General features: G+C 72.5%; 53 protein-coding genes, 1 pseudogene and 1 riboswitch (1 of these 55 cut by a window edge). Of the genes and pseudogenes, 38 read left to right on the top strand and 16 right to left on the bottom strand.

Annotation, left to right across the window (positions count from 1 at the left end; translation table 11 throughout):
* Positions 1–126: 126 nt before the first annotated feature.
* The 3 genes and pseudogenes from AB0877_RS28295 to AB0877_RS28285 all read right to left on the bottom strand — a co-directional run bounded on the left by AB0877_RS28295 (position 127) and on the right by AB0877_RS28285 (position 2,845).
* Positions 127–1,476, bottom strand: a complete 1,350-nt coding sequence (locus tag AB0877_RS28295; protein ID WP_366612607.1) for an NAD(P)/FAD-dependent oxidoreductase — start codon at positions 1,474–1,476, stop codon at positions 127–129.
* A gap of 121 nt (positions 1,477–1,597) precedes the next feature.
* A pseudogene (locus AB0877_RS28290) lies at positions 1,598–1,918 on the bottom strand (TcmI family type II polyketide cyclase); the annotation flags it as partial.
* A 129-nt stretch (positions 1,919–2,047) separates the two neighbouring features.
* Complete coding sequence (locus tag AB0877_RS28285; RefSeq protein ID WP_366612606.1) at positions 2,048–2,845, bottom strand: BTAD domain-containing putative transcriptional regulator; 798 nt, start codon at positions 2,843–2,845, stop codon at positions 2,048–2,050.
* Between the two features lie 425 nt (positions 2,846–3,270).
* Here AB0877_RS28285 and AB0877_RS28280 point away from each other — a divergent pair, with 425 nt between their 5' ends.
* The 11 genes from AB0877_RS28280 (at position 3,271) to AB0877_RS28230 (ending at position 14,298) form a co-directional block, all read left to right on the top strand.
* Positions 3,271–3,609 (top strand): TcmI family type II polyketide cyclase, encoded by a 339-nt coding sequence (locus AB0877_RS28280; protein ID WP_366612605.1) that lies wholly within the window; start codon positions 3,271–3,273, stop codon positions 3,607–3,609.
* Complete coding sequence (locus AB0877_RS28275; protein WP_366612604.1) at positions 3,606–5,354, top strand: acetyl-CoA carboxylase carboxyltransferase subunit alpha; 1,749 nt, start codon at positions 3,606–3,608, stop codon at positions 5,352–5,354. Before AB0877_RS28280 ends, AB0877_RS28275 begins: the two co-directional genes overlap by 4 nt.
* Positions 5,351–5,881, top strand: a complete 531-nt coding sequence (locus AB0877_RS28270; protein WP_366612603.1) for a biotin/lipoyl-containing protein — start codon at positions 5,351–5,353, stop codon at positions 5,879–5,881. The genes AB0877_RS28275 and AB0877_RS28270 overlap by 4 nt, the downstream gene beginning before the upstream one ends.
* A 19-nt stretch (positions 5,882–5,900) precedes the next feature.
* A complete protein-coding gene (locus tag AB0877_RS28265; RefSeq protein ID WP_366612602.1) occupies positions 5,901–7,331 on the top strand; it encodes an acetyl-CoA carboxylase biotin carboxylase subunit in 1,431 nt (476 codons plus the stop codon).
* Positions 7,328–8,083 carry an SRPBCC family protein gene (locus tag AB0877_RS28260; protein WP_366612601.1) on the top strand — a complete coding sequence of 252 codons (756 nt, stop codon included), beginning with the start codon at positions 7,328–7,330 and terminating at the stop codon, positions 8,081–8,083. Before AB0877_RS28265 ends, AB0877_RS28260 begins: the two co-directional genes overlap by 4 nt.
* A complete protein-coding gene (locus AB0877_RS28255; protein WP_355007988.1) occupies positions 8,076–8,471 on the top strand; it encodes a cupin domain-containing protein in 396 nt (131 codons plus the stop codon). Before AB0877_RS28260 ends, AB0877_RS28255 begins: the two co-directional genes overlap by 8 nt.
* On the top strand, positions 8,468–9,742 hold the full coding sequence (locus tag AB0877_RS28250) for a beta-ketoacyl-[acyl-carrier-protein] synthase family protein (protein WP_366612600.1): 1,275 nt from the start codon (positions 8,468–8,470) through the stop codon (positions 9,740–9,742). Before AB0877_RS28255 ends, AB0877_RS28250 begins: the two co-directional genes overlap by 4 nt.
* Positions 9,743–9,818: 76 nt before the next feature.
* Complete coding sequence (locus AB0877_RS28245; RefSeq protein WP_366612599.1) at positions 9,819–11,090, top strand: beta-ketoacyl synthase N-terminal-like domain-containing protein; 1,272 nt, start codon at positions 9,819–9,821, stop codon at positions 11,088–11,090.
* The gene (locus AB0877_RS28240) at positions 11,087–11,404 is read left to right on the top strand and encodes an antibiotic biosynthesis monooxygenase family protein (protein ID WP_366612598.1); all 318 of its coding nucleotides are present in this window, start codon (positions 11,087–11,089) and stop codon (positions 11,402–11,404) included. Before AB0877_RS28245 ends, AB0877_RS28240 begins: the two co-directional genes overlap by 4 nt.
* Positions 11,405–11,720: 316 nt before the next feature.
* Positions 11,721–12,548, top strand: a complete 828-nt coding sequence (locus tag AB0877_RS28235) for a M55 family metallopeptidase (protein ID WP_366612597.1) — start codon at positions 11,721–11,723, stop codon at positions 12,546–12,548.
* Positions 12,549–12,948: 400 nt separating this feature from the next.
* Positions 12,949–14,298: a class I adenylate-forming enzyme family protein gene (locus tag AB0877_RS28230; protein WP_366612596.1), complete on the top strand. Its 1,350-nt coding sequence runs from the start codon at positions 12,949–12,951 to the stop codon at positions 14,296–14,298.
* Here AB0877_RS28230 and AB0877_RS28225 read toward each other — a convergent pair.
* On the bottom strand, positions 14,226–14,912 hold the full coding sequence (locus AB0877_RS28225; protein ID WP_366612595.1) for a 4'-phosphopantetheinyl transferase superfamily protein: 687 nt from the start codon (positions 14,910–14,912) through the stop codon (positions 14,226–14,228). The two genes, AB0877_RS28230 and AB0877_RS28225, sit on opposite strands and share 73 nt — an antisense overlap.
* 15 nt (positions 14,913–14,927) lie before the next feature.
* Between AB0877_RS28225 and AB0877_RS28220 the strand changes: the two genes are divergently transcribed.
* The 12 genes from AB0877_RS28220 to AB0877_RS28165 all read left to right on the top strand — a co-directional run bounded on the left by AB0877_RS28220 (position 14,928) and on the right by AB0877_RS28165 (position 26,137).
* Positions 14,928–15,194 carry an acyl carrier protein gene (locus AB0877_RS28220; RefSeq protein ID WP_355007995.1) on the top strand — a complete coding sequence of 89 codons (267 nt, stop codon included), beginning with the start codon at positions 14,928–14,930 and terminating at the stop codon, positions 15,192–15,194.
* Positions 15,194–15,439: an acyl carrier protein gene (locus AB0877_RS28215; protein WP_366612594.1), complete on the top strand. Its 246-nt coding sequence runs from the start codon at positions 15,194–15,196 to the stop codon at positions 15,437–15,439. The genes AB0877_RS28220 and AB0877_RS28215 overlap by 1 nt, the downstream gene beginning before the upstream one ends.
* Complete coding sequence (locus AB0877_RS28210; RefSeq protein WP_366612593.1) at positions 15,432–16,523, top strand: beta-ketoacyl synthase N-terminal-like domain-containing protein; 1,092 nt, start codon at positions 15,432–15,434, stop codon at positions 16,521–16,523. Before AB0877_RS28215 ends, AB0877_RS28210 begins: the two co-directional genes overlap by 8 nt.
* Before the next feature lie 149 nt (positions 16,524–16,672).
* The gene (locus AB0877_RS28205) at positions 16,673–17,110 is read left to right on the top strand and encodes a beta-ketoacyl synthase chain length factor (RefSeq protein WP_366612592.1); all 438 of its coding nucleotides are present in this window, start codon (positions 16,673–16,675) and stop codon (positions 17,108–17,110) included.
* Positions 17,107–18,723 carry a class I adenylate-forming enzyme family protein gene (locus AB0877_RS28200; protein WP_366612591.1) on the top strand — a complete coding sequence of 539 codons (1,617 nt, stop codon included), beginning with the start codon at positions 17,107–17,109 and terminating at the stop codon, positions 18,721–18,723. The genes AB0877_RS28205 and AB0877_RS28200 overlap by 4 nt, the downstream gene beginning before the upstream one ends.
* Complete coding sequence (locus tag AB0877_RS28195) at positions 18,720–19,958, top strand: beta-ketoacyl-[acyl-carrier-protein] synthase family protein (protein WP_366612590.1); 1,239 nt, start codon at positions 18,720–18,722, stop codon at positions 19,956–19,958. Before AB0877_RS28200 ends, AB0877_RS28195 begins: the two co-directional genes overlap by 4 nt.
* A 75-nt stretch (positions 19,959–20,033) precedes the next feature.
* On the top strand, positions 20,034–21,125 hold the full coding sequence (gene hppD, locus AB0877_RS28190) for a 4-hydroxyphenylpyruvate dioxygenase (RefSeq protein ID WP_366612589.1): 1,092 nt from the start codon (positions 20,034–20,036) through the stop codon (positions 21,123–21,125).
* The gene (locus AB0877_RS28185) at positions 21,122–22,051 is read left to right on the top strand and encodes a phytanoyl-CoA dioxygenase family protein (protein ID WP_366612588.1); all 930 of its coding nucleotides are present in this window, start codon (positions 21,122–21,124) and stop codon (positions 22,049–22,051) included. The genes hppD and AB0877_RS28185 overlap by 4 nt, the downstream gene beginning before the upstream one ends.
* 1 nt (position 22,052) lies before the next feature.
* Entirely contained in the window at positions 22,053–22,844 is a 792-nt protein-coding gene (locus tag AB0877_RS28180; protein WP_366612587.1) for a DUF3050 domain-containing protein, read from the top strand.
* Positions 22,841–23,812: a thiamine pyrophosphate-dependent dehydrogenase E1 component subunit alpha gene (locus AB0877_RS28175; protein ID WP_366612586.1), complete on the top strand. Its 972-nt coding sequence runs from the start codon at positions 22,841–22,843 to the stop codon at positions 23,810–23,812. Before AB0877_RS28180 ends, AB0877_RS28175 begins: the two co-directional genes overlap by 4 nt.
* A gap of 1 nt (position 23,813) precedes the next feature.
* Positions 23,814–24,782: a transketolase C-terminal domain-containing protein gene (locus AB0877_RS28170; RefSeq protein ID WP_366612585.1), complete on the top strand. Its 969-nt coding sequence runs from the start codon at positions 23,814–23,816 to the stop codon at positions 24,780–24,782.
* Entirely contained in the window at positions 24,779–26,137 is a 1,359-nt protein-coding gene (locus tag AB0877_RS28165) for a hypothetical protein (protein WP_366612584.1), read from the top strand. The genes AB0877_RS28170 and AB0877_RS28165 overlap by 4 nt, the downstream gene beginning before the upstream one ends.
* Positions 26,138–26,238: 101 nt before the next feature.
* Here AB0877_RS28165 and AB0877_RS28160 read toward each other — a convergent pair whose 3' ends face one another.
* Both AB0877_RS28160 and AB0877_RS28155 read right to left on the bottom strand, forming a co-directional pair.
* Positions 26,239–26,925: an SGNH/GDSL hydrolase family protein gene (locus tag AB0877_RS28160; RefSeq protein ID WP_366612583.1), complete on the bottom strand. Its 687-nt coding sequence runs from the start codon at positions 26,923–26,925 to the stop codon at positions 26,239–26,241.
* A 39-nt stretch (positions 26,926–26,964) separates the two neighbouring features.
* The gene (locus AB0877_RS28155) at positions 26,965–27,903 is read right to left on the bottom strand and encodes an exo-alpha-sialidase (RefSeq protein ID WP_366612582.1); all 939 of its coding nucleotides are present in this window, start codon (positions 27,901–27,903) and stop codon (positions 26,965–26,967) included.
* Between the two features lie 224 nt (positions 27,904–28,127).
* On the opposite strand from AB0877_RS28155, the gene AB0877_RS28150 reads away from it, so the two are divergent.
* A complete protein-coding gene (locus AB0877_RS28150; protein WP_366612581.1) occupies positions 28,128–28,709 on the top strand; it encodes a hypothetical protein in 582 nt (193 codons plus the stop codon).
* A 4-nt stretch (positions 28,710–28,713) separates the two neighbouring features.
* Here the strand turns inward: AB0877_RS28150 and AB0877_RS28145 are convergent, their stop codons facing one another.
* The 3 genes from AB0877_RS28145 to AB0877_RS28135 are packed head-to-tail and all read right to left on the bottom strand — an operon-like array spanning position 28,714 to position 32,461.
* Entirely contained in the window at positions 28,714–29,634 is a 921-nt protein-coding gene (locus AB0877_RS28145; RefSeq protein WP_366612580.1) for an aminoglycoside phosphotransferase family protein, read from the bottom strand.
* A 41-nt stretch (positions 29,635–29,675) separates the two neighbouring features.
* A complete protein-coding gene (locus AB0877_RS28140) occupies positions 29,676–30,899 on the bottom strand; it encodes an MFS transporter (RefSeq protein ID WP_366612579.1) in 1,224 nt (407 codons plus the stop codon).
* Positions 30,896–32,461, bottom strand: a complete 1,566-nt coding sequence (locus AB0877_RS28135) for an AMP-binding protein (RefSeq protein ID WP_366612578.1) — start codon at positions 32,459–32,461, stop codon at positions 30,896–30,898. The genes AB0877_RS28140 and AB0877_RS28135 overlap by 4 nt, the downstream gene beginning before the upstream one ends.
* 312 nt (positions 32,462–32,773) lie before the next feature.
* On the opposite strand from AB0877_RS28135, the gene AB0877_RS28130 reads away from it, so the two are divergent.
* The 6 genes from AB0877_RS28130 (at position 32,774) to AB0877_RS28105 (ending at position 39,096) form a co-directional block, all read left to right on the top strand.
* A complete protein-coding gene (locus AB0877_RS28130) occupies positions 32,774–34,054 on the top strand; it encodes an SGNH/GDSL hydrolase family protein (protein ID WP_366612623.1) in 1,281 nt (426 codons plus the stop codon).
* A 68-nt stretch (positions 34,055–34,122) separates the two neighbouring features.
* Positions 34,123–35,334 carry a cytochrome P450 gene (locus AB0877_RS28125; protein ID WP_366612577.1) on the top strand — a complete coding sequence of 404 codons (1,212 nt, stop codon included), beginning with the start codon at positions 34,123–34,125 and terminating at the stop codon, positions 35,332–35,334.
* 7 nt (positions 35,335–35,341) lie between these two features.
* On the top strand, positions 35,342–36,325 hold the full coding sequence (locus AB0877_RS28120; protein ID WP_366612576.1) for an alpha/beta hydrolase: 984 nt from the start codon (positions 35,342–35,344) through the stop codon (positions 36,323–36,325).
* Positions 36,318–37,421, top strand: a complete 1,104-nt coding sequence (locus tag AB0877_RS28115) for an alpha-hydroxy acid oxidase (protein ID WP_366612575.1) — start codon at positions 36,318–36,320, stop codon at positions 37,419–37,421. Before AB0877_RS28120 ends, AB0877_RS28115 begins: the two co-directional genes overlap by 8 nt.
* 3 nt (positions 37,422–37,424) lie before the next feature.
* Positions 37,425–38,768 carry a PLP-dependent aminotransferase family protein gene (locus tag AB0877_RS28110; protein ID WP_366612574.1) on the top strand — a complete coding sequence of 448 codons (1,344 nt, stop codon included), beginning with the start codon at positions 37,425–37,427 and terminating at the stop codon, positions 38,766–38,768.
* A gap of 67 nt (positions 38,769–38,835) precedes the next feature.
* Positions 38,836–39,096 (top strand): hypothetical protein, encoded by a 261-nt coding sequence (locus AB0877_RS28105; protein WP_366612622.1) that lies wholly within the window; start codon positions 38,836–38,838, stop codon positions 39,094–39,096.
* Positions 39,097–39,247: 151 nt separating this feature from the next.
* Here the strand turns inward: AB0877_RS28105 and AB0877_RS28100 are convergent, their stop codons facing one another.
* A complete protein-coding gene (locus tag AB0877_RS28100; protein ID WP_366612573.1) occupies positions 39,248–40,684 on the bottom strand; it encodes a glycine hydroxymethyltransferase in 1,437 nt (478 codons plus the stop codon).
* A 19-nt stretch (positions 40,685–40,703) separates the two neighbouring features.
* Positions 40,704–40,793, bottom strand: a riboswitch (ZMP/ZTP riboswitch).
* A 149-nt stretch (positions 40,794–40,942) separates the two neighbouring features.
* On the opposite strand from AB0877_RS28100, the gene AB0877_RS28095 reads away from it, so the two are divergent.
* A complete protein-coding gene (locus AB0877_RS28095; protein WP_366612572.1) occupies positions 40,943–41,749 on the top strand; it encodes an SDR family NAD(P)-dependent oxidoreductase in 807 nt (268 codons plus the stop codon).
* A 224-nt stretch (positions 41,750–41,973) separates the two neighbouring features.
* Here AB0877_RS28095 and AB0877_RS28090 read toward each other — a convergent pair whose 3' ends face one another.
* From AB0877_RS28090 to AB0877_RS28080, 3 genes are all read right to left on the bottom strand, one after another.
* Positions 41,974–42,474 carry a hemerythrin domain-containing protein gene (locus tag AB0877_RS28090; protein WP_366612571.1) on the bottom strand — a complete coding sequence of 167 codons (501 nt, stop codon included), beginning with the start codon at positions 42,472–42,474 and terminating at the stop codon, positions 41,974–41,976.
* Between the two features lie 79 nt (positions 42,475–42,553).
* Positions 42,554–43,423: an NAD(P)H-hydrate dehydratase gene (locus tag AB0877_RS28085; RefSeq protein ID WP_366612570.1), complete on the bottom strand. Its 870-nt coding sequence runs from the start codon at positions 43,421–43,423 to the stop codon at positions 42,554–42,556.
* Positions 43,407–44,138 carry a histidine phosphatase family protein gene (locus tag AB0877_RS28080; RefSeq protein WP_366612569.1) on the bottom strand — a complete coding sequence of 244 codons (732 nt, stop codon included), beginning with the start codon at positions 44,136–44,138 and terminating at the stop codon, positions 43,407–43,409. Before AB0877_RS28080 ends, AB0877_RS28085 begins: the two co-directional genes overlap by 17 nt.
* A gap of 123 nt (positions 44,139–44,261) precedes the next feature.
* Here AB0877_RS28080 and AB0877_RS28075 point away from each other — a divergent pair, with 123 nt between their 5' ends.
* A complete protein-coding gene (locus AB0877_RS28075) occupies positions 44,262–44,588 on the top strand; it encodes a hypothetical protein (protein ID WP_366612568.1) in 327 nt (108 codons plus the stop codon).
* A gap of 89 nt (positions 44,589–44,677) precedes the next feature.
* Positions 44,678–45,649, top strand: a complete 972-nt coding sequence (locus AB0877_RS28070; RefSeq protein ID WP_366612567.1) for a DNA primase small subunit domain-containing protein — start codon at positions 44,678–44,680, stop codon at positions 45,647–45,649.
* 9 nt (positions 45,650–45,658) lie between these two features.
* Here the strand turns inward: AB0877_RS28070 and AB0877_RS28065 are convergent, their stop codons facing one another.
* Positions 45,659–46,102 carry an Lrp/AsnC family transcriptional regulator gene (locus AB0877_RS28065; RefSeq protein ID WP_355008035.1) on the bottom strand — a complete coding sequence of 148 codons (444 nt, stop codon included), beginning with the start codon at positions 46,100–46,102 and terminating at the stop codon, positions 45,659–45,661.
* Between the two features lie 135 nt (positions 46,103–46,237).
* Here AB0877_RS28065 and pdhA point away from each other — a divergent pair, with 135 nt between their 5' ends.
* The 4 genes from pdhA (at position 46,238) to AB0877_RS28045 (ending at position 51,614) form a co-directional block, all read left to right on the top strand.
* Positions 46,238–47,437 (top strand): pyruvate dehydrogenase (acetyl-transferring) E1 component subunit alpha, encoded by a 1,200-nt coding sequence (gene pdhA / locus AB0877_RS28060; protein WP_366612621.1) that lies wholly within the window; start codon positions 46,238–46,240, stop codon positions 47,435–47,437.
* Positions 47,434–48,438 (top strand): alpha-ketoacid dehydrogenase subunit beta, encoded by a 1,005-nt coding sequence (locus AB0877_RS28055; protein WP_366612620.1) that lies wholly within the window; start codon positions 47,434–47,436, stop codon positions 48,436–48,438. Before pdhA ends, AB0877_RS28055 begins: the two co-directional genes overlap by 4 nt.
* Positions 48,423–49,772 carry a dihydrolipoamide acetyltransferase family protein gene (locus AB0877_RS28050; RefSeq protein ID WP_366612619.1) on the top strand — a complete coding sequence of 450 codons (1,350 nt, stop codon included), beginning with the start codon at positions 48,423–48,425 and terminating at the stop codon, positions 49,770–49,772. Before AB0877_RS28055 ends, AB0877_RS28050 begins: the two co-directional genes overlap by 16 nt.
* Positions 49,773–49,934: 162 nt before the next feature.
* Positions 49,935–51,614, top strand: coding sequence for a right-handed parallel beta-helix repeat-containing protein (locus AB0877_RS28045; RefSeq protein WP_366612618.1), 1,680 nt, complete (start codon positions 49,935–49,937; stop codon positions 51,612–51,614).
* Positions 51,615–51,717: 103 nt separating this feature from the next.
* On the opposite strand, the gene AB0877_RS28040 is transcribed toward AB0877_RS28045, so the two are convergent.
* Both AB0877_RS28040 and AB0877_RS28035 read right to left on the bottom strand, forming a co-directional pair.
* Complete coding sequence (locus tag AB0877_RS28040; protein WP_366612566.1) at positions 51,718–53,817, bottom strand: PQQ-dependent sugar dehydrogenase; 2,100 nt, start codon at positions 53,815–53,817, stop codon at positions 51,718–51,720.
* Between the two features lie 23 nt (positions 53,818–53,840).
* The gene (locus AB0877_RS28035; protein WP_366612565.1) at positions 53,841–54,806 is read right to left on the bottom strand and encodes a sugar phosphate isomerase/epimerase; all 966 of its coding nucleotides are present in this window, start codon (positions 54,804–54,806) and stop codon (positions 53,841–53,843) included.
* Between the two features lie 726 nt (positions 54,807–55,532).
* Between AB0877_RS28035 and AB0877_RS28030 the strand changes: the two genes are divergently transcribed.
* Positions 55,533–56,355, top strand: partial view of an Ig-like domain-containing protein gene (locus tag AB0877_RS28030; protein ID WP_366612564.1) — the 5' portion only. It continues 446 nt past the right edge of the window; the window shows 823 of its 1,269 coding nt (coding positions 1–823); it begins with the start codon at positions 55,533–55,535; its stop codon lies off the right edge, out of view.

Here is a 56,355-nt window from a genome sequence, read left to right as displayed (position 1 = left end):
TCGGGCGTCCCGCGTCGGAAACGACGAACCCGGGCCCGGCGTAAAACGACGAACCCGGGCCCGGCGTAAAACGACGAACCCGGGCCCGGCGTGGAACGCCGAGCCCGGGTCGGGCGCTTGCGGGGTTCAGTCCCGGTCGCCCTCGTAGGTGTGGAAGTCGTCGACGAAGCGGCGACGGAGCCGTGGTACCCGGCTGGTCACTCCGAAGTAGCCGCGCGCGCCGAGCAACGCGAGTCGACCCACCACCGGCCGGTACATGCGGTCGTCACCGCTGGTGCCGCTGCGGTTCAGCGATTCGGCGACCCGGGCGAAGCCGTACGGGGCCATCACGGCCTCGTAGTCGGCGACCGCCTGGAGCAGCGTCTTGTCGCCGGCGGCGGCGCGGCTGAGTTGCGCGCAGAGCAGGCGGGCGTCGCGTAGCGCGGTGTTCGCACCCACGCCCCGGCCCGGGGTCATGGTGTGGATGGCGTCGCCGAGCATGGTGACGGTGCTGCTCTTCCAGGGCGGCACCGGCTCGGATGTGGCCACTGTGATCGGTAGGGCGCTGGCCGGGTCCGCGTGGGCGAGCAGTTCCCGCAGGTGCGGGTGCCAGTTCGCGGTGAGGTCCAGGGCGACCTGCACCAGGTCCTCACCGCGGCGTTCCATGATGTCGGTCGGGAACCGTTTCGCCGCACTCCAGATGATCAGGTTGATGTTGTCGGTGGTGGTGTCGTGGGCCAGGCCGGGCCAGTCTCGGAGTAGCGCGGCGTCGGGCTCGCCGACGCCGGGCTTGATCGCGCGATCGGCGTCCCACTTGAACTCCATGACGTGCAGCACGCCCATCATCCCGCCGACGCCGAAGATCAGTGAGATGCCCTGCTGGACCCGCTCCGGAACGAGACCGCGGGTGTGCGGGGTCAGCGGGATGCGGGTGGCGATGTTGATCGTCCCGGCGTCACGCGTGACAGCGTGTGGCAGGTACTGGCGGCGTACGACGGAATGGGTGCCGTCGGCCGCCACCAGCAGGTCGCCGGTGGCGCTGGTGCCGTCGGCGAAGTGCGCGGTGACCGTGCCGTCGTCGCGCTGCTCGTACCGGGTGAAGGTCCTGTCGAAGTGCACCACGTCCTCCAGGCCGGTCAGCAGCACCTGGCGCAGCACCATCCGGGCCACCGAGTGTTCGGTGCGGACCGGGTCGGCGCTCGGCCGCAGCGCGAACGACGCGGTCTGGCGCAGCCCCTGGGTGACGACGTTGAAGTAGTGCGGCGGCCGGGCGCAGGTGGCCAGGAAGGTGGCGAACAGCTCCGGAGGCAGGCACTCTTTCAGCGCCCGGCTACCGGTGGGGCCGATACCGACCCGGTAGCCGAGCAGCCCTTCGGCGCGGTCGCGGTGCCGTTCGTAGACGGCGACGCTGATCCCGGCGCGGCGCAGGCCGTGCGCCAGGCACAGTCCACCCGTGCCCGCGCCGATGATCAGCACGTGCGGCGGCGCGGCGGACATGTCAGCCGGCCGGGTGCGCGGCGGGCGCCTCGGTGACGGCCGGGCGCGGAGTGGGTGCCTCGGCGCTGGCCGGACGTGGAGCGGGCGTCTCGGTACCGGTCGGTCGCGCTGCGGGCGCCTCGGCCGCGTCCCACCGGTAGAAGCAGCCGGCGACCGCGTCCCGGGGGGAACGCCAGGTCGGCAGGTACGGCGACGTGTGCGCGGAGAGCCGCTCGTTGACCTGTCGGAAGAGTGGGTGGTTGCGGGCCGCGGCGAGCGCGTCCGGGTCGACGTCGTCCGATGTCTCCAGCAGGTGTACGTACAGGTCGTGCAGGCAGTACAGGGATCGGTGCGTGACACCGGTCAGGCCGGGCAGTTCGGTGGCGTCGGACTCGGCGAAGATCTGCGCGACCCGCCCCTCCGCTCCCGGGATGATCCGGCTGACGATCAGTAGACGACTCATGGGACCCCTTCCGCCGGTGGCCTGCCCGACCCCTCGGGGACGGTGCCACGTGCTCTGTGCGCCCACCGTGCCGCAGCGCCTGTCACATCACCGTCACGTGGGCCGAACGGGCCGTGACGGGCGCCGTCGTCACGGACGCCGAACGGCGGGTGACGGGCGGTCGGCGACAGCCTCGCGGCTGGCCTGGCGGATCGGGGCGAGGGTGTCGTCGAGCAGGGCGCTCATGGCGGGGCTCGGCTCCAGCCGCAGTTCCCGGCGCAGCAGGTCCCGGTAGACGTAGAAGGCGTGCACGGCTTCGAAGGCGTTGCCCTCGGCCAGGTGGATGCGGACCACCAGCCGGTGTGGTGTCTCCCGCAACGGCTCGGCGGCCATCGCCTCCAGCGCGGCTTCGAGGGCCTCGCCGTGCCGCCCCGCGGCCAGGTGGTGCCCGGCCACCTGCTCCAGCATGTGCAGGCGGAGTTGGCGCAGGCGTTCGCGGTCCAGCAGCACCCAGTCGTCGTACCAGCCGGGCAGGAGATCGTGCCGCCCGGCGGCGAGCGCGCCGGCCGCGGTGCGCGGGTCGTCGCCGTCGCGGACCCGGGCCGCGGTGCCGACCAGGTCGTCCACGTCGAGCCGGACGGCCGGGCCGAGGCGTACGGTGTCGCTGGCCACTGTCATCGGGCAGCACGGGTCCTGTCGCAGCCGCCACAGGGCGGTCCGCAGGGAGGACAGCGCCCGTTCCTCCGACGCGTCGGGCCAGAGCAGCCCGGCGAGCTGGCTGCGGGTGGCGCCGGGGCGGAGCCCGATCAGCGCGATCACCCGTTGCAGCCCGCGCGGCACCACGACGGGCACCGCCTCGCGCAGGAGTCGGAAACCTCCGAGCAGGTGCAGCGAGACGCCCTCCTCGGGCGGGTCTCCGGCGGTCGGCACGGACGGATCAGCGGCCACGGCGGCACCCCCTGCGGAACGCTCGTCCCGACTGTCTGCTGTGTCCCGGATCGGTTGCCCTCGACGCCACTGTCGACCCGCCGATCGCGGCCTGGCCGGGCGTGGCCCCGCCCGCCGAGACCGGCGGGCTGACCAGGCTGAAGATTATCAATAACGGTCACGTTGCGTCAACGCCAAGGTGGACCTTCTATTGGCGACCGACAACCCGAGATCGGTTCTGAACTGCATAAACAGTAGCGCGTCGAACCCGCCCGGCACATAGCTGATACACAGGTTGCGTCAACGCAGCGTCACCACCGTTCGTCGCTGGCCGACCGGGCACGGTGACGCCGCCGTGACGAGGATCGGCGCATCGTGTCGGCAGTCGTCCAGCGCGTCCGGGGGCCACCCGTCGCCGGCCGGACGCCGTGGGGGGAGGGCCCAACATGGACCGATCGCTGATCATCGCGAAGGTCGATCCGACCGCCGAGGAGCGGGTCGCCGAGATCTTCGCCGAGTCGGACGCGACGGAGCTACCGCGCCTGGTCGGTGTCCGGCACCGCTCGCTGTACCGACTGCACGACCTCTACGTGCACCTGCTCGAGACCGCACAGCCGGCGGAGGGGGCGGTGGAGGCCGCGCGCGACCACCCCGAGTTCATCCGGGTCAGCGACCGCCTACGCCCGTACGTGTCGCCGTACCTGTCGACCTGGCGCTCACCGCGCGACGCCATGGCGCGGTGCTTCTACCGGTTCGACGCCCTGGGCACCGGGCGGCGGTCGTGACGGCCACCGCGCCGCGCGAAGAGCAGCTCTGGTCCCGCTGCGCGGGCTGCGCGACCCTGCTCTACCGCAAACGGCTGCGCCGCAACCTCGACGTCTGCCCGGAATGCGGAGAGCATGCCCGACTCGGCGCGCCGGAACGCCTGCGCCAACTGGTCGACCCGGGTTCGCTGCGCCTGCTGCCCGACCGCCTGCCGGGGGCGGACCCGCTCGACTTCGTCGACGTGCTGCCGTACCCGCACCGGCTCACCGGCGCGCGGGCCAGCACGGGTCTCGCCGAGGGGGTCGTCTGCGCCACGGCCACCATCGGCGGGCACCCGGTGGCCCTGGCGGTGATGGACTTCCGCTTCCTCGGTGGCAGCCTGGGCTGCGCGGTCGGCGAGCTGATCACCCGGGCGGCCGAACGGGCGCTGGACGACCGCACGCCGCTCGTCCTGATCACCGCCTCCGGCGGGGCGCGGATGCAGGAAGGCGCGCTGTCGTTGATGCAGATGGCGACCGTCAGTCAGGCCATCGCCGCGTTGCGCGAGGCGGGACTGCTCACCGTGAGCGTCCTCACCGACCCGACCTACGGCGGAGTCGCCGCCTCGTTCGCCACCAACACCGATCTGGTGATCGCCGAGAGTGGTGCGCGGATGGGCTTCGCCGGCCCCCGGGTGATCCGTCAGATCACCGGACGGGCCCTGCCGGAGGGCTTCCAGACCGCCGACTTCCTGCTCCGACACGGGCAGGTCGACATGGTGGTGCAGCGCCGGTCGCTGCGCGGACGGCTGACGGCGCTGCTCGCCGCGACCCGCGTCGGCCGGCCGGCGCGTCCGCCCGTACCCCGGCAGGATCCGGCGTCGCACCGTGAGCGCCTCGCCGACGACGGCGCGGTCCAGACGCGGCCGACGGACCCGCCGGCCGAGGCAGACGCCGGCACCCCGGCGGTACGCGACGCGTGGGACACCGTCCGGATGGCGCGGCACCCGGGGCGCCCCACCGCACTGGACTACCTGGACTCGGTCTTCGACGGGTTCGTGGAGCTGCACGGCGACCGGCTCGGCGCGGACTGCCCGGCCATCGTGGGTGGGGTGGCGCGGTTGGCCGGCCGGCACGTGATGGTCATCGGTCACCAGAAGGGGCACACCACCGCCGAGCTGGTCGCCCGCAACTTCGGCATGGCCAGCCCGGCCGGGCACCGCAAGGCGCTGCGGCTCATGCGCCTCGCGGCCCGCCTCGGCCTGCCCGTGGTCACCCTGGTGGACACTCCCGGCGCCGACCCGGGGGTGAGCGCCGAGGAGCACGGCCAGGCGGCGGCCATCGCCGAGAACATCCTCGCCCTCACCGTGCTGCCCACCCCCGTGCTCGCGGTGATCACCGGCGAGGGCGGCAGCGGCGGCGCGTTGGCGCTGGCGGTGGCCGACCGCGTGCTGATGCTGGAGAACGCCGTCTACTCGGTGATCAGCCCCGAGGGGTGTGCGGCGATCCTCTGGCCGGACCGGTCGGCGGCCCCGCAGGCCGCCCGCGCCCTGCGACTGACCGCGCCCGACCTGCGCCGCCTCGGCGTGGTCGACGAGGTCGTGTCGGAGCCGTCGGGCGCCGCGCACGACGACCCGGCGGAGACCGCCCACCGGTTGCGTGCCGCTCTGCTGGCCAACCTCCTGCCGCTGCTGGACGTGCCGCCGGCCATGCTGGTCCGCCTGCGCCGGCAACGCTTCCGACGCTTCGGCGCGAACCGCGTCGGCGCTCGGGCGGGCCTGCGATGACCGCCGGCGACCGGGGGCTGTCGACAGTCGACGCGTCCGACGATGTCGGGGTGGACGGCGAGGAGGCCCTCGCCGGGCTGCGCCGGCAGGCGCAACACCTGATCGCCGAGCTGGCCGGGCCGGTGCGCCGGATCCGGCTGCGCAGCGGGCCGGCGGTGCTGGAGGTCGAGTGGCACCCCGAGGAGGCGAACCGACCGGACGTACCCCTGTCCCGGGCCGAGGCGGCACCGGCGGTCGGACCGACGACCGACGCCGCTCCTGCGCTGCTCCGGCCGCCGGTTCCCGGGCGCGCCGCGGTGCGGGCACCGATCGTCGGCACCTTCTACCGGGCGCCGGAGCCCGGCGCGCGTCCGTTCGTCGCGGTGGGTGACCTGGTCCGCCCCGGCCAGCCGGTGGCCATCGTCGAGGCGATGAAGCTCATGAACGAGGTGACCGCCGACCGGGCCGGCCGGGTGGCCGCGATCCTCGTCGAGGACGGTCAGGCGGTCGAGTACGACCAGCCGCTCGTCGAACTGGACCCGGCATGACGGCGCGGGGTGACTGACCATGTTCGAGACCGTGCTGATCGCCAACCGGGGCGAGATCGCGCTGCGGGTGCTGCGCGCCTGCAAGGAGCTCGGCGTCCGGACGGCGGTGGTCTACTCCGCCGCCGACGCCGACTCGGCGGCGGTGCGCCTCGCCGACCAGGCCGTGCGGATCGGACCGGCGTCGAGTCGGCGCAGCTACCTCAACGCCGCCGCCGTCGTGGAGGCGGCCCGGCAGGTGGGGGCGCAGGCCGTGCACCCCGGCTACGGCTTCCTCTCCGAGGACGCCGACTTCGCCGAGATCTGCGCCGACAACGGGTTGACGTTCATCGGCCCGCCACCGGCGGTGATGGCCACGCTGGCCGACAAGTCCTCGGCCCGCGCACTGATGAGCCGCGCCGGCCTGCCGCTGTCGCCGGGCAGCGTCGCGCCGGTACCGACCGCCGCCGCGGCGGCCGAGGTGGCCGACGCCGTCGGCTACCCGGTGATCGTGAAAGCCGCCGCCGGGGGCGGGGGCCGGGGGATGACGGTGGTGCGCACCCCGGGCGAGCTGCGCCGGGCCTACACCCGGACCCGGGCCGCCGCGCAGGCCGCCTTCGGCGACGACCGGGTGTACGTCGAGCGTTACCTCACCGAGGCGCGGCACGTCGAGGTGCAGGTGCTCTGCGACGCCCACGGCAACGGGGTGCACCTGGGCACCCGGGACTGCTCGGTGCAGCGCCGGCACCAGAAACTGGTCGAGGAGGCACCCGCGCCGGCGCTGCCCGCCGCCGTTCTCGACACCATCGCCGAGACCGCCCTGCGGGGTGCGCTCCAGGTCGGTTTCGTTGGCGCCGGCACGCTGGAGTTCCTTGTCGACGCCGAGGAGAAGTTCCACTTCCTGGAGATCAACTGCCGGATCCAGGTGGAGCATCCCGTCACCGAGATGGTCACCGGGATCGACCTGGTGCACGAGCAACTCCACATCGCCGCCGGCGTACCGCTGCGGTGGCGGCAGAAGGAGATCCGCCTGCACGGCGTCGCGGTGGAGTGTCGGGTCAACACCGAGGACCCCGGGCGCGGCTTCGCCCCCACCCCCGGCCGGTTGGAGCGGTTCACCCCACCCGGCGGCCCGTTCACCCGGGTGGACACCCACGCCAGCGCCGGTTACCTGGTCGGTCCCTGGTACGACTCCCTGCTCGCCAAGGTGATCGTCTGGGCGCCCGACCGGGAGTTGGCCCTCAACCGACTGGAACGTGCCCTCGACGAGTTCGACGTCGCCGGTCCGGGCGTGCACACCACCATCCCGTTCGTCCGGCGGGTGCTCGACGACGCCGCGTTCCGCAAGGGCCGCTACACCACCGGCCTGGTCGACCGTCTGCTCGCCCCGCCCGCGCCCGCGCCGACGGCCACCCCCGCACCGCGCACCGCGCCCGCCGCAGATCCCGACGCAACCCACAGGAGGACCCGATGACCGTCACCCATGGTCGACCGATGACAGCCGAGATCACCGACATCCTGGTGGCGCACTGCGGGCTGGACGCCGACGCCGCGGCACGGGCGCCCGCCGCGTCGCTGGAGGAGCTGGGCATGGACTCGCTCGCCCTGCTGGAACTGTCGGCGGTCGTCGCCGACCGCTGGCAGGTCGCCATCCCCGAGCAGGCCGGACAGCTGAGCATCCCGGCGGTGGCCGACCTGGTCGCCCGCCGCGCCGACCCGCCCGGGCACACCGAGAACAGCGTGGTCATCGACGCGCCACTGGGGCTGGTCTGGGAGGTCACCAACGACGTGGCGAACTGGACCGAGCTGTTCACCGAGTACGCCGTGGTGGAGATCCTGCACCGCGAGGCCCACACGGTGCGGTTCCGCCTCACCATGTACCCCGACGAGAACGGGGTGTCCTGGAGCTGGGTCAGCGAGCGCACCGCCGACCCGGTGAGCAGGCAGGTCCGGGCGCACCGGGTGGAGACCGGGCCGTTCGAGTACATGCGCATCCACTGGCGCTACACCGAGGAGGCCGGTGGCACCCGGATGACCTGGACGCAGGACTTCGCGATGAAGCCGACCGCGCCGGCCGACAACGCCGCGATGACCGAGCGGATCAACACCAACAGCGTGATCCAACTCGCGGTGATCAAGGACCGGGTGGAGCGGATCGCCTGGCAGCGCGCCGACCAGGGCACGCCGACCGGCAACGACGCACCGACGGGAGCCGACGATGAGTGACCTCAGCACCCGCCCGATCGCCGCCCGGGACGTACCCGCCGACCGCCGTCGCGGCGGTGAGCTGCGGGTGCTGCTCGGCCCCCGCACCGTCGGTAGCACCTCGGGTTTCCTCGGGGTGGCCACGCTCGAGCCGGGGGAGCGGATCGCCGAGCACTACCACCCGTACAGCGAGGAATTCCTGTACCTGGTGCGGGGCGCGATCACCGTCGACCTGGACGACCAGCCGACGCTGCTGGCCGCCGGTGAGGGGCTGTTCGTACCGGTGAACGTGCGGCACCGGCTGCGTAACACCGGCGTGGAACCGGCCGAGGTGGTCTTCCACCTGGGCCCGCTCGCCCCCCGGCCCGAACTGGGCCACGTCGACACCGAGCTGGTGGAGGCACCATGACCGGGCGCCGCACGGTGGTGACCGGGATCGGGGTGGTGGCCCCGGGTGGCGCCAGCCGGGACCGTTTCTGGAAGACCATCACCGAGGGGCGCACCGCAACCCGACGGATCAGTTTCTTCGACCCGTCGGCGTTCCGGTCGCAGATCGCGGCGGAGTGCGACTTCGACCCGGTCGCGGCGGGGCTGAGCGAGGCCGAGCGACGCCGGGCCGACCGGTACGTGCAGTTCGCGCTGGCCTGCTCCGCCGAGGCGGTGGCCGACGCCCAGTTGGCGCTCACCGACGCGCAACGGGACCGGGCCGGGGTGGTGCTGGGCACGGCGGTGGGCGGCACGATGGCGTTGGAACAGGAGTACGTCACCGTCAGCGAGCACGGCCGACGGTGGTTGGTGGACGGGACGCGCGGTGGCCCGTACCTCTATCAGGCGCTGGTGCCCAGCAGCCTCGCCGCGGACGTGGCCTGCCGGCACGGGCTGCACGGCCCGGCGCAGGTGGTCTCCACCGGCTGCACCTCCGGCATCGACGCCATCGGGTACGCCCACCAGATGATCGTGGACGGTGAGGCGGACGTGATGCTGGCCGGTGCGTCCGACTCGCCGATCTCGCCGGTCACTGTCGCCTCGTTCGACGCGATCAAGGCGACCAGCCCGGACAACGACGACCCGGCGCACGCCTCCCGCCCGTTCGACGCCGACCGGCACGGGTTCGTGCTGGCCGAGGGCGGGGCGGTGCTGGTGCTGGAGGAGGCCGGCCACGCCCGGCGTCGGGGTGCGCACATCTACTGTGAGGTGGCCGGGTACGCCAGCCGCAGCAACGGCTTCCACATGACCGGGCTGCGGCCGGACGGGCTGGAGATGGGCCTCGCCGTCACCGACGCGCTCCGGCAGGGCCGGACCCTGCCCGAGCAGGTCTCCTACATCAGCGCCCACGGCTCAGGCACCCGGCAGAACGACCGACACGAGACGGCCGCGTTCAAGCGGGCGCTGGGCCAGGCCGCGTACCGGATCCCGATCAGCTCGATCAAGTCGATGGTCGGGCACTCGCTCGGCGCGATCGGGTCCATCGAGATGGCCGCGTGCGCCCTCGCCATCGAGTTCGGTGTGGTGCCGCCGACGGCGAACTGGCGCACCCGGGACCCGGAGTGCGACCTGGACTACGTCCCCAATGAGGCACGGGAGGTACCGGTGGACGTGGCCCTCTCGGTGGGCAGCGGCTTCGGCGGCTTCCAGTCGGCGATGGTCTTCCGTCGGATGCTCGGCGCGGTGGCGGCGTGAGCGAGCGGAGCGAGCGAGCCATCAGGTACAGCAGCGTGGCGTCTCGCGCCGGCGCGAAGCGAAGCGGAGTGCTGGTGTGAGCGAGCGTAGCGAGCGAGTCGAGGTCGCCCGCGCCGTGGTGACCGGCATCGGGGTGGTCGCGCCGAGCGGCATCGGCGCGGACGCGCACTGGCGCACGGTCCTCGCCGGCACCCGCCGGACCGGGCCGATCACGTTGTTCGACCCGGCCGGTTATCCGACCCGCTTCGGCGGGGAGGTGTCCGGCTTCACCGCCGACTCCTACGCCGACAGTCGACAGTTGGTGCAGACCGACCGGTGGACGCACCTCGGCTTCGCCGCCACCCGGCTGGCGCTGGCCGACGCCGGCCTGCCCGACCGGGCCCCCGACCCGTACGGCTACGCGGTGACCCTGGCCAGCTCGTCGGGAGGCAACCTGTTCGGTCAGCGGGAACTGCAACGGCTGTGGGGCGGCACCTCCCGGACGGTCGGGGCGTACCAGTCGATCGCCTGGTTCTACGCCGCCAGCGTGGGGCAGCTCTCCATCCACCACCAGTTCAAGGGCCCGAGCGGGGTGCTGGTCGCGGAGTCGGCTGGTGGGCTGGACAGCCTGGCGCACGCCGCCCGCGCGGTGCGCCGGGGCACCCCGGTCGTGATCGCCGGAGCCACCGAGTGCCCGTTGAGCCCGTACGCGCTCGCCTGCCAGCTGCGTTCGGGGCTGCTCAGTGACGTCGCCGACCCGGAGCGGGCGTACCGGCCGTTCGACGCCACCGCCAGCGGCTACCTGCCGGCCGAGGGCGGGGCGGTGTTCGTGGTGGAGGAGTTGGGGCACGCCCTGGCCCGGGGCGCCCGGGTCTACGGCGAGGTGAGCGGCTGGGGCTCCACCCACGACGCCGCGCACACCACGGCGGAGAGCAGCGGTGACCCGGCCCAGTACGCGCGGGCGATGCGGCTGGCCCTGGACCGCGCGGGCGTCGCCGCCGCCGGAATCGACGTGGTGCTGCCCGACGCTCTCGGCGTGCCCCGCTACGACCGCAGCGAGGCCGAGGCGCTGCGGGCCGTGTTCGCCGACCGGCCGCCTCCGGTGACCACGCAGAAACCGCTGACCGGTCGGGCATACCAGGGCGGCTCGGCGTTGGACGTGGCCACCGCGCTGCTCGCCTTCGCCAACGACACGTTGCCCGCGTCGGCGGGGCCGGACGAGGTGGCCGAGGGGTGCGAGCTGGATTTCCTGCGCGAGCACCGCCGACCGCGCAGTCGACTCGCCCTGATCTGCGCGCGGGGTTTCGACGGGTTCAACAGCGCGCTGGTCCTGCGCGGGGCCGCGCCGATGAGGGGAGAGGCGTCATGAGCGACAACAGGGCCCGGGTAGTCTTTCTGGTACGGGTGCCGGTGCCGCGCACCGAGGCGTTCCTCGCCGCGTACGAACAGGTGCGACACCTGGTCGCCGGTGGTGTGCCGGGGCACCTGGTCGACCAGGTGTGCCGGTCGTCGACCGACCCGGAGCAGTGGCTGATCACCAGCGAGTGGGCGAGCCTGGCCGACTTCGAGGAGTGGGAACGCAGCCCCGAGCACCGGGACCTCGTACGCCCGATGCGGGAGTGCTTCACCGACGCCCGTTCGCTGCGCTTCCACATCCACGCCCAAACCCCAGCCCTGACCTGAGAGGGTCCGCGCCCCCCGGTGCCGCTCCGCGCTGCCCCGCCCTCGTCGATCATGGAGTTGTGGCGGGCGACAAAGTGCTGCTTACCAGGACAAGCAAGGCACCAGAACTCCATGATCGACGGACCCTCCCCGCGATCTTGCACTTACTGTCGCGACATAGAGGGCATTTAACGCGTCTCAACGACGGAAACTGCAAGATCGGCGGGGCGGGGCGGCGCGGGGCGGGGCGGGGCGGGGCGGGACGGGGCGGGGCGGGGCCGTGCCCTGCGCCGCTCGGGTTCGACATTGGGGAAAGTGCGCGTAGGGTCCGGTAGCCATGAAGGTGCTGATCTCGGTGGACATGGAGGGCGTCTCGGGGATCGTTCATCCCACCGAGACGAACCCGGATCGGTACGACTACGAACGCGGCCGGGCGTTGATGACGGCCGAGGCGAACGCGGTGATCGCCGGGGTCCTCGATGCCGAACCCGAGGCGGTGGTGTGGGTCGTCGACGCGCACGGGACGTTCCGGAACATCCTGCCCGAGGGCCTCGACCGGCGGGCTCACCTGGTGCGGGGCAAACCCCGGCCGCTGGGCATGCTCGCCGGGCTGGACGAGCACACGGACGCCGTCCTGCTCGTCGGCTATCACGCTCGGGCGGGTGCCGGGCCCGCCGTCCTGGCCCACACGATGAGCGACGCCATCCTCGACGTACGGGTGGCCGGACGGTCGCTGGGCGAGATCGGCCTCAACGTCGCCATGGCGGGGCACCTCGACGCGCCCGTCGTCCTGCTCAGCGGCGACGACACCGCCTGCGCCGAGTTCAGTGAGCTGGTGCCCTCGGCGGTCACCGTCGCCGTCAAGCAGACCCTGGGTCAGGCCGCCGCGGTGGCCCTGCATCCGCAGGAGGCGCGGGATCGGCTGCGCCACGCCGCCGCCGAGGCGATCGCCCGGCGCGCCTCGATCCCACCGGCGACGATGGCCGGGCCGGTTGACGTCGAGGTCGATCTGTACGGGCCGTACATGGTCGACCTCGCCGTTCTGGTCCCGGGTGTGACCCGCATGGGTGGTGGCCGGACGGTCGCCTTCCACGCCGCCGATGTCGCCGAGGCGTACCGGCTGGTTCAGCTGCTCGTCCAACTCGCCAGCATCAAACCGAGCTGAGGCCCGTTTCGGAGGAACTGGTGGCCTTCGCCGGTCGCCGCCTCGGCTCGACCACCCTCATGAAACAGGCCGTGGCGTCCGAGAGTCGTCTCGCTCGGCCGGTGACCGCGCCGCCATCGGCCGTCCGGCCGGGGACGCGCGACGGTTGTACGAGGGGTCATACCTCGGTGACGCTCTGCCGAATCACCCGCCCGATCCTGCCCGCCGAACGGGCTGTCGGCAATCCGGCTGGCCGCTGCTTTTGATCCATCCATTCGCATCTAGCAATGGCACCGTGGGAGTCGTATGGTTCCCCGCAGCACCCCGACAAGCGTACGTGATGGGCGGATTCGCCCTCTTTCATGCTGGGCGGTGAACGGCAGTGACGGCAGAAGATCCTACGGCGACAGACCCCGGCTGGGTGGACGAAGTCCTCTTCGCCGGCCACCCGACCGACGTTTGTCTTCGGCTGCCCGAGCCCGTCGACCGGGCCACCCTGCACCGGCTGGTGACCGCCGCGCAGGAGCGGCTGACCACCGCCGGACTGCGCCCCGGTGGCGCCGCGGCGCTGCGGTTGCCGCCGTCGCTGGCGTACGTGGTGAACCTGCTCGCCACGTGGCGCGCCGGGGGGCAGGCGATCCTGCTCGACCACCGGCTCACCGACCACGAGGTGGACCGGGCGCTGACCCGGTTGACCCCACAGGTGGTGGTCGCTCCGGTGCGGACCGGTGGCGGCGCGCTGAAGATCTTCGTCGACGTCACCGAGGGCGTCACCCGGTACGCCGACCGCCCGGCGGTCAGCGGCCACGCCGTGATCCAGCTCAGCTCCGGCTCCACCGGCCCGTCCAAGGTGATCGGCCGCAGCGCCGCCGACCTGGTCGCCGAGGTGCACCGCTACACCCGGATCGACGGGGTGGCGCTGCCCGGCGAGCGGATCATCCTGCTGCCCTCGATGGTGCACGTGCTCGGCCTGGTCGGCGGCCTGCTCTACGGGCTGCACGCCGGAGTCGAGCTGGTGCCGCCGGAGCGGCTCAGCGGCGACGCCGTGCTGGCCGCGATCAGCGCCGCCGCCACACCGGCCACCGTGCTGGGTGTGCCGTTCCACATCGGACTGCTCTCCTCCACCCGCCCGAGCGGCCCACTGCCACAGCTGCGACGGATGACCACCGGGGGCGAGCTGGTCCCGGCCGCCGTCGCCCGGGCGTTCACCGACCGGTACGGCGTACCCCTGGGCAACATGTACGGGATGACCGAGGTCGGGGTGATCGGCACCGACCTGCACGGCGCGCACCGACCGTCGATCGCCCCCGCCCCCGGGATCAAGGTCCGCGAGTCCGGCGGTGAGCTGTGGGTGTCCTGCCCGGCGTCGCCGTACGTCGGGCTGAGCGACCCGACCCGCTGGTCCGACGGCTGGCTGCACACCCGCGACGCCGGGACCGTCGACGACGACAGCGGCCTGGTCACGGTGCGCGGTCGACTGGACTCGCAGGTCTCCGTCGGCGGGATGAAGGTCGACCTGACCGAGGTGGAGGCCACCGTCGCCGAGCTGACCGGGGTCGCCGCCGCCGTGGTGGTCTGGGACGACGGCATCACCGCGTACGTCCAGCCGGACGGCCCGCTGTCGGAGGAGACGCTGGACAAGCTCCTCGCCGAACGGTTGGCCGGTTACAAGCGGCCCAGGGCGTTGCACCTGCTCGATCAGTTGCCCCGTACCACCACCGGCAAGCTGGTCCGCTCGACCGACGCGCTGCGCTCGGCGGCCACCCCGTGAGCGGGCCGCTGCACCACCTCGACGTCGACCTGCGCGCTCGCCCGCGCGGCGACGGCCAGGACAAGGTCCCCGCCCAGCGGCGGGTGGCCGACCCGCAGCAGCTCGGTGCCGGGCACCGGCCGCAACGGCAGCCCTGGCGGCGGCATCAGCCGGCGCAGCCCGCCGCCGCGCAAACCCCACCCGAGCGCCTTGCCGACCGCCTCCTTGGCGGTCCACAGCCGCAGGAAGTCCGCCGTCCGGCCGGCCTCGGGTCGGTCGCCCAACCAGGCCACCTCGGCCGGCGGGAACCAGCGGCGGGCCAGGGCGAGCGCCGGCAGGGGGCGGATCCGCTCCACGTCCACCCCGACCGGGCCGGCTTGACGGGCGGCGACCACCACCAGACCGGCGGTGCGGCTGACGCTGACCGACAGCTCGACCGACCCGGTCACCGCGTCGACCCGGGCGACCGGCCGTCCCTCGCGGTCGTGCGTCAGCACCACCTCGGCGTCGGGGCGACCGAGCAGCAGGGCCCCCGCCCGCCGCAGCAGCACAGCGGCCGGATCCGGCTGACCGCCGGTGTCCCGGCCGACCCACACGTAGGCGGTGTCCCGACCGGACACCGTCAGCTGAACCACGCAGAGAGGGTATCCATGAGAGCCGAGGTCCGCGCCTTCGTCGTCGAGCAGCTCGCCGACATGAACTACGACGTCGAGGGGCTCGACGACGACACCACCCTCGGCCCCTCCGGCGTCGACCTGGAGTCACTCGCCCTGGCCGACCTGTCCGTCCGGGTCGAGGACCGGTACGGCCTGACGTTCGCCGACGACGAGTCGGAGCAGCTCGCCCTGATGACGGTCGGCGAGTTCACCACAATGGTCGCCGATCGCGTCACCGAGGCGACGAGCGACAAGAGCTGATGGGCGGTCAGCCCGATCTGGGGCGAGCTGACCTGATGACCATGCTCGCCGAACTCACCGCGAAACCGGCTGCCGAGGTGTCCGACCGGATCGGCTCGATGGAGCTTGCCTGGCTGGTGCACCTCGTCGAGCAGCGCTTCGAACGCCGGCTCGACCTCACCGACGACGAACTGGCCGGCATCCGCACCGTCGACGACGCCCTGGTGGTGTTCCGGGCGTCGCTGACCGCCTCCGCAGATGGTTGAGACGCGCGTCGCCCAGCTCACCGGTGTGTACGCGGTCAGCGCCCTGGGGCGGGGCGCCGACGCGCAGCTGGCCGGCGTGCCGGCGTTCCGACCGGTGGACCGGTTCGACACCGCTGCCCGCCGGGTCACCATGGCGGCCACCCTGCCCGAGGTCGCCACCCTCCCCGACGAGTTGGCCGCCGCGATCGACGCGGCCTGCCGCGCGGCCGGTCTGAACCGCGCCCGGCGCGCCGGTTGCGCCCTGCTGCTCGCCGTGCACGGCGGCCCGGCCACAGGCCCGACGCCTGCCGTGCTCGCCGGTCAGCTCGCCGCCCGATGCGGACTGTCCGGTCACACCCGGGTCTACACCAGCGCCTGCGTGTCGGCCAGCACGGCGGTGGCCGACGCCGCCGCCCGGATCAGCCGGGATGATGTCGAGCGGGTGGTGGTCGCGGCGGGCTACCTGGTGGAGTCGGATCAGTTCGCGCTCTTCGACGCCGGTCGTGCCCTCGCCGTCGACGGGGCGGTCCGCCCGTTCAGCGCCGGCCGTCGCGGGCTGCTGCTGGGTGACGGTGTGGCCGCGGTGGTGCTGGAGTCGAGCGCCGTCCGACGACGCGGCGTCGAGCCGGTGGCCACAGTGGTCGGTTGGGGCCGGGCCGGTGACGCGTTCCATCCCTGCCAGCCGGAGCCCGGCGGCACCGGGCTGGCCCGCGCGATCGGCGGCGCGCTGCGCCGGGCCGGGCTGCCGCCGCGGTCCGTCGGTTACGTCAACGCCAACGCCACCGGTACCGCGCAGAGCGATGCCGCCGAGGCCGCCGCCCTGCGTCGGGCTCTCGGTGGTCATGCCGCCCAGGTCCCGGTCAGCTCGACGAAGTCGCTGCACGGGCACGCGCTGGAGGCGTCCGGGTTGCTCGAACTGGTGGTCACCGCGCTCGCGCTGCGCCACGGCGAGCTGCCGGTCAACGCCGGCTGGCTGGCCGCCGACGAGAACTGCCCCCTGAACGTGGTGACCGACCGTCCGCAGCGGTCGGACGCCACCCACGCCCTGACCCTCAACGCCGCCTTCGGTGGCGCCAACACCGCTCTCCTGGTCGGCGTCGGATGACCGCCCCCAACCTCCCGCGATCTTGCAGTTCCTGTCCCGACGAATACGACCAACCACCCGAAACGACAACCGAAAGTGCAAGATCGCCGGGGGAGAGAGCGAGGGCTGCATGGCCCGAGGGTGGGGACGTCGGGAGCAGCGCGGCAGGGGTGCCGGGGTTCGTGCACTCGGACTTCGCGCCGGTGGTGGTGGCCGTGGCGGAACGGTGTCTGCGGCGGGGGTACGGGTCGGCGGGAGTGCCCGCCGGGGTGCGGACGGGGATCGTGCTGGTCAGCGCCAGCGGTGATCTCACCAGCGCCCGGCACGTACGGGCCACCGTCGAGGCCGGCGGGCGGATCGGCCCGCTGTTCTTCTTCCAGTCCGTGCCCAACAGCGTCGCCGGGCACCTCGCGGCCCGCTGGAACCTGCGCGGACCGGTGGTCTGCCTCAGCCCGACCGGCGACCCGTACACCGACGGTGTCGCCGAGGCCGACCTGCTGCGCGACGACGGCGACGCCGACGAGGTGTTGCTGATCCTGATCGAACAGGCACCCGACGGGCCCACCGAGGCGGTCGCGGTGCTGCTGGGGGGAGGAGCACGACCATGAGGACACCGGGACTGCGCGGCGCACTGGCCGCCGACACCGAACTGGGTGCGGGCAACGTCCTGGCCCGGGTGCTGGCGCACGGCGCCGACCCGGACGGGCCCGGCCTGACCTTCGACACCGCCGTCGACGGGCACCCCGCCGAGACGCCGCTGACGCTGGGGCGGCTCGACGAGCGGGTCGCCGCCCGCGCCGCCTGGCTGCACGAGCACGGAGTACGCCCCCGCGACCCGGTCGCCGTCTGGGCCACCGCCGCCGCCGACATGGTGCTCAGCTTCCTGGCGTTGGCCCGGCTCGGGGCGATCCCGGCGCTGATGAACGGCAAACTCCGCCCGGAGATCGCCGCCGAGTACATCCGCCGCCTGCGGGGCGTCGGCGTGCTGGCCGACGACGCGCACACCGCGATGCTGGCCGGGCACGACCTCGGCGTACCCCTGCTCGGCACTCCCGCGCAGGCCGGCATCGGTGACCCGGGCACGGCCCCGGCGCACTACCGGCACCACCCGGACGACCCGATCGTGATCACCCACACCTCCGGAACGACCGGGGTGCCCAAGGCGGTGCTGCACTCGCACGCCAGCCTGTTCGCGGCCACCCGACACCTGCTCACCATGCCGCAGGCACAGGGCACCACCCGGATCCTCAACGCGCTGCCCGCGCCGCACACCGCCACGGTGCTGATGGTCAACCAGGCGTTGGGCAACCGCGCCCAGATGTTCCTCCTCTCCGAGCAGGGCGGCGAGCAGGTGCTGGACGCCATCCAACGCTGGCGCCCCGACGGGGTGTTCGGTTTCTCGGTCACCTGGGCGGAGCTGGCCCGCTTCGACCTGTCCGGGTACGACCTGGACTCGGTGCGGCTGTGGTTCAACACCGGCGACGCCTCGCACGAGCCGCACATCCGCCGGCTGGTCGCGGTGGGTTGGCGCGACACCGTCACCCGCGACGGGGTGGCGAAGGTGCCCGGCTCGGTCTTCATCGACGGGTTGGGCTCCAGCGAGATGGGGCACTCGATGTTCCACATCACCCACCGCGCCGACACCGACCGGTACGGCCGCTGCATCGGCCGCCCGTACCGGTTCGCGAAGGTGGCGGTGCTCGACGCCGACGGTGAGCCGGTGCCGGTCGGCGAGGTGGGTTTCCTGGGCATCGACTCACCGTCGCTGTTCCGGGGTTACTGGAACGACTCGGTCACCACCTACCGCTTCCGCCAGCGTGGCTGGTACCTCACGGGTGACCTGGTGCGCGCCGACAGCGACGGCCGCTATTACCACCTGGACCGGGCGGTGGACTCGGTCGACGCCGGTGACGGGCGGCGCTTCTTCACCGCGCTGTCCGAGGAGCGCATCCTCGCCGCCTGCCCGGACGTCACCGACTGCACCGTGGTGATCGTCGCCGAGGCCGCAGCGGTCGTCACCGACGTGCTGCTGGAGTTGGCCGCCGGCGCCGACGAGACCGAGGACCGCACCGAGCGGGTCCGCGCCGCCCTCGGCCCGGACGTCGGCGCCACACTGCGCCGGGTCGTGCCGGTACGCTCCGCCGACATCCCGGTCACCGTGACCGGCAAGGTCCGCAAGGTGGTCCTGCGCGAGCGCTACCTCACCGAGGCACGCCCATGACCGCGTTGATCACGGGGATGGGTCTGTTCACACCGGTCGGTCGGGGTGTCGAGGAGACCTTCGACGCGCTGACCACCGGCCGGTCCGGGCTGACCCGCCCGCCCGAGGGGCACCCGGCGAGCACGTCGTTGGACGTCGCCGGCCTGCTGCCCGACATCGACCCACGCACCGTCGCGTCCGGGCCGGAGACCCGGGTGCTGGACCGGATCGTCGTCCTCGCCCTGCTGGCCGCCGCCGACGCGCTGACCGACGCCGGCATCGAGGTGGGCCGCGACGTCGACCCCGACCGGATCGGTGTGATCGTCGGTGGGGTCGGCGGGATGGCCACCCTGGAGTCGCAGGTGCTGGCCCGGGCGGCCCGGGGGCGGGCGGCGGTCAGCCCGTACCTGCTCACCGGGATCCTGCCGAACATGCCGGCGGCGCGGATCGCCATCGCGCACGGCATCCGCGGCTGCAGCTCGTCGGTCGGCACGGCGTGCGCCTCCGGTGCCCAGGCGGTCGCCGACGGGGTGCGACTCATCGCGACCGGAGAGGTCGACGTGGTCCTCTGCGGGGCCAGCGAGGCACCGCTCTTCCCGACCTTCGCCGACACCTTCGGCAACGCGCGGGCGTTGGCGCGCGCCGGCACCGACCCGGGCCGGGCGAGTCGGCCGTTCGACACCTCCCGCAGCGGGTTCGTCCTGTCCGAGGGCGCCGCGCTGCTGGTGCTCGAACGCGCCGAGCACGCCGCGGCCCGCGGCGTCGCCGGGTACGCCGAGGTGGCCGGCCACGGCGCGACGACGGACGCGTACCACCCGACCGCCCCGCGCCCGGACGGCGCCGGCGCGGCGGCGTGCATCCGCCGGGCGCTGCGCAGCGCCGGTGTGCCGGCGGCGGCGGTCGGATACGTCAACGCGCACGGCACCGGCACGAGGCTCGGCGACATCGCGGAGACCACGGCGCTGGCCGACGTGTTCGGCGTCGGCGGTGTGCCGGTCAGCTCCACCAAGGCGCTCACCGGTCATTTGCTCGGTGCCTCCGGGGTGCTGGAGGCGGCGACCACCGCGGTGGCGCTCGGTCGGGGCCTGCTGCCGCCGACGTACCACCTCGACGACCCGGATCCAGCCTGCCCGGCGGACCACATCCGTGGCACGCCCCGCAAGGCAGACCTGGAGTACGCCGTCACCAACTCGTTCGGGTTCGGCGGCCAGAACGTGAGCCTGCTGCTGGCGCGCGTCGCCGAGCCGAGGGGGTGATCGAGGCGGCATCCCGGGCGGGGTGTGCCCGGGCCAGCAACACAGGGGGAACCGTGGGAAGGGTTATCAGGGGACATGGACATCCGTGGCATCGACCACATCGAACTCTATGTGGGGGACGCCCGACAGGCGGCCTTCTACTTCAGCACCGCCGTCGGCTTCGAGATCTGTGGCCAGGGTGGTCCGGAGACCGGGCTGGCGGGGCAGCGCTCACTGCTGCTCTGCCACGGTGACATCCGGTTGCTGCTCACCTCCGGGCTGAGCGCCGAGCATCCGGCGTCGCGGTACGTGCAACGCCACGGTGACGGCATCGGGGTCGTCGCCGTCGAGGTCGACGACGTGCCGGCCGCGTACGCCGAGCTGGTGGGCCGGGGCGCGACCGGGGTGACGCCGCCGACCACCCGCACCGGCGCGGACGCCGAGGTGGTGATCGCCGAGGTGGACGGCTTCGCCGACGTGCGGCACCGGCTGGTGCAGCGCCGAGGCGAGGGGGCCGAGTTCCTGCCGGGCGCCATCACCGCGGCGGCGTCCGCGCCGGACGGCCACCCGCCGGTGCTCGCCGAGATCGACCACCTGGCGGTCTGCGTGCCGCCCGGCCAGCTCGACGAGACGGTCCGGCACTTCGAGGCGCTGTTCGACTTCGCGCAGATCTTCGAGGAGCACATCGAGGTCGACGGACAGGGCATGAACTCCAAGGTGGTGCAGAGCCCGTCCGGGCGGGTCACTGTGGTGCTGCTCGAACCGGACCGCAGCCGGCGACCCGGGCAGATCGATGCGTTCCTCGACCAGCACGCCGGTGGGGGAGTGCAGCACCTGGGGCTGCGCACCGACGACATCGTCGGCGCGGTCGAGGCGCTGGGCCGGCGCGGGGTGCGCTTCGCCGGCACCCCCGCCAGTTACTACGACGCACTGGAGGCGCGGGTCGGTCGGATCGACGCCCCACTGGACCGGCTGCGCGAGCTGGGTGTGCTCGTCGACTCCGACCACGACGGCCAACTGCTGCAGATCTTCGCCGAGTCGATGCACGTGCGTCGCACGCTCTTCCTGGAGCTGATCGAGCGACGCGGCGCGCGCGGCTTCGGCAGCGGCAACATCAAGGCCCTCTACGAGGCCAAGGAGCGGGAACTGGCCACCGCGGTGGCCGCGCCACAGGGGGTGGGGGCATGACCGCGACGGAGTACGAGCCGACGTTGACCGCCGAGGAGCAGGCGCTGCTGCCGTCCGACGACGACGTGCGGCACTATGCCGAGCACGGCTGGTACCTGTCGAAGAAGGTGTTCACCGACGCCGAGGTGGACGCCCTCGCCGCCGCCACGCGGCGCTACTACGACGGTGAGCGGGACCGGCGGCTGCCGGTACGCCCACCGAAGCTGGCCTACTGGGAGCCGTCCTCGGGGCCGGTGCAGCGGCACAACGACTACGTCCACCACGAGCACGACGGGCTCGGCGCGATCCTGCGCAAGCCGTTGCTCGGCGCGGTCGCCGCCCGGCTCGCCCAGGCCGACGAGATCCGGGTCTTCCAGTCCACGCTGATCTACAAGCCGCCGATCTCCGGCGAGCCGAGCAACATCGTGCCCTGGCACTTCGACAAGCACTACTGGGCGTCCTCGTCGTCGGAGAAGATGCTGACCGCGTTCATCCCCTTCCACGACTGCGGGGAGGACATGGGCACCATCACGATGGTCGACGGTTCGCACCGGTGGAAGGAGATCGGCGCGGACGACACGGTGGTGCGGCACTTCGCCGACCGGGACCGCGGCCAGCTGGAGGAGATGCTGGCCGAGAACGCCGCGTACAACGGCGCGGAGATCCGCAAGATCCCGATGGTGATCCCGAAGGGACACGTGAGCTTCCACCACTGCCGCACCTACCACGGCAGTGGCCCCAACGTCAGCGGTCGCCCCCGACAGGCGATCTCGCTGCACCTGCAGGACGGCGACAACGCCTGGCGGGAGTATCCGCTCTCCGACGGCACGCTCGCCTCGTACAACCACGACGTGCTGGTCCGCCGCACCCACGACGGGCGGCCGGACTACGCGGACCTCCAATACTGCCCGGTCATCTGGCGCCACCGCGCCCAGCAGGGAGGCTGACATGTCACGCTACGACTGGGGTAAGACGCACCCGGGCATCGAGCGGTTGGAGCGGGCGGTGACCGACCGGCGCGACGCCGTGGTGAAGCACCCGCTCTACGCCAACCTCGACACCCACGACGCGCTGGTCACCTTCATGCAGCACCACGTCTTCGCGGTCTGGGACTTCATGTCCCTGCTGAAGTCGCTGCAACGGCAACTGACCTGCGTCACGGTGCCGTGGATCCCGACCGGCCCGACCGGCAGCCGCCGCCTCATCAACGACATCGTCATGGTCGAGGAGAGCGACGAGCTGGGCGGCGGCTACATCAGCCACTTCGAGCTGTACGTGCAAGGCATGGCCGAGGCCGGCGCGGACACCACGGCGGTGAACGCGCTCATCGACCTGCTGCGCGCCGGCCGACCGGTCACCGAGGCGCTCGCCGAGGCCGGGTTGCCGGCCGCGTCGGCGAGGTTCGCCGCGACCACCTGGCAGATCATCGAGTCCACCCCGGTGCACTGCCAGGCGGCGGCGTTCGCGTTCGGCCGGGAGGACCTGATCCCGGACATGTTCACCCAGGTCGTCTCGGTCAACGAGGTCAGCAACCGGCTGCACACCTTCGTCGACTACCTGGAGCGGCACATCGAGGTCGACGGCGAACAGCACACCCCGATGGCCATGCAGATGCTCGCCGACCTGTGCGGCGACGACGACACCAAGTGGCAGGAGTGCGCCGACACCGTCAACACCGCCCTCGCCGCCCGGGCACGGCTGTGGGACGACATCCTGGCCGCCATCAAGGGGCCCGTGTGACCGACGCCGACCCGGTCCGGCTCTACCGCACGGTCCGGCTGATCCGCCGGTTCGAGGAACGGGCGGTGGAGCTGGTCCGCGGCGGGCAGATCGTCGGCGGCATCCACCCGTACCTCGGTCAGGAGGGGGTCGCCGCCGGCGTCTGCGCCGCGTTGGGCGCCGACGACGTGCTCGCCGGCACCCACCGCGGCCACGGGCACGTCCTGGCCCGTGGGGCCGACCCGGCCCGGATGCTCGCCGAGCTGTGCGGCCGGGTCACCGGCCTCAACGCCGGCCGGGGCGGTTCGATGCACGCCGCCGACCTGAGCATCGGCGTGCTCGGAGCCAACGCGATCGTCGGCGCCTCGGGGGCGATCATCACGGGCGCGGTCTGGGCCCACCGCCGCCGGGGCCGCGACACCGTCGGGGTGAGCTTCTTCGGCGACGGCGCGGTCAACGAGGGGATGTTGCTGGAGGCGTTGAACCTGGCCGCGCTCTGGCGGGTGCCGGTGCTGTTCGTCTGCGAGAACAACGGTTACGCGACCACCATGCCGGTGGCCGGCGCGGTGGCCGGCAGCATCGCCGGCCGGGCCGCCGCGTTCGACATCCCCGCCGTCCAGGTCGACGGCCAGGACCCCGAGACGGTACGCGTCGCCGCGTGCGCCGCCGTCGACCGGATGCGCGCCGGCGGCGGCCCCGAACTGATCGAGGCCCGGACCTACCGCTTCGACGTGCACCACACCTTCGAACACGCGGTACGCCTCGACTACCGGCCACCCGACGAGGTGACCCGTGCTCGGGCCCGGGACCCGGTGCGCATCCAGGGCGAACGCCTCACCGACACCGACCGCGCCGCCGTGGACGCCGAGGTCGAGGCGACCCTCGACGCGGCGGTGCGGTTCGCCCTGGACAGCCCGCAACCCGACCCGGCCGACGCGTTGACCTACCTGTACGCCAGCGGCCTGACCGCCCGCACCGGAGGTGGCTGAGGTGCCCCGACTGTCGTACCGCCGGGCGCTGACGAGGGCCCTCGGCGACGAGTTGGCCCGCGACGAGGCGGTGTTCGTGCTCGGCGAGGACGTCCAGGTCGGGGCGTCGCTGGTGACCACCGGGCTGGCCAAGCGGTTCGGCGCCGAACGGGTCCGTGACACCCCCCTGTCGGAGCAGGCGTTCACCAGCTTCGCCACCGGTGCGGCGCTGGCCGGGCTGCGCCCGGTGATCGAGTTCCAGATCCCGTCACTGCTGTTCCTGGTCTTCGAACAGATCGTCAACCACGCGCACAAGTTCCCGTTGATGACCGGCGGGCAGTGCCGTGTTCCCGTCACCTACCTGGTGCCCGGGTCCGGCTCGCGTACCGGGTGGGCCGGGCAGCACTCCGACCACCCGTACAGCCTCTTCGCCCACGTCGGCGTGGTCACCGTCGTGCCGGCCACCCCGGCCGACGCGTACGGGCTGCTGGTCACCGCGATCCGCCACGACGACCCGGTGGTGGTGTTCGCCCCGGCCGGAGCGATGGACGTGCGTGACGACGTCGACGACCTGACGCCGGTGCCGCTGGGCCGGGGTCGGATCCACCGCTTCGGCGACGACGTGACAGTGGTCGCGATCGGGCACCTGGTGCACGACGCGCTCGCCGTCGCCGAGGAGTTGGCCGACCAGGTCTCGGTGGAGGTGTTCGACCCGCGCACCCTGTACCCGTTCGACATCGACGGGCTCACCGAGTCGGTGGCCCGCACCGGACGCCTCGTGGTGCTCGACGACGGCAACCGTTCCTGCGGCATGGCCGCCGAGATCATCGCCTCGGTGGTGGAGCGGGTCCGGCTGCTCGCCCCGCCACGGCGGGTCACCCGCCCGGACGGGGCGGTGCTGCCGTTCGCCCCGGCGCTGGACCGGGCCGTCCAGCCCGGCCGCGACCAGCTCGCCACCGCCATCCACCTCACGATGAAGGACGGCTCATGACTGATCCGAACTACCCGTGGCCGGCGGCCGACCGGGCCTGGAACGACCTGCCGGAGCCGGCCCGTCGAGCCATGGTGGCCAGCGGGGCGGCGGCCTGGGAGCAGGTCTTCCACGGTCGGGCCACCTACAACAAGCAGTGGCGGTTGGCCCGGCCCCCGGTGCTCACCGCCGACGCCTGGCGGCAGCTCAACGAGGTCTGCGACCGGCTGGCCCAGCTCATCCTCGACTCCTGCCGCCGTCGGGCCGACACCGCCGGTGAGCTGCGCAGGCTCCTTGGCGTACCGGCGGGGGAGACCCGGCTGCTGGACGAGGCCGAGCCGCTGACCGAGGCGCTGCTGGCCGCGTACCGCCCGGACGTCATCTTCTCCGACGGCGTGCCGAAGTTCGTCGAGTACAACATCGACAGCAGCCTCGGTGGCGGGTTCGACGCGGACACCGTCATCCAACGGTACGAGGGCCTCTACCGGACGCACGGCATCCTCGACGACCTGCCGGTGCGGGCCGCGCCGTCGCTGCTGGACCAGCGGTTCGTGGCGATCCGCGACGAGTTGCGGCTGCCCGAGGGCGCCCGGGTGGCGCTGTTGATGGACTTCGACGGCGACTATCCGGGCCTCGACGACCCGCAGACGTTCATCCGGATCCTCGACCCCCTCGCCGTACGGGCCCGGGACTTCGGCATCGACCTGGTCATCGCCCCGGTCGCCACCGCCACACTGGACGCCGACAACCGCCTGGTCGTCGACGGCGCACCGGTCGACGCCTTGTTCCGGTTGTTCGTGCCCAACCGGGTCACCCCGACCGCCGGTCTGGACGCGGTGGCCGTTGCCCTCGCCGCCGGCACCCTACCGATGTTCGTGTCGGCGGCGGCCTGGCTGCTCGGCAACAAGACCACCTTCGGGTGGCTGTGGGAGGACGTGGACGGGCTGCCCGCCGACGACCAGGCACTGATCCGCCGGCACGTGCCGTACACGGTGCCGTTGACCGCCGCGGTGCTGGACCGGGCCATCGCCGAGCAGGCCACGCTGGTGGCGAAGCCGGCGGACGGCTCGGCCGGGCACGGTGTGCTGCTCGGCCCGGAGCTGAGCGCCGCGGACTGGGCCGACGGTGTGCGCGCCGCCGTCGAGCAGGGCGGTGCCATCCTCCAGGAGTACCTGCCGACCGACCGGGTGCCGATGGACTTCGTTCAGATCGAGACCGGCGAGACGGTGACGGCCGACGTCCCGTACTCCCTGGCCCCGTACCTGTTCGGCCGGCACGCCTCCGGCGGCCTGGCCCGGGTCGGCTACCCCGGCTGCGACGGCATCCTCAACCTGGCCCACGGCGTCCTCCTGACCGGAATCCTCCTGCGCGACTGAACCCGGCCCCAAGCCCACCCGCGGTGATCATGAAGTTATTGCCCCGCGCGGCGGCGTGTCGTGGCAATAACTTCATGATCAACAGGTGGGTGGGGGCGGGGTCAGGGAGTGCGGGGGGTGCGGTGGGGGGAGAGGGCGCGCAGGGTTTGGGCTGTGGCTATGGCGTCGCTGCGGGCGCTGCCGTGACGGCCGTCGGTGCTGTAGAGGGTGGGATCGGCCGTCAGGGGATGGTCGGTCAGGTGCACGTGGATCGTGTTCAGTCGCTCGGCCAGGTTCGCCGTATGGGCGGACAGGCGACGCATCCTGTCGCCCAGGCCGGGCCGGAGGTGCGCGGGCACCGCCGGGCTGTGCGAGACGTCGAACATGCCCAGGGTGATCACGTCGGCGCCCACCTCGCGCAGCGCGACGATCATCGCGGTGAGCTCGGCGTCCACCGCCTCCGCGTCGTACGCCGGGTGGAAGGCGTCGTTGCCGCCGCAGACGACAAGCGCCAGGTCCGGTGCGAAGGCCAGCGCCGGGGCGAGCTGGGTGGCCCGCACCTGGTGCGCGCGCAGCCCGCGTCGACCCAGATTCCGGTACGCCAGCTCGGGGCGCACGGCGGTCAGCTCCGCGGCGACCCGGTCGACCCACTGCACGTCCGGGTAGCCCGGTGTCGGCTCACACATGCCCTCCACGACGCTGTCGCCGAGCGCCACGAACCGCCGCCACCGGTGCCCGTCCAGCAGTCCGGTGGCCTCCCCGGGGCGCAGACAGTACGGGTCCGTCGATTCGGTGAGCGTCGATGGCATGTCGGCACGCTAGCCGACCGCTGGGCTGCCGGGCCAGGCTCAGCCGGTCAGGCTGACCTCGGCCAGGTAGACACAGGTCTTCCCCTCGTGCGACGAGTAGTAGCTCACCCACAGCAGGTCGTCGTGCCAGACCAGCCCGGGGTAGCTGGTGTCGCCCCCGGACGGCAGCGCGACCAGCTCGGTCAGCTCGCCCCGGTCCGGGTCGACGACGCAGATCGCGGTGCGGACCCCGCCGTCGTGCAGGCGTACCCCGGCCAGCAGCAGCCCGTCGGGCAGTCGGAGCAGCGTCGGCCCACCCACCTGGACACCCAGATCCGTCCAGGTCCAGTCCCGGTACGGCGGCACGGCCCGGCCGAGCTGCGCGCTCGCGTCGGTGCCGTCGCGGCGCAGCAGGCACAGGGCGGTACCGTCCGGCGCGAAGACTAGGCCGGACTCGTTGGGGTAGCCGTCAGCGAACAACGTCGGCACCCACTGCCGCAGGTCCACCCCGTCGGTGCTGCGGTAGAGCCGGGCGAACCTCGGCTCCCGGGTGGCGTAGCCGACGCCGTACATCGCGTCGTCGTGCCAGGCCGCCCGCCACACCCAGACCCCCGGCTCGCCCACCGGGACCGGATCACCCCAGGCATGCCCGTCGCCGGACTGCCAGGTCACCGTCTGGAACGTCTTGCTGGTTGCGCCGGTGGCGGCCGCCGCCAGCAGGTGCAGCCGCCCGTCGGGCCGGGGGACGAAGCGCGGGTCACGCAGGTCGACGCCCGCCTGCCGCAGGACTGCGGCGGACCGCCACGATCGTCCGTCGGCCGAGGTCAGCACCCGGATCACGCCGTCGTCGCTGAGGTGGGTCCGGGCCTCCCGGAACGCGCAGAACCAGCCCCCGGCGTACCGGACGAGGTCGGTGAACGCGCTGTGCGGGGCACTGTCGCCGATCCGGTGAACGGCGGTGACCTCGGCGTTGCTGCGGCGAGTGGCTGACGACGTCATACCTGGCGGCCTCCTGGGTGGCAGGGCCGCCGACGGTAGCCGACCCGGCCGACGCGTGTGCGGCGAGCAGGGGAACGGCTGACGAACACCCTCGGGTGTCGGATCGGCGTCGTTCGCGCGTCGCGGTCGGTGCGCTGGGATCAGATGGTGGCGCCGACCGGGCACGATGGTCGGTGGGCCGGCCGTCCGGTGCGGCGGCGCCGGGGCCTTCTGTCCGGGGGGAGGTGAGCGCCATCGACTCGTTCCTCCAGGCCCTCGCGGCGAAGCTGGTCGAGGAGATCGTCAAACGGCTTGTCGAGTGGCTGACGCCGAAGGTGCTGCGGTCGGTGCCGCACCAGGCGTCGCCGAACTGCCCCCGTTGCGGTGGGTACGGCGTCCGCCGGTGGGCGCCTGCCGGCATGTGGCTGTTCGTGCCGTCCCTGCTGCTGTTCGCCTGGGGTTTCGGGTTCACCCTGCTCGGGGTGCCGGTGGTGGTGCTCACGGTGGTCTTCGCGCTGGTGTCCGGCGGCCTCGGGGGGTTGCTGCCCGCACTGCTCGCGTTGCTGGCCCTGCTCGTCCCCGTCACCCTGATGGTCGCGGGCGCGTTCGGCCTCGCGCACTACCACAGCTACCCGCCGAAGTGGTGCGCCCGCTGCCACAGCCGGTGGCCGCGACGGGAGCGGGACGAGTACCTGCGGGCGTCCGCTCCGGTGCTCACCTGCGGCTGCGGTCAGCGGCTGCGGGTGCCCCGGACCGCAGCCGGGGCGCGGCTGCGCTGCCCGCGCTGCCGTAGCGAGCACGCCACCCCGGCCCCCGCCGACCGGTGACGCTTCAGCGGTCCGCCCGGTGCTCGGCGAGCAGTTCGCCGAGCACGCGCCAGGCCCACTCGGCCTTGGCGGGGTCCTGATCATCGAGGAGGATCAGCGCCTTCCACAGCGCCCAGCCCCGGCCCCGGGCCCAGCTGGCGTCGTCGAGACCGAGCGCGGCGCGGAAGGCGGCCCGGCTGGTGCCGTGCAGCAGGGTCCAGGCGATCACGATGTCGCAGGCCGGGTCACCCACGCCGGAGCAGCCGAAGTCGATGACGGCGGCGAGCCGGCCGTCGCGGACGAGCAGGTTGCCGTCCGCGACGTCGCCGTGGAACCAGACCGCCGGCCCGGCCCAGGTGGCGTCGAGGGCGGCCTGCCAGATGCCGGTGACCACCGTGACAGGGATGCGGTCGCGGTGCGTCTCGATCGCCGCCCGGGTCTCCGTGTCGTACGTGGACAGCGGGCCGCCCCGCCAGGCGCTGTGCGGGCCGGCCGCCGGGCCGTCGGTGGCGTCCACGCCGCGCAGGGCCCGCAGGAAAGCGGCGAGGTCGGTGGCGAACCGGGCCAGGTCGTCGATCCGCTCGGCTCGGGCGGTGCGCCCGTCGATCCAGCGGTAGACCGACCACGGGTACGGGTATCCGGCACCGGGACGACCGTGGGCCAGCGGCACGGGGATCGGCACCGGCAACCGGGGCCCGAGCACCGGCAACCAGCGCTGCTCCTTGGCGACCTGGAGGGCGTACCCCGCGCCGCTGGGCAGCCGGACGGTCATCTCCTCGCCCAGATGGAAGGTGCGGTTGTCCCAGCCGCCGACCTCGACCGGGCGGATCGGCAGCTCCGCCCACCGGGGAAACTGCTCGGCCACCAGTCGGCGGACCAGGGCCGTGTCGATCCGGTCGGCCGCGGCGTCGGTCACCGGCACGTCGTCCGTGGGCTGTCTGTTCATCGGCCCGAGCCTGCGGCAGCCCGCCCGGGCCCGCAACGGGTTTACCGGGTGGTGGCGGGAGTGGGCCGCACCGGTGTCTCCGGGCCGGAGGCCCTGCTCAGCAGCGGGTACGCGGTGACCACCAGGCACGCCGCCGCCATGCTCAGCAGGGCCGGGGTGAATCCCAGCGCGTCCACCGACCAACCGCCGAGCAGCGCGCCGACCGGCAGACCGACGAACGCCAACGAACCCGCGATGCCGATCACCCGGGTCTGCAACTCCGGCGGCACCCGCTCGTAGAGCGCCACTCCGAGCAGCGGGTTGACCGCCGCGATGCCGATCCCGGACAGGAACGTCACCACGAGCACCACCGGCAGCTCGTCGCTGATCGCCAGCGCCACCAACCGGGGCGTGCCGGCGACCAGCGCGCCGAGCAGGAACGTCAGCCGCCGCGGCAACCGGGGCCCGAGCGCGGTGAACACCAGGTTGCCCAGCAGCGCGCCCGCCGAGAACGCCGCCAACACCAGGCCGAGACCGCTCGGGCCGGGAAGCTCCCGGGCGACCCAGACCGGGATGTAGACGGCCACGCTGGCGTTGGCCACCATGTTCAGCGCCGAGATGACGGCGAGCATGCCGAGCAGCGGCCGGTCCCGGCCCAGGTAACGGAAACCACCGCGCAGGGCGTGCAGGTAACTCTCCGGCTGGCTGGGGCGCGTCGGGGCGGCCGGCGGGCGGACCAGGACGCCGATGAGCAACGCGCAGACACCGAAGCTCGCCGCGTCGATGAGGATCGCCTCGGTCACCCCGAAGACGGCGATCAGCAGGCCCCCCACCGCGGCGCCGAACAGTGTCACCACCCGGCTGAGCCCGTCGTACGCGGAGGTCAGGCGGATCAGCGGCACTCCGGCGGCCTCCGCGACCGGCCGGAACATCACGTGCTTCACCCGGTCCCCGATGCCCCGCAGCGCGCCGGCCACCGCGACGAGCGCCACCAGCGGAACGAAACCCAACCACGGGGTCAGCGCCACGACGACCATCACCACCGCGCTGCCCGCGTCGCAGAGGATCGAGGTACGGCGCAGGCCGATCCGGTCCGCCCAGGGCGTGCCCAACGCGCTGGACAGCAGGTACGGCAGGGTCTCGGCGAACGCGACCAGACCCATCTTGGTGGGGCTGCCGGTGGTGACCAGCACCAGCCACGGAATGGTCACCACCGAGATGCGGGTGCCGAGGTTGGAGATCAGGTCCGCGCTGACCAGGACGACCAGTTGCCGGCGGGCGGTCACGCCCCGACCGCCGCCGCCCGGTGGGCCGCGTACCGCGCGCGCAGCGCCCGCTTGTCCACCTTCATCGACCGGTTGACCGGCAGCCGGTCGAGGACCTCCACGGTGGCCGGCGCCCACATCTCGTTGAGTTCGACGGTCACCAGGTCGATCAGCTCCGCCCCGGTGACCGTCGCGCCCGGCCCGAGCACCACGTACGCGTGCGGCACCTCGCCGACCGTCTCGTCCGGCACGCCAATCACGGCGGCGGCCCGTACCTGGGGGTGCCCGACCAGCACGTCCTCGATGGGCCGGCAGAAGATCGCCCAGTTCCGCCGGTGCGTGACGATCATGTCGTGTGCCCGGTCGACGAGGTAGAGGTAGCCGTCGTCGTCGAGGTGGCCGATGTCGCGGGTCCGCACCCATCCGTCCACGAGCGTCTGCGCGGTCAGCTCCGGCTGACCGTGGTAGCCGGCGAAGCTCAGACGGGTCCGTACCCACACCTCGCCGTCGCGGCCGGTCGGCAGCACCGCGCCGTCGTCGTCGCGGATCTCGACGCGGACGTCGCCGTAGGGCCGCCCGCAGGAGCGCAACCGCTCCGGGTGCTCCGGATCGTCGGTCAGCCCGGGCAGCGCGGTGATCACGACCGCCTCGCTGAGGCCGTACACGATGCGCAGCACCGGGCCGAACCGGGCGATGGCCTGGCGCAGCCGGGCGGGCGCGGCGGGCCCGGCGCCCACGTTGAACATGAACATGGCGGAGAAGTCCGCGCCGACCAACGCCGGGTGGTCCAGCACCTCGTAGAGCATCGGCGGCGTGACGAAGGTCGAGTTGATCCGCTCCCGTTGCACGGTCTCCACGAAGGCCACCGGGTCCCAGTCGTCGCGCAGGAACAGCACCCCGCCGGTGAACAGGTTGAACAGCGTGGTGATCTGCCCGCTGGCCAACCACATCGGCGAGTGCGACAGGTGCCGCAGCAACGGGAACCCGGCGGCGCGGAAGTCGGCCGCCAGGGTGAGGATCTGGGCGTAGAAGCTCTCCCGGTGGTGCACCAGCTTCGGGCTGCCGGTGGTGCCGCTGGTCTGCAGGAACGACTCGGGCGCCGGCGCCGACGCCGGCAGACCCGCCACCTCGGCGTCGGCGTCGGCGGTGAGATCGGGGCCGGCGCCGCCCGAGCCCAGACAGCACACCGGTGTGCCGGGCAGCGCGGCGGCCAGCTCCGGGCCCAGGCTGGCCCGGTCCCGGGCGTCGTAGACCAGGGCGTCCGGGCGGGCCAACCGGATGAACTCGTCGACCTCCCGGCGCGCGGTCACCGGGGCGACCCACATCGTCCGGCAGCCGAGCAGATGCAGGGCGAGCTGGAGCAGGGGACCCTCCACCGCGTTCGCGACCGTCACCAGCACCGCCGACCCGGGCCGTACGCCGTGCCGGGTCAACGCTGCGGCCATCGCCCGGACCAGCGCGGCGGCCTCGGCGTAGGTGAGACGGCGACCGGCGCCGACGAGCGCCTCCCGGTCGCCGAACTCGGCGAAGAGGTCCAACACCCTGTCCACGTAGGTCGTGGTGTGCCCGGGTCCGTCAGTCATCCGGCAGCCCCCATCTGAGAAAGCGGCGGTCCCCGGGCAGTTCCCGGTGACGACGCGACGGTGGCGCGCTCGGCGACCGCACCGCCGCCGCCTGGAAGCCTAGGCGCGAAACGGCTGGTCGGAACCGTGCCGACGGGCGATCCGAACGGCCCGCCGGACATTTGATCGCGTCGATCAGGTTGATTGACGCCCGTCAGCGGCGGCGGCTAGGTTTCTGGACCATCGTCCAGGCGGGCGCCGTCAGCGGACGGCCCTGGGCTGCCACACGATGGAGGTTCCATGGCAACGGCAACCCCGAAGAGATGGCCTGTCATCGCCGCTGCGGCCGCGCTGTTGGTCGCCGGCGCACCCGCTGTCGTCGCCAGCGCCGGTCCGTCCGGCACCGCCGCCGGCCGACCCGACCCCCGCGCCGAGTGGGCGGGCAGTTGGGCCACCGCGGTCACCCGGGGCAACTCGGTCGGGCTGACGAACACCGGCCTCAACAACCAGAGCGTCCGGATGATCGTGCACGTCTCCGTGGGCGGCCCGGCGCTGCGGGTCCGCCTGAGCAACCTCTACGGCGAGCAGGCGGTGGCCGTCGGTCGCGCCACCGTCGCCCGGCCGAACACCGCTACCCCCGACGACCTCTCCGACATCGACGCGGCCTCGGTACGGCCGCTGACCTTCACCGGCGCCACCACGGCGACCATGAACCGGGGCGCGGAACTGCTCAGCGACCCGCTGGCCTTCCCGGTCGCCGACGACAGCGACCTGGTGGTCACCCTGCACTTCCCGACGCCGACCGGCCCGACCACGTTCCACGGGCAGTCCCAGCAGGCCAACTTCATCGGCGCCGGGGATCTGACCGGGGCGGCCGAGGGCACCGGCTTCACCACCCGTCCCACCTGCTGCTGGTTCTTCCTCTCCGGCGTCGACGTGCAGCGCAAGGGCAGCCCCGGCGCGCTGGTCGTGCTCAGCGACTCCATCGGTGACGGCAACGGCAGCACCGTCAACGCCAACCGGCGCTGGCCCGACCTGCTCTCCGACCGGTTGCTCGCCGACCGGCCGGACAAGCGCACCCCAGGTGTGCTCAACCTGAGCCTGGCCGGCAACCGGCTCAACCACGAGGGCACCGAGCCGGGCGACGGCAACTACCCGGGCTACTTCCAGCTCGGCCCGAACGCGGCGGCCCGGCTCAACGAGGACGTGTTTCCGCAGACCGGGGTGCGGACCGTCGTCACCCACCTGGGCATCAACGACATCTGGATGTCGAACGACTCACCCGAGGCGATCATCGGCACGCTGCGGCAGATCAACCAGCAGCTCCAGCAGCGCGGGCTGACCAGTCTGGTGGCCACGCTCACCCCGTACGAGGGGCACGGCGCGCCGGGGGTGTGGACGCCGCAGAAGGAGGCCACCCGCCAGGCGGTGAACGCGTACCTGCGCGGCAGCAGGGAGTTCGACGGGCTGCTCGACTTCGACCGGGTGCTGCGCGACCCGGCACGGCCCAGCCAGTTGCTGCCCGCGTACGACTCGGGGGACCACATCCACCCGAACGACGCCGGCAACCGGGCACTGGCGGACGCCGTGCCGCTGCGGCTGCTCGACCTGTGATCCGGACCGGGGGCGGCGGGTGATCCCCGCCGCCCCCGGTCACCGACATCCTGGGGAGGATTTTGATCATGGAGGTAGGGGAGTTACTCACCGGCCTGTACAGCGAAGAGGGCAGACAGGATCCGTACCCGTGGTACGCGGAGCTGCACCGGCTCGGCCCGATCAGCGCGGTGCCGGCGCGCGCCGAGCACCGGACGGTCGCCGCGGTCGCGGTCGGCTACGACCTCGTCGACGGGCTGCTCCGCGATCCAGAATGGACGAAACAGCCGCCGCCCGGCTGGGAGGAGCAGGAGATCCTGCGGACCTTCCAGACCTCGATGATGTTCGTCAACCCGCCCGATCACACCCGGATGCGGCACGTCTTCTCCCGCACCTTCACACCGCGCCGGCTCGGCGCGCTGGAACCGGTGATCCTGCGGGTGGTCGACGAGCTGCTGGACCGGATGGCGGACGCCGGTGATGGCGTGGTCGACTTCGTGGCCGACTTCGCGTACCCGATTCCGGCCCTGGTGATGGCCGAGTTCATCGGCATCCCGCCCGCTGATCTGCCGTGGTACCGCGAGCGGGTGGAGTGGATCGACGACTTCCTGGACGTGGCGGGGAAGACCCCGCAGCGGCTGGCCGCGGCCAACACCGCCGCCGAGGAGTTGCGGGCCTTCTACCGGGAGTTGATCGGGCACCGCCGCCGGCTGCCCGGGGACGACCTGCTCAGCGCGTTGGTCGAGGCGCTCGACTCCGGGGAGGTGGAGCTGACCGAGGACGAGTTGGTCAGCAACCTGATCGTGCTGTTCAACGCCAGCTTCGTCACCACCGTCTACATGTTCAGCAACGGGCTGCCGTTGCTGCTGGCCCACCCGCGCACGGTCGCGACGCTGCCCACCGACGCCACGCTGGCGCAGGGCTGCGTCGAAGAGGTGCTGCGGTTGGCGAGCCCGGTGCACTTCCTGGCCCGCGCCGCGCCAGCCGACACCGTGCTGCACGGCGTGCCGGTCGCCGCCGACGACAACGTGCTGATCATGATCGGCGCGGCCAACCGCGATCCGGCCCGTTTCCCGGCCCCGGACACCTTCGACCCGACCCGTCCCGGCCCGCCGTCGCTGGCCTTCGGGGTGGGTCTGCACTTCTGCCTCGGCGCGGCGGTGTCGCGGTTGGAGGGTCGCCTCGCGCTGCCCCGGCTGTTCGGCAGGTTCCCCGCGCTGACGGTCACCGAGACACCGACATTCAGCGGCAGCCTGTTCCTGCGTGGCATCGACAAGCTGCTGGTCAGCACCGGCGGATAGGAGCGACATGGCAGTGCATCCGGAGGTGGCCGCGTACCGGGCGGCCCGCGCCGCGGCCGGCACCCCACCGCTGTACGCACAGACCCTCTCCGAGGCCCGCGCCGCGGACCTGGCCGCGATCCGCGCCGGCAGCGGCGCGGTCGAGCCGGTGACCGAGGTACGCGACGAGCGGATCCCCGGCCCGGCCGGGGAGCTGCCGCTGCGGGTGTACCGACCGGCCGGGTCGGGACCGCTGCCCACCCTGCTGTACTTCTTCGGCGGCGGGTGGACGCTCGGCAGCATCGACACCGCCGACGGCATCTGCCGGCGGCTGGCCAACGCCGTGCCCTGTCAGGTGATCACCGTCGGCTACCGCCTCGCCCCGGAGCACCCCTTCCCGGCGGCGGTGCACGACTGCCACGCCGCCACCAGGTGGATCGCCCGGCACGCCGACCGGTTGGGCGTGGACCCGAGCCGGCTGGCGGTCGGTGGGGACAGCGCCGGTGGGAACCTGGCCGCCGCGGTCACCCTGCTCAGTCGTACGGACGGGCCGCCGCTCGCCGCGCAACTGCTGGTGTACCCGAACACCGACCAGAGCGGCGAGCCGGCCGGGGACGACGACCCGGCGCTGTTCAACCGCCGTTCGGTCGTCTGGTACCGGAGGAACTACCTGGTCGACCCGGCGCACGCCAGGGACCCGCTGGCCTCGCCGCTGCTGGCCGAGGACCTGTCCGGGTTGCCGCCGGCCCTGGTGGTCACCGCCGAACTGGATCCCCTGTGCGACGAGGGGCAGCGGTACGCCGATCGGCTGCGCGACGCCGGCGTGCCCACCCGGCTGGCGCACTACCCCGGCATGATCCACGGGTTCTTCGCCATGCCGGGCACCTTCACCGACGGGCGGCGCGCGCAGGAGGATGCGGCGGCCTTCCTCCGCGAGCGTTTCGGACTGCCGGCCCCGGCGGGCCCGGGCGAGGCAGCCGGTGTGACCGCGACGGGGCCCGGCGATGGGTGAGCGGGGGTTGGCCGACCGGCCGGCCGTGTCGCTCGCCGACTACGCCGGGCGTGCCCGGGCGGTGCTGCCGCCGGACGTGTGGGACTACCTGGCCGGCGGCAGCGCGGCGGAGGTGACCCTCGCCGCGAACCGTCGCGCGCTGGACCGGGTCGCGGTGCTGCCCCGGGTGCTGCGCGGCGTGGACACCGTCGACCTCGGCACCCACCTGCTCGGCCGTCGGTACGCCATGCCGGTCGGGGTGGCGCCGATGGCGTACCAGCGGCTCGTGCACCCGGACGGAGAGCTGGCTCTGGCCGCGGCGGCCGGCGCGGCCGGAATCCCGTACCTGGCCAGCACGCTGGGCAGCACCCCCATCGAACAGGTCACCCGGACGGGCGCGGACGTCTGGTTCCAGCTCTACTGGCTGCGCGACCGGACGCTCGTCCGCGACCTGCTGGACCGGGTCGTCGCGGCCGGCTGCCGGGCGCTGGTGGTCACAGTGGACGTCCCGGTGCTCGGCCGACGTCCCCGGGACCTGCGCAACGCGTTTCGGCTACCGGCCGAGGTGGTGGCCGCGAACCTCCCCGACGGTCGCGACGCGTTGGCCCACTCCGGCGCCCCCGGGGTGTCCGCGATCGCCGCGCACACCGCCGCGTCGTTCGCGCCGGCGCTGCGCTGGACCGACCTGGCGTGGCTGCGCGAGCAGGTCGACCTTCCGCTGGTGGTCAAAGGGCTGCTGGACCCGCGCGACGCCACCGAGGCGGTACGGGTCGGCGCGGACGCGGTGGTCGTCTCCAACCACGGCGGGCGGCAACTGGACGGCTCACCGGCGAGCGTCACCATGCTGCCGGAGGTCGTCGACGCGGTCGGGGACGGCTGCCAGGTGCTGCTGGACAGCGGCATCCGGTGCGGCACCGACGTGCTGCGGGCGCTGGCGTTGGGTGCGGCCGGGGTGCTCGTCGGCCGACCGCTGCTCTGGGCCCTCGCAGTCGGTGGCGAACCGGCCGCCCGGGACGCGTTGGGGCTGCTGACCGCCGAGTTGACCGATGCGCTCACCCTGGCCGGCTGCGCCGATCCGGCGGCGGCCGGCCAGCTGCGTACCGTCGGGGTGGGCTGAGGGATGAGCGCTGCCGAACCGGTCGACCTGACCGTCGCCGACCTGCACCCCGCGCTGGGTGATCCGGCGCTGACCTCGATGAACTTCCTCAACGAGGTGTCCGAGCGCCACCCGGGGGCGGTGTCCCTCGCGGCCGGCCGGCCGTACGAGGAGTTCTTCGACGTCGCGGCGGTGCACCGGCACCTGGACACCTTCCACCGCCACCTCGTCGACGACCTGGGGCACCGACCCGAGCAGGCCCGGCGGCTGCTGCTGCAGTACGGCCGGACCAAGGGCATCGTGCACCACCTGATCGCCCGCAACCTCGCCGTCGACGAGGGGATCACCGTCGACCCGGAGGACGTGGTGGTGACCGTCGGCTGCCAGGAGGCCATGTTCCTGGTGCTGCGGGCGTTACGGGCCGGGCCGGCGGATGTGCTGCTGGCGGTCGCCCCGACCTACGTCGGCCTGACCGGGGCGGCCCGGCTGGTGGACCTGCCGGTGTGGCCGGTCGCCGGTGGGCCGACCGGGGTCGACCTGGCCGACCTGGCCGACCAGGTGCGCCGGGCCCGGGCTGCGGGGCTGCGGCCGCGCGCCTGCTACCTGATGCCGGACTTCGCCAACCCCTCCGGCGTCAGTATCGACACCGCACACCGGCAACGGTTGCTGAACCTGGCGGCGCAGGAGGATCTGCTGCTGCTGGAGGACAACCCGTACGGACTGTTCCACAGCGACGACGGGCCGCGCCCGCCCACCCTGAAGGCGTTGGACACCAGCCGGCGGGTCGTCTACCTCGGCTCGTTCGCCAAGACCGTGCTCCCCGGGGCGCGGGTCGGCTACGTCGTCGCCGACCAGCGGGTCGGCGGCCCGGCCGGGCCGGTCGGCACGCTCGCCGACCAGCTCGCCATGATCAAGAGCATGGTCACCGTGAACACGTCGCCGATCGCGCAGGCGGTGATCGGAGGCCGGCTGCTGGAGCACGGTTGCAGCCTGGTGGCCGCCAACACCCGGGAGCGGTCCGCGTACACCCGGAATCTGCGCCACCTGGTGGCCGGCCTCACCCGGCGCTTTCCGGACCAGCCGGACCGGCTGGCTCAGGCGGACCAGCCCGGGGTGCGCTGGACGGTGCCGGCCGGCGGGTTCTTCGTGGTGGTGACCGTGCCGTTCGAAGTCGACGACGCGTTGCTGGACCGCTCGGCACGCGACTACGGGGTGCTGTGGACGCCGATGGCGCACTTCTACGACGACACCGCCCCGGTGTGCGCGTTGCGGTTGTCGGTGAGCGCGGTCACACCAGAGCAGATCGACGTCGGGCTGGATCGCCTCGCCGAGCTGATCACCGACGAGTTGACTCGCCCGGCGGGTTGACACACCGCGTTCATCGGATGGCAATGCGCGACGACCCGCGTTCCGCCGTCCTCGGTGGACGGTCATAATAAGCCGCATGGTTGCCTGGGAGTACGCCCTGCTCGTCCGCCGCTATCAGGGACAGGGCCGCAATTTTCACGTCTCGTTCGTCTGGTACGCGCCGGACGGGTCACGTAAGGACATCACCGCCTACGGCGACACCGCCATCGCGCACCTCAACCGCGCCGGCCGGGAGGGGTGGGAGTTGGTCTCCGCCGCCGAGGATGTCAACAACGTCCAAGGCAGCACCGAAGTCCACCGCTACCACCTCAAGCGCCCCATGCCCTGACCCCGCCCCTGTCCGCCCCGGGGCTCCGCCCCGGTCCGCGTCGGGGCTCCGCCCCTGTCCGCGTCGATCATGGAGTTGTGGTGGTAGGCAAAAGTCGCTGCCCGCCCTCATTCGGGCACCACAACTCCATGATCGACGCGAGTCGGTCGGGTCAGCTCAGGTCGACACCGGGGTAGAGCGGGTACGTGGCCAGCAGGTCGGTGGCCTGGCGGGCGATCTTGTCAGCCAGGCCGGCGTCCAGCGTGTACTTCGCCTTCGACGGGGTGCCGTCGGCGTTGGCGCCGGCGGTGGTCTGGGTCAGCACGGTGTGGATCAACTCGGCGGTCTGGTCCATCTCGGCGGTGCCCAGGCCCCGGGTGGTCAGCGCCGGGGTGCCGATCCGGATGCCGGAGGTGTACCACGCCCCGTTCGGGTCCTGGGGCACCGAGTTGCGGTTGGTGACGATGCCCGAGTCGAGGAGGGCCTGCTCGGCCTGCCGGCCGGTGAGCCCGTAGCCGGACACGTCGATCAGCACCAGGTGGTTGTCGGTGCCGCCGGTGACGAGCGTCGCGCCCCGACGCAACAGCCCCTCGGCCAGGGCCTGCGAGTTGTCCACGATGCGCTGGGCGTAGTCGGCGAAGTCGGGCCGACGGGCCTCGGCGAGCGCGACCGCCTTGGCGGCCATCACGTGCGGCAGCGGCCCGCCGAGCACCATCGGGCAGCCCCGGTCCACCTGGTCGGCCAGCTCCGGCTGGCAGAGCACCATGCCGCCGCGCGGGCCGCGCAGCGACTTGTGGGTGGTGGTCGTGACGATGTGCGCGTGCGGCACCGGGTCGAAGTCGCCGGTGAACACCTTGCCGGCCACCAGGCCCGCGAAGTGCGCCATGTCGACCATGAAGGTCGCGCCGACCGAGTCGGCGATCTCGCGCAGGATCCGGAAGTTCACCTTCCGGGGGTACGCGGAGTAGCCGCCCACCAGGATCAGCGGCTTGAACTCGCGGGCGGCCTCGGCCACCCGGTCGTAGTCGATCAGACCGGTCGCCGGGTCGGTGCCGTAACTGCGCTGGTCGAACATCTTGCCGGAGATGTTCGGCCGGAAACCGTGGGTGAGGTGGCCGCCGGCGTCCAGCGACATGCCGAGCATCCGCTGGTTGCCCAGCTCGCGGCGCAACGCGAACCAGTCGGCCTCGGTGAGGTCGTTGACCTGGCGGACCTGGGCCTTCTTCAGAGCGGGGGACTCCACCCGGTCGGCCAGCACCGCCCAGAAGGCGACCAGGTTGGCGTCGATGCCCGAGTGCGGCTGCACGTACGCGTGCGCGGCGCCGAACAGCTCCCGGGCGTGCTCGGCGGCGAGCGCCTCGACGGTGTCGACGTTCTGGCAGCCGGCGTAGAAGCGGCGGCCGACGGTGCCCTCGGCGTACTTGTCGCTGAACCAGTTGCCCATGGCCAGCAGGGTCGCCGGGGAGGCGTAATTTTCGCTGGCGATCAGCTTGAGTGACTCCCGCTGGTCGGTCAGCTCGGCGCCGATGGCGTCGGCGACCCGCGGCTCGACAGCCCGGATCACCTCAAGGGCACTCCGGAATGCGGTGGACTCGGCGTTGCGGGACATGCGACCTCCAACAGACGTGCGGGAAGGCCCAGGCGCTCGGCAAACGTCCACGTGACGAGGCCGCTCCCCGATGGTTCTCCATCCCCACGCGCCAGTAACGGCCCGGGAGGATCCTACCGGGCCGGGACCGGCCGTTCGGGCCGCCCTCCGGGAGGCGGCCCCGCCAACGTGATTGGGCGATCCGACGCGGGGCACACGGTAGGTGACCACCGCACCGGCACGGGATGCGGCAGGTTTCGCGCAGAAGGAGTCGAGAACATGACCACACCCACCTCCGACCGGCCGCTCGCCCTGGTGACCGGGGCCTCCAGCGGGATCGGGTACGAGCTGGCGGCGCAGTTCGTCGAGCACGGCTTCGACCTGGTCATCGCGGCCGAAGACGAGGGCATCGAGGCGGCCGCGCAGAAGCTGCACCGCGACGGTGGCCCGCAGGTCTGGTCGGTCCGCGTCGATCTGGCCCGCGAGCAGGGCGTGACAGAACTGGTGGCCGCCGTCACCGCGACCGGACGACCGCTGGAGGCGCTGGCCCTCAACGCCGGTCGGGGCGCCGGTGGCGCCTTCGTGGGCGGCACCGACCTCGCCGACGAGTTGGAGATCGTCGACCTCAACGTGCGCTCGACGGTGCACCTGGCGAAGCGGCTGCTGCCCGGGATGGTCGAGCGGGGCGCGGGTCGGGTCCTGTTCACCTCGTCGATCGCCTCCACGATGCCGGGGCCGTTCCAGGCGGTCTACAACGCGTCGAAGTCGTTCGTGCAGTCCTTCGCCGAGGCGCTGCGCAACGAGCTGAAGGACACCGGCGTCACGGTGACCTCGCTGATGCCCGGGCCGACCGACACGGAGTTCTTCGACCGGGCCGACATGGAGGACACCCGGGTCGGCTCGGGTAGGAAGGACGACCCGGCGAAGGTCGCCGAGCAGGGCTTCGAGGCGATGATGAAGGGTGATCAGACGATCACCGCCGGCTCGCTGATCAACAAGGTGCAGACCGCCGCCGGCAAGATCATTCCGGACCGGCTCAAGTCCGAGCAACACTGCCACATGGCCAAGCCCAGCTCCAGCAGCTAACCCCCCCCGCCCCCGCCCCCGCTCCCGCTCCCGCCCCGCCCCCGCCCCCGCTCCCGCGATCTTGCACTTTCTGTCGTCACAAAACGGCACGAGACATCGCTAAGCGGCAACAGAAAGTGCAAGATCGCGGGGGAGTCCGGGCGCGGGGCGGGGGCAGGGCGGGGCGGGGGCGGGGCGGGGAAGGGCCCGGCATGACGCCGGGCCCTTCGGTCTGAGGGGGTGCCTCAGGCTGTCACCGCGTCGAGCGCCTTCTTGATCGCCTTCGGGGCGGTGGGGGTACGCGGCGCGTCCGCGCGCAGCGCGATCATCTTCTCGCCGATCTCCTGGAGCTGCTTGCGGCCCAGCGCGTCGCGGACCTTGGGGAACCACTCCTGCTCTTCCTCCTCGACGTGGTGCGTGACGTTCTCGATCAGCACCGTCGTCTTGGCGTTGAACCGCTCGTCGTCGGCGTCCATGCTGGCCAGCTCGGCGCAGAGCACGTCGGCGACGTGGTGTTCCTCGTACGACTCGAGGATGTCGTCCTCCAGGTCGGGCAGCAGTCGGCGGACCTCCGGGTACATCACCTCGTTCTCCAGGTAGGTGTGCACGGTCAGCGCTTCAAGGATCTGGTCCACCAGCTTCTGCCGCTTGCTCGCCGGCCCCTCCTCGGCGTCCTGGAAGGCCTTGAAGAGGCGGCGCATTTCCTTGTGGTCCTCTTTGAGCAGGACGATGGCATCGGTCGACACCGGTATGACCTCCCTGAACAGTCTCGGCTGGTGGGGTTCCGGTACCCCGACGCCGCACGCGGAAACAGGTGAAACCGCCTCAGACCATCGCCAGGGTGCGGGGGATCTCGTCGAGCAACTCCCGAGCCAGAAAGCCGATCCGGCCGTAGCGGGGAATCAGCCGCTGGCCGCTCACCGAGTGCGCGAACGAGCCCCAGCAGGCCGCCTGTGCCGGGTCGGCGCCTCGGGACAGCAGCCCCGCCAGCAACCCGGCGAGCACGTCCCCGCTGCCGGAGGTGCCCAGCCCGGCGTCGCCGCTCTCCTCCCGCCAACCCCGCCCGTCCGGTGCGGCCACGTGCCCGTACAGCGACACCACCGCCTCGTACCGGGCAGCCACCTCGGCCGCCTCGGAGTCCAGGTCGTCGCCGGGCGCCCGCCCGAGCAGATGCTCGGCCTCGGTGACGTTGGGGGTGAGCACCACGGGCCGGCCCGAGCCGACCAGCAGGTCCGGGGCGTGGCTGAGCGCGCCCAGGGCGTACGCGTCGAGCACCAGTGACGTGTCCGGACGGGCCGCCTCCAGGACCAGGCCCAGCAGGCGGTTGGTCTCGTCGATCGCCTTCAGGCCGGGGCCGATCGCCACCACGTCGGCCTGCGCGACCAGGTCACCGAGCTGGCCGTCCCGGTCGGCGGCCACCGCGCCGTCGGCGGTCTCCGGCAGGCCGACCACCAGCGCCTCGGGCACCTGGATGCTCAGCGCGGCCGCGGTGGACTCGGCGGCGGCGAGCTGGAGCACCCCGGCGCCGGCGCGCAACGCGGCCACCCCGGCGAGCAGCACCGCGCCCGGCGTGAAGCGGGAACCGCCGACCACCAGCACGGTGCCCCGGCTCTCCTTCCCGCCGACCGGCACCGGCAGTGCCCAGTCCCGCAGCAACGCCGGGGTGATCACCTTCACCTCAGACCGGCTCGGCATGGATCTCGTCCTCCCTGGTTGGCTCGGCGCCCTGCTGACGCAGGTGCGCGACGTCGTTGAAGGCGGTGAGGGCAAGGCGGCCGTCGTCGTCCGCCGACCACTCCGTGATCGAACAGTTGGCGATCACGTCCTGCCGGGTGAGCGCCATCAGCTCGTCCTCGGTCAACCCCTCCAGCAGATAGCGAAGCAGGAAGACCAGCGCGTCGTGGCCGAAGAGCAGCACCCGGCAACGGTCGTGGTCACGGCGCAGGTCGCCCAGCAGCGTCCGCAGCCGCAACGCCACATCGGTCCAGGACTCCCCGCCCGGCGGCCGGTAGTAGAACTTGCCCAACCGCTCCCGACGTTCGGCCTCGTCCGGGTACCGTCGGCGCACCCCGTGCCCGGTCAGCCCGTCGAGGATGCCCAGCTCCCGGTCGCGCAGCCGTTCGTCGCGGTGGACGGGAATGTCGGTGCCGGTCAGCGCCAGCCGCGAGGTCTGCACCGCGCGCAGGTACGGCGACACCACCGCCACATCCGGCCGCCTCGCCTCCGGCAGTGCGGCCAGCCAACGGCCGGTGGCCCGGGCCTGCTCCTCGCCGGTCGCGGAGAGCGGCACGTCGGCGTCGCGATGGGTGAGGTCGATCAGCTCCGCGCCCGACGCCTCGGCGTGCGTCGCCGCGACGTTCGCGGTGCTCTCGCCGTGCCGGACGATCCAGAGGGTTGCCAGTTCCGCCATGCGGCCCCCCTACCCGGGCGCCGCCGACGGTAACCGTGTCCGGTGGTCGCTGTCGGTTTCGGGGCAGCGCCGCGACCTGGCGATGCGAAACACTGTGCGCCGGACAGGTGACGGGGGTCGACAATGACTGTCTTGCGAGGTCTGCGGGAAGCGGTCCTGTTGTTCGCGGCGATCGGGGCGCTGGTCGCGGTCGCGGCGATGATCTGGGTGGCGGTCGCCGGCGGTGACTACACCGCCCGGCTGGGCATCGGGTTGGTGGTGGTGGGTGGGCTCATCGGCATGACGGGCGACCTGACACTGAGCCGGATCAGCATGCTCGGTGCACGCGCCACCTTCGGTGCCGAGCCGGAGCGGGAGACGGCCGGCGGTGGGCGCGTGCTCACCGGGGTCGGCATCTTCCTCTTCGTCGGGCTGCCACTGGTCGTGGTCGGCGTGCTGCTGCTCTCCTGACCGGGCCGTCGAGGGTTGTCTCCGCTGGCGCCGCGCCAGTGTCCGCTCGGTGGCCGTACGGTGCGCTCGCGCGTCGTACCCTCAGGGGCGTGGCCACGGCGGCGGAGGAGATCCAGGTGGGGGAGCGGCTGGTCCGCGTCTCCAGCCCCGACAAGCCATACTTTCCCGAGCGTGGGCTGACCAAGCTGGACGTGGTCCGCTACTTCCTGGCGGTGGGCGACGGCATCCTGCGCGCGTTGCGGGACCGGCCGACCATGCTGGAACGCTGGCCCCGTGGCGTCTTCGAGGGCGCGACGATCGCCACCCGGCAGACCAACCGGGGCGACGCGTTCTACCAGAAGCGGCTGCCGGCGGGTGCGCCCGAGTGGGTGCGAACGGCGCACATCACGTTCCCCAGTGGCCGGACCGCCGACGAGGTCGCGCCGAGCGAGTTGGCAGTGGTCATCTGGGCGGCCAACCTGGGCACCCTGCGGTTCCATCCGTGGCCGGTCACCGCCGCCGACGTGGAACGCCCCGACCAGTTGCGCATCGACCTGGACCCGATGCCCGGCGTCGGTTTCGAGCAGGTGGTGCCGGTCGCGCACGAGGTGCGGGCGTTCCTCGCGGAGCTGGGCATGACCGGCTACCCGAAGACCACCGGCGGTCGGGGGTTGCACGTCTACCTGTCGATCGAGCCGCGGTGGAGCTTCGGTGACTGCCGTCGGGCGGTGCTCGCGCTGGGCCGGGAGATGCAGCGCCGGCTACCGGACCTGGTCACCACCACCTGGTGGCGCGACCAACGGGACCGGCCGGTCTTCGTCGACTACAACCAGATGGCCCGGGACCACACGGTGACCTCGGCGTACTCGATCCGGCCGACGCCGGCCGCGCTGGTCTCCGCGCCGCTGGACTGGTCGGAGCTGGACGACGTCCGTCCGGAGGACTTCGACGTGCTCAGCATGCCGGCCCGGTTCGCCGAGCGCGGCGACCCGCACGCGGGCCTGGACGGTGACCGGCACTCGTTGGAACCGTTGCTGGAGCTGGCCGACCGGGACGGGCTGGAGGCCCCGCCGGAGCGTTGAGGTCGGCGGTCACGCCCAGGGGCTGCCAACCCCGTCGAACTCCTCGAAGACCAGCCAGGTGCGCGTGGACAGCACCCCGGGAATGCTCTGCACCCGACCCAGCACCACGTCGCGCAGCGCGGCGTTGTCCGGCGCGCGCACCAGCGCGAGCACGTCGTGGTCACCGCCGAGCAACGCGGCGTGCTCGATGTAGCGCACCTGGGCCAGCTCGGCCGACACCTCCCGCCAGGTGTTCTGCTCGATGGTCAGGGCGATGTACGCCGACGTGCCCAGCCCGGCCGCCTCGGGCGCCACCTGGGCCCGGAACCCGGTGATCACCCCGTCGCGCAGCAACCGCTCCACCCGCGCGTACGCGTTGGTGCGGGAGATGTGGATCCGCTCGGCGAGGGTACGCACCGACGTCCGACCGTCGCGGACCAGCTCGTCGAGGATCCGCCGGTCGACCTCGTCCAACGCTCGGGCCGATCGTCCCGATCCCGCGCCCCGGCCTGCTTCGTCGGCGGTCTCCTGGCTCACTGGTACGCCCTCCGCATGCCAACCGTCCCGCCTTCTGTGTCGATCTTGAGTCAATCATCCACAAGCGGAAGCATAGGCTCACCACACGTCCCAGGAGGTTCCGCCGTGACGACCACTCCCCAGGCGGTCCGCAGGGCATCCCCGCGCACCCGTCGAACGGTCACCCCGCCCGACCCGGCGCGCTCGTTGCTACCGGACGCCGAGCCGGTCCGCCTGCTCGCCGAGAACGGCACGCCGCTGCCCGCCCGCGCCGACTACCCCGAACCACCCGCCGAGGCGCTGCGCGAGCTGTACCGCCGGATGGTGCTCGGCCGCCGCTTCGACACCCAGGCGACCGCCCTGACCAAGCAGGGCCGGCTGGCCGTCTACCCGTCCTCGCGGGGCCAGGAGGCCTGCCAGGTCGGCGCGGTCCTCGCGGTCCGCGACACCGACTGGGTCTTCCCCACGTACCGCGAGTCGATGGCGCTGGTTGCCCGAGGCATCGACCCCGTCGAGGTGCTCACCCTGCTGCGCGGCGACTGGCACTGCGGCTACGACCCGACCGAGGTGCACACCGCGCCCCAGTGCACCCCGCTGGCCACCCAGTGCGTACACGCCGCCGGCCTGGCGCACGGTGAGGCGTACCAGGGTCGCGACACCGTGGCGCTGGCCTTCATCGGCGACGGCGCCACCAGCGAGGGCGACTTCCACGAGGGGATCAACTTCGCCGCCGTGTTCAAGGCGCCGGTGGTCTACTTCGTGCAGAACAACAGGTACGCGATCAGCGTCCCGCTGTCGCGCCAGACCGCCGCGCCGTCGCTGGCCTACAAGGGCGTCGGCTACGGCGTACCCAGTGAGCAGGTCGACGGCAACGACCCGGTCGCGGTGCTCGCCGTGCTCACCCGCGCGGTCGCCCACGCCCGGGCCGGCAAGGGACCGTTCCTGGTCGAGGCGCACACCTACCGGATGGAGCCGCACACCAACGCCGACGACGCCAGTCGCTACCGCGACGGCGCCGAGGTCGACGCCTGGCGCGACCGGGACCCGGTCGCCCGGCTGGAGACCTACCTGCGCGCCCGCGGTGTGCTCGACGACGCGGCCGTCACCGAGATCGCCGAGCAGGCCGAGGCGTACGCGGCGGACCTGCGGACCCGGATGAACGAGCAGCCCACAGTCGATCCGCTGAGCCTCTTCGACCACGTCTACGCCGAGCCCACCCCGCAGCTTGTCGAACAGCGTGAGCAGGTCCGCGCCGAGCTGGCCGCCGCGCACGCCGAGGAGGGCGACGCCTGATGGCAACCACCATGGCGAAGGCGCTCAACACCGCGCTCGCCGACGCGCTCGCCGCCGACGACCGGGTCGTCGTCTTCGGTGAGGACGTCGGCGCGCTCGGTGGCGTCTTCCGGATCACCGACGGCCTCCAGGCCCGCTTCGGCGAGAACCGCTGCTTCGACACCCCCCTCGCCGAGGCCGGCATCGTCGGCTTCGCCGTCGGCATGGCCATGTCCGGCCTGCGCCCGGTGGTCGAGATGCAGTTCGACGCGTTCGCGTACCCGGCGTTCGAGCAGATCGCCTCGCACGTGGCGAAGCTGCGCAACCGCACCCGGGGCGCGCTGAGCGTGCCGATCGTGATCCGCGTGCCGTACGCGGGCGGGATCGGCGGGGTAGAGCACCACTGCGACTCGTCCGAGGCGTACTACGCGCACACCCCCGGACTGAAGGTGGTCACCCCGGCGACCGTCGACGACGCGTACTCGCTGCTGCGCGAGGCCATCGAGGACCCCGACCCGGTGGTCTTCATGGAGCCCAAGAAGCTCTACTTCGCCAGCGCCGAGGCGTCCCTGCCGACCCGCAACGAGCCGTTCGGCCGGGCCGTCGTGCGCCGGCCCGGACGCGACGCGACCCTGGTGGCGTACGGGCCGGCGGTGCCGGTCGCGCTGGAGGCCGCCGAGGCCGCCCGGGAGGAGGGATGGGACCTGGAGGTCGTCGACGTCCGCACCATCGTGCCGTTCGACGACGAGACCATCGCCGCCTCGGTCCGGCGTACCGGGCGGTGCGTGGTGATCCAGGAGGCGCCCGGCTTCGCGGGCGTCGGCGCGGAGATCGCCGCCCGGGTGCAGGAGCGCTGCTTCCACGCGCTGCACGCCCCGGTGCTGCGGGTCGCCGGGCTGGACATCCCCTACCCGGCGCCGATGCTGGAGCACACCCACCTGCCCGGCGTGGACCGGGTGCTCGACGCGGTGGCCCGCCTGCAGTGGGACGACCAGCCGGACGCGCGTTGGGCGGCGGCATGACCATCGTCGAACGGACACAGGTCTTCCTCCTGCCCGACCTGGGCGAAGGTCTGAGCGAGGCCGAGATCGTCGAGTGGCGGGTCGCCGTGGGTGACGTGGTCACCGTCGACCAGAGCGTGGTCGAGGTGGAGACCGCCAAGGCCGTCGTCGACGTGCCCTGCCCGTACGCCGGCCGGGTGGTCACCCTGCACGGCGCGGCCGGTGAGGTACGCCCGGTCGGCCAGCCGTTGATCACCATCGCGCCGCTGGACGGGGGCGACGAGCCCGCCGGGCACGCCACCTACCGCGAGGAGGAGCGGGCCGGCTCGGGCAACGTGCTGATCGGGTATGGCACCGGCCACGGCACCGCCACCCGCCGCCGGCGTCGGCCCCGGCTGGCGGTGGCCGCCGAACCGACTGACGCCGGCCCGACTAGCGCGGCTGCCGTGTCGCGCGACCCGGCACCGCCATCCGCCGCCCTGGTCATCTCGCCGATCGTGCGGCGGCTGGCCCGCGAGCACGGCGTCGACCTCGACACGGTGCGGGGCACCGGACCCGGGGGTGTGATCCGCCGCGCCGACGTGGAGGCCGCGCTGACCGCGCCCGCCGCCCGGCTCGCCGCCGTGCCGGACCCGCAGGCCGGGTCGGCCCCCGCGGGGGACGGCGACGTCATCGTCGCGCTGACCGGCGTCCGCAAGGTGATCGCCGACAAGCTCTCCCGCAGCCGGCGGGAGATCCCGGAGGTGACCATCTGGGTCGACGTGGACGCCACCGGGCTGCTGGAGACCCGCGCCGCGATCAACGCCGCGACGCCCGACGCGCCGGTGAGCATCCTGGCCCTGCTGGCCCGGATCTGCCTCAGCGGACTACGCCGGTACCCGCAGCTCAACGCCCGGGTCGACACCGAGGCGCAGCGCATCGTCCAGTCCGCCGGGGTGCACCTCGGCATCGCCGCGCAGACCGACCGGGGGCTCCTGGTGCCGGTGGTGCGCGACGCCCAGCGGCTCACCACCGCCGAGCTGGCCGCGGAACTGGCGGCCACCACGGCCGCCGCGCGGGCCGGCAGCCTGCCCCCGGCCCGGCTGACCGGTGGCACCTTCACCCTCAACAACTACGGGGTGTTCGGCGTCGACGGCTCCACGCCGATCATCAACCACCCCGAGGCGGCCCTGCTCGGGGTCGGACGGATCGTGGACAAGCCGTGGGTGGTCGACGGGCAGCTCGCCGTCCGCAAGGTGACCCAGCTCAGCCTCACCTTCGACCACCGGGTCTGCGACGGCGGGGTGGCCGGCGGCTTCCTGCGGCACGTCGCCGACTGCGTGGAGCGACCGGCGCTGCTGATCGCCGCCGTCTGACGCGTACCCCCTTCGGCCCCGGTGCCGCCCGAGCGGCGCCGGGGCCGGCGTACATCCAGGGGCTCCCGGCGGCGTCATCGTTGCGGGGTTTCCCGGCGGCTCCACCGGGAAGTCGGCCCCGCCGGAGCGCACCGAACGCGTCGAAGGGAGCCCGCCGTGGCCGTGGCGAACGAGCTGCTGCTGAACTCGGTCCGGGTACGACGGCCCGCCTCGGCCGGCGCGCCGCTCTACTGCGACGCGCTGGAGTACGGGCTCACCGGTGACGGCGCGACCAACGACCAGCCGGCGCTGGCCGCCCTCGTGGACCGCCTCGGCGCCGGGTACGCCTCGGACGGACGGGCCCGGGTCATCTACTGCCCGCCGGGCATCTACTCGATCCGGGACGCGGGCACCGTGTGGCGCAGCGGTGTCTCGCTGATCGGGGCCGGGCCGGCGGCGACCCGGTTCATGCTCAGCAACGAGGGCAACCGGGCCGACCCCACCCCGTTGGCCTTCTGGACGACTGTGCAGCACGGCGCCGACCGGGACCGACACATCGCCGACTGCACCTTCGCCGACTTCCAGATCGACGGCTCCGGCGTCGCCATGGCCGAGTACAACTACCTGGCCAAGGGCCTCGGCCTCCAGTACGTGGTGCGAGGCGTCTTCCGCAACCTCTACATTCACCACACCGCCGCCACCGGGCTGGGCTGCGACTTCCTCCAGGACTCCCTGATCGACGGCGTGGTGGTGGTCGGCTGTGGCCGACTGGACAACGGCGAGCAGATGGGTGGCGCGGGCATCGGGATCGGCATCGGTGGCTGGGGAGCGGTGGAGCGGCTGACGATCGCCAACTGCACCGCGCTGGCCAACGGCACCAACGGGATCTTCCTGGAGCTGCAGAAGGACTACTGGGCGCCGCCGCGCGGCTACCGCATCGTCGGCTGCCACAGTCAGGGCAACCGCTTCGGCATCTCCGACTGGGGTGCCGACGGCCTGATCGTCTCCGCCTGCACCATGACCGGAAACCTGGAGGCCGGGTTCGACGTGTCGGCGCAGGGCACCTCGTCGGTGGCCGGCCGGGGTGGGCTGCTCACCGACTGCGTCATCGACGGCAACATGTGCGACGGGGTCAGCATCGGTAACAGCCCTGGCCCGTATACCGTGCGAGGCAACCGGATCAGCGGAAACGGCCGGCACGGATATCACTCGCACGACCTCGGGCGCGGCTACCGGGGCTCGATCCGGGACGTGGTGATCGAGAGCAACGAGTTCTGGGGCAACGGCCTCGACGCGATCCGGATCGACCACCAGATGACCGACGCGGTGCTGCTCAACAACCGGATCCGCAACAACGGACGGCAGTACGGCGAGGGCACCGGCGGCACCGGTGACGCCGTCCGCTACAGCGAGCGGTGCCTGGTGGACCGCTCAGCCAACTGGCCGCACGACGGTCACCGGGGCAAGGTGCTGCGGGTCGGGAAGGCGGTGGCCATGGTGGCCTCCAACACCGGCGACGAACTCACCCTCGCCCCGGTCCGCCCGGACGCGTTCAGCGCGTGGAGCGGGGACGTGCCCCCGCCGGGATGCGGATACGAGCTGGCCGCCGCACCGAAGCTGCGGGCCGGCATCACCGTCGACGCGCCGTTCGACTCGGCGACCATCCGAGGCAACCGGGTGTGGGACAACCACGACAACCCGACCCAGACGCACGGGCTGTGGATCACCGAGCGGGGCAGTTGCGTGGACTGCCGGGTCGAGGACAACGACCTGGCCGGCAACGCCGACGAGGGCATGCGACTGGACACCCCGCCGGTGGGCGGACGGTGGCGGGACAACCACGTGGACAGCGACTGGAGCTGACCGACGTTGCTCGCCGCCAGGGCGACAGCGCGATCCGGAGGCTGAACGACGGGTGGCGGCGGCCGGACGAATCCGGCCGCCGCCACTGTCGGGATGGAACTGATCAGCCGGCCAGACCCGCAACCGGGGTCGGGTCCAGCACCACGGTCGCCGAAGCGGACTGCGGGGGTACGCCCGGGTCGGTCGGGGCGTCGGTGTACTCCGCGACGAACACCGCGGTCAGGTTGTCCGCGCCGCTGTGCCCACCGTCGAGGAAGGTGGGGATGCTTCCGGAGCAACCCGTCGAGGTGGACAGCGGGTGCCCGTGCTCATCGTGCCCGAGCACGTAGGTGACCTTCACCCGGGAGCAGTCCACCGGCAGGTCGTCGGTGACCTTCACCTCGTACGCGACGGTCTGTCCGAACTGGAACGGCTGCCCGGCCTCCGGGGCGACGAACTCGATGACCGGCGCGGTCGGCCCGACCACCAGCGGCAGGGACGCCGAGGCGGACCGTCCGGTGCGGTCGGTGACCTTCAACGTCGGCGTGTACTCGCCGTTCTCCGGGAACGTCCAGCTCGCGTTCGCAGCGGTGCTGTCCACCGAGCCGTCCGCGTTGAAGTCCCAGGCGTAGCTGAGCTTGTCACCGTCCGGGTCGGTCGTGCCGGCGCTGGAGAACGCGACGGTCAGCGGAGCCTGCCCCACGGTCGGGGTGCCGCTGATCTTCGGGATCGGCGTCCGGTTGCCCCGTACGAAGTCGATCCGGGACAGCTGCGCGTCCGGGTTCTCGGCGAAGTAACCGTCGCCGTACTCCAGGACGTAGAGCGCGCCGTCCGGGCCGAACTCCATGTCCATCGGGTTGTCCACGACCAGCGACGGCACCACCGGGCGGATGTCGGTCACATCGCCGTCGGAGTCGAGGCGGAACTCCTTGATGTAGTCGCGGGACCACTCGTAGAACAGCGGCACCCCGTCGTAGTAGGCCGGCCAGCGGGTACGCGACGTGCTGGTCCCGTCGTACTCGTACGCCGGGCCACCCATCGGAGAGATGCCGCCGGAGCCCAGCTGCGGGAACTCGGCCGAGGGGGCCGCCGCGTACCAGACCTCCGGCTGCTCGACCGGCGGCAGCACGCGCTTGCCGGTGTTGTGCGGTGAGTCGTTGACCGGGCGCTTGCAGTTGAACAGGGCGCCGGACTCGCCGGTGGCGAAGTCGTAGTCGCGGTAGGCGATCGTCGGCGTCACGCAGTACGGCCAGCCGTAGTTCGCCGGCTTGTCGACGCGCATCCACCGACCGTGCCCGGCCGGCCCGCGCTCCGGGTCCGGGTTGGACGCGTCCGGGGAGTAGTCGCCCACGTACACGTCGTCGGTACGCTTGTCGACGGCGAACCGGAACGCGTTGCGCAGCCCCATCGCGTAGATCTCGGGGCGGGTCTGCGCCGTGCCGGGCTTGAACAGGTTGCCGGCCGGCACCGTGTAACCACCACCGGCCTTGACCTTGATCCGCAGCAGCTTGCCGCGCAGGTCATTGGTGTTGGCCGAGGTGCGCTGGGCGTCGTACGCCGGGTTGCGGTCGGCCCGCTCGTCGATCGGGATGTAGCCGTCGGAGGCGAACGGGTTGGTGTCGTCACCCGTCGACAGGTACAGGTTGCCCTTGCTGTCGAAGTCGATCTGACCGCCGACGTGGCAGCAGATGCCCCGGTCGGTGGGCACGTCGATGATCTGCTGCTCACTGGCCAGGTTCAGCCTCTGCCCGTCCAGCTTGAACCGGGACAGCCGCAGCGCGCCCTTGAAGCGCTGCCAGTCCGCCTCGGTGCCGGTCTCCGGCGCGTCGCCCTCGTTGACGCCGGGAGTCGCCGGGTCGTCCACCGGGGTGTCCATCGGCGGCGAGTAGTAGAGGTACACCCACTTGTTCTGGGCGAAGTTCGGGTCGATGGCGACGCCCTGCAACCCCTCCTCGTCGTGCTCGTACACCGGAATGTCGGCGGCGAGGGTGTTCAGCCCGGTGCGCGGGTCGTGGATGCGGACCTCACCGGTACGGGAGGTGTGCAGCACCCGCAGGTCGGGCAGGACGGCGAGGCTCATCGGCTCGCCCGGGAAGTCGTTCAGCGTGACTTTTTGGAAGCTGCTGTCCGGCGGCGCGGCCGGCGCTGCGGACGCTGCCGACGGTGGTACGGCCAGGCCGGCCGTCACCAACAGCAGGACGGACGCGAAAGCGGTCCTGTTCATCAGGTGAGTCCCCCGGGGTGGTTTCAGTACCGAAGTGAAGCGAGATAGTCGAAGCCGACGCGAGCGGTGTCCAGGGCGTCGGCGGGGGAGCGCGGCGCGGTGCCCGCGTCGTCGCGCTCCACGATGTATTCCTCGATGCCGGCTTCCCGCTCGTGGGCGAAGATGCGGCCGAAGTCGATGAGGCCGTCGCCGAGGTCGGCGAAACCACCCTCGACGTCGAGGTCCTTGACGTGCACCTGGCGGATCCGGCCGCGATTGGCGCGGATCACGTCGACCGGGTCGTGGGCGCCCCGCCAGGTCCAGTAGAGGTCGAGCTCGAAGTGCACCAGCCGGGAATCGGTCTGCGAGCTGAGGATGTCGAACCCGGTCGAGCCGCCGGTCAGCGGCACGAACTCGAGCTGGTGGTTGTGGTAGCCGAAGTCCAGACCCGCGCGCTCGGCGAGCCGACCGGCCTTGTTCAGGTCCCGAGCCAGGGCCCGGTAGACGGCGGGGTCCCGGATCGGCTGACCGCTGGCGTCCCGACCGAAGTACGGGTGGACGATCTTCTTGCAGCCCACCACGTTGGCGTCGGCGAGAGCCTGCTCCCAGGTGGCGGCGTCGAACGGCTGCGGGATGCCGACGTGACCGGAGGTGGACCGCAGCCCGGCCTCGTCGAGCGCGGCCCGGAACTGTGCTGCGGTGCGTCCGACGAAACCGGCGTGCTCCACTCGCCGGTAGCCGATGCGACGCAGCGCGTCCAGGGTGCCGGGCAGGTCGGCGGCGAGCTGATCACGCAGCGTGTAGAGCTGAATGCTGATCCGGTCCACCGGCAGCCGGCGGCGGCCCTGGGCCTGCGCGGTGGTTGCGGCGGGCGCGGCGACGGCCGGGCCGCCGAGCAGACCGGCGGCGCCGACAGCGGCCGCGGAGACGGTCGCGGCGCGGAGCACTCCTCGCCGGCTGACCGGCTCGGACGCCGGTGTCGGCCCCGGTCGGTTGAGTTGTTGATCCATGGTGGTGGTCCCTTCCTGACGGCTGGTACGCCGTCGGCGACGGTCGACCTGACTGCCGTCCGCCGGGCGCGCCGAGCCGGCCGGAGGCGGGCTCCGGCTGGACGGTGAGGGACGGCGCGGGTGCGGCCCGGACCCATCGGGAGCGGAACGCGGCGACCCGGCAGAGGTGGCGGCAAGTTGATCGACGAATGGGCAACCCTCTATCGAGATCCAGACCTTACCCTTGCCTCCGGACGAAGGCAAAGCTTTGTCGCGTTCGCCGGAAGTTTCGCTTCAACTGACAAAAGTCCGCCTACGAGGTGCGCCGTCCGGGCTGAGCTTCTACTTCCCGGGCCCGCCACGCCGCGCGTTCCGCCTCTCGCCCGCCCCGCTTCGCCCGCCCCGCCCGGCTGCCCCGCCCCGGCCACTCGGTGCTTGATCCACTCGGGTTCATGAAAGTCGCGGTGTCAGGGCGGCCGGGATGGCCCGACTTCCTTGAAACCCAGTCGATCAAGCCGGGTCGGCGATGCCGCCCGCTCACCGTCCATTCGGACAGTCGACGTTGCGTCGCTCAAGCGGAGCAAAGCGCATGACACGGGTCGGTTGAACCCCTGTTCCGGCCAAGCGGAGCATTGTCGGAAAATGGGTCGATAAATGCGCCGCCAATTATTTCCGAATGCCGCAAATGGTCCCCTCAAGCGGGCAAGAATGTGGCGGAGGGAAGTCGAAAAACGGGGGGACTGAAACATGACGTCTAGGCGGCGATTGACGCTGTTGGCGGTAACCATCGCAGCGGCACCACTCGTCCTGGGTGCGTGCACCGCCGACCGGGGTTCGGCGACCGGCTCGGCCAAGAAGCACGCCGCCCCACCGGAACTCGCTCTGACGCCGGGGGACAAGGCCCGGGACGTCCCGGTCAGCGCCGAGGTGGGCACCGTGGTCAAGGGCGGGCGGGTCACCGGCGTACGGCTCACCGACGACAAGGGCAAGCAGGTCAACGCCGAACCGCGCGAGGACGGCTCCGGCTGGGTGCCGAGCGCCCCGCTGCAACCACGACGGACCTACACCGCCGAGGTGACCGCGACCGGCGACTCCGGTGCCACCACCACCCGCACCACCACGTTCACGACGATGGCCACATCGACCAGGCCACAGATCACCAGCACCCTCTATTTCAATGGCAATCGGACGTACGGCACGGCGATGCCGGTAACGGTTGCGTTCGACCCAGGAATTCCGAAAGAGGCCAGGGCGGATGTCCAACGGCGGTTGTTCGTAAAGACGAATCCGCCGCAGCCGGGTGCCTGGTCGTGGCTTGAGGACGGAAGTCAGGTCTATTACCGGGCCCCCGATTTCTGGAAGCCGGGGACCACCATCAGTGTCCGGGCCGGCCTGGAGGGTCTGCCGATCGGAAAGAAACTGGTCGGCGACGCCGAGCGGACCGCCACGTCCAAGATCGGACGGCAGGTCTCGCTGGAGATCGACAACGCCACCAAGCAGATGACCGTCCTGCGCGACGGCAAGCAGGTCCGGCGGATCCCGGTGAGCCTGGGTAAGCCGAGCACGCCGA

The sequence above is a fragment of the Micromonospora sp. NPDC047644 genome, assembly GCF_040704315.1.
GTDB lineage: Bacteria > Actinomycetota > Actinomycetes > Mycobacteriales > Micromonosporaceae > Micromonospora.
Note: the sequence above shows the minus strand (reverse complement) of the source record. Positions and strands in the feature narration are given on the sequence as shown.

What these genes read in the sequence shown, in the direction of transcription:
- AB0877_RS28145 (WP_366612580.1), bottom strand. Translation starts at nt 29,634, where the DNA reads ATGAACAGACAGCCCACGGACGACGTGCCGGTGACCGACGCCGCGGCC.
- AB0877_RS28035 (WP_366612565.1), bottom strand. Translation starts at nt 54,806, where the DNA reads ATGGATCAACAACTCAACCGACCGGGGCCGACACCGGCGTCCGAGCCG.
- AB0877_RS28295 (WP_366612607.1), bottom strand. Translation starts at nt 1,476, where the DNA reads ATGTCCGCCGCGCCGCCGCACGTGCTGATCATCGGCGCGGGCACGGGT.
- AB0877_RS28240 (WP_366612598.1), top strand. Translation starts at nt 11,087, where the DNA reads ATGAGCGACAACAGGGCCCGGGTAGTCTTTCTGGTACGGGTGCCGGTG.
- AB0877_RS28120 (WP_366612576.1), top strand. Translation starts at nt 35,342, where the DNA reads ATGGCAGTGCATCCGGAGGTGGCCGCGTACCGGGCGGCCCGCGCCGCG.
- AB0877_RS28125 (WP_366612577.1), top strand. Translation starts at nt 34,123, where the DNA reads ATGGAGGTAGGGGAGTTACTCACCGGCCTGTACAGCGAAGAGGGCAGA.
- AB0877_RS28250 (WP_366612600.1), top strand. Translation starts at nt 8,468, where the DNA reads ATGACCGGGCGCCGCACGGTGGTGACCGGGATCGGGGTGGTGGCCCCG.
- AB0877_RS28180 (WP_366612587.1), top strand. Translation starts at nt 22,053, where the DNA reads ATGTCACGCTACGACTGGGGTAAGACGCACCCGGGCATCGAGCGGTTG.
- AB0877_RS28110 (WP_366612574.1), top strand. Translation starts at nt 37,425, where the DNA reads ATGAGCGCTGCCGAACCGGTCGACCTGACCGTCGCCGACCTGCACCCC.
- AB0877_RS28095 (WP_366612572.1), top strand. Translation starts at nt 40,943, where the DNA reads ATGACCACACCCACCTCCGACCGGCCGCTCGCCCTGGTGACCGGGGCC.
- AB0877_RS28220 (WP_355007995.1), top strand. Translation starts at nt 14,928, where the DNA reads ATGAGAGCCGAGGTCCGCGCCTTCGTCGTCGAGCAGCTCGCCGACATG.
- AB0877_RS28100 (WP_366612573.1), bottom strand. Translation starts at nt 40,684, where the DNA reads ATGTCCCGCAACGCCGAGTCCACCGCATTCCGGAGTGCCCTTGAGGTG.
- AB0877_RS28165 (WP_366612584.1), top strand. Translation starts at nt 24,779, where the DNA reads ATGACTGATCCGAACTACCCGTGGCCGGCGGCCGACCGGGCCTGGAAC.
- AB0877_RS28195 (WP_366612590.1), top strand. Translation starts at nt 18,720, where the DNA reads ATGACCGCGTTGATCACGGGGATGGGTCTGTTCACACCGGTCGGTCGG.
- AB0877_RS28115 (WP_366612575.1), top strand. Translation starts at nt 36,318, where the DNA reads ATGGGTGAGCGGGGGTTGGCCGACCGGCCGGCCGTGTCGCTCGCCGAC.
- AB0877_RS28155 (WP_366612582.1), bottom strand. Translation starts at nt 27,903, where the DNA reads ATGACGTCGTCAGCCACTCGCCGCAGCAACGCCGAGGTCACCGCCGTT.
- AB0877_RS28085 (WP_366612570.1), bottom strand. Translation starts at nt 43,423, where the DNA reads ATGCCGAGCCGGTCTGAGGTGAAGGTGATCACCCCGGCGTTGCTGCGG.
- hppD (WP_366612589.1), top strand. Translation starts at nt 20,034, where the DNA reads ATGGACATCCGTGGCATCGACCACATCGAACTCTATGTGGGGGACGCC.
- AB0877_RS28040 (WP_366612566.1), bottom strand. Translation starts at nt 53,817, where the DNA reads ATGAACAGGACCGCTTTCGCGTCCGTCCTGCTGTTGGTGACGGCCGGC.
- AB0877_RS28270 (WP_366612603.1), top strand. Translation starts at nt 5,351, where the DNA reads ATGACCGCCGGCGACCGGGGGCTGTCGACAGTCGACGCGTCCGACGAT.
- AB0877_RS28215 (WP_366612594.1), top strand. Translation starts at nt 15,194, where the DNA reads ATGGGCGGTCAGCCCGATCTGGGGCGAGCTGACCTGATGACCATGCTC.
- AB0877_RS28160 (WP_366612583.1), bottom strand. Translation starts at nt 26,925, where the DNA reads ATGCCATCGACGCTCACCGAATCGACGGACCCGTACTGTCTGCGCCCC.
- AB0877_RS28265 (WP_366612602.1), top strand. Translation starts at nt 5,901, where the DNA reads ATGTTCGAGACCGTGCTGATCGCCAACCGGGGCGAGATCGCGCTGCGG.
- AB0877_RS28235 (WP_366612597.1), top strand. Translation starts at nt 11,721, where the DNA reads ATGAAGGTGCTGATCTCGGTGGACATGGAGGGCGTCTCGGGGATCGTT.
- AB0877_RS28075 (WP_366612568.1), top strand. Translation starts at nt 44,262, where the DNA reads ATGACTGTCTTGCGAGGTCTGCGGGAAGCGGTCCTGTTGTTCGCGGCG.
- AB0877_RS28185 (WP_366612588.1), top strand. Translation starts at nt 21,122, where the DNA reads ATGACCGCGACGGAGTACGAGCCGACGTTGACCGCCGAGGAGCAGGCG.
- AB0877_RS28210 (WP_366612593.1), top strand. Translation starts at nt 15,432, where the DNA reads ATGGTTGAGACGCGCGTCGCCCAGCTCACCGGTGTGTACGCGGTCAGC.
- AB0877_RS28280 (WP_366612605.1), top strand. Translation starts at nt 3,271, where the DNA reads ATGGACCGATCGCTGATCATCGCGAAGGTCGATCCGACCGCCGAGGAG.
- AB0877_RS28080 (WP_366612569.1), bottom strand. Translation starts at nt 44,138, where the DNA reads ATGGCGGAACTGGCAACCCTCTGGATCGTCCGGCACGGCGAGAGCACC.
- AB0877_RS28200 (WP_366612591.1), top strand. Translation starts at nt 17,107, where the DNA reads ATGAGGACACCGGGACTGCGCGGCGCACTGGCCGCCGACACCGAACTG.
- AB0877_RS28135 (WP_366612578.1), bottom strand. Translation starts at nt 32,461, where the DNA reads ATGACTGACGGACCCGGGCACACCACGACCTACGTGGACAGGGTGTTG.
- AB0877_RS28255 (WP_355007988.1), top strand. Translation starts at nt 8,076, where the DNA reads ATGAGTGACCTCAGCACCCGCCCGATCGCCGCCCGGGACGTACCCGCC.
- AB0877_RS28260 (WP_366612601.1), top strand. Translation starts at nt 7,328, where the DNA reads ATGACCGTCACCCATGGTCGACCGATGACAGCCGAGATCACCGACATC.